Source organism: Ruminococcus sp. 210702-SL.1.03 (assembly GCF_020559915.1).
Classification (GTDB): Bacteria; Bacillota; Clostridia; order Oscillospirales; family Ruminococcaceae; genus YE71.
Genome location: NZ_JAJCLZ010000008.1, coordinates 1 through 56,865 on the forward strand (window position 1 = coordinate 1; position 56,865 = coordinate 56,865).

At 51.3% G+C, this 56,865-nt stretch carries 53 protein-coding genes and 3 tRNA genes; 26 read left to right on the plus strand and 30 right to left on the minus strand.

The annotated features are described in order from the left end of the window. The first annotated feature begins 105 nt into the window (after positions 1 to 105). Positions 106 to 178, plus strand: a tRNA-Asn gene (locus LI114_RS05815). Between the two features lie 76 nt (positions 179 to 254). Further along, on the plus strand, positions 255 to 1,412 hold the full coding sequence (locus LI114_RS05820) for an MFS transporter (protein WP_227219861.1): 1,158 nt from the start codon (positions 255 to 257) through the stop codon (positions 1,410 to 1,412). A gap of 122 nt (positions 1,413 to 1,534) precedes the next feature. Here LI114_RS05820 and gdhA read toward each other — a convergent pair whose 3' ends face one another. The 3 genes from gdhA to LI114_RS05835 all read right to left on the minus strand — a co-directional run bounded on the left by gdhA (position 1,535) and on the right by LI114_RS05835 (position 5,752). Continuing rightward, on the minus strand, positions 1,535 to 2,887 hold the full coding sequence (gene gdhA, locus LI114_RS05825) for an NADP-specific glutamate dehydrogenase (RefSeq protein WP_227219862.1): 1,353 nt from the start codon (positions 2,885 to 2,887) through the stop codon (positions 1,535 to 1,537). 466 nt (positions 2,888 to 3,353) lie between these two features. Further along, a complete protein-coding gene (locus LI114_RS05830) occupies positions 3,354 to 3,698 on the minus strand; it encodes a type II toxin-antitoxin system PemK/MazF family toxin (protein WP_022127030.1) in 345 nt (114 codons plus the stop codon). Between the two features lie 221 nt (positions 3,699 to 3,919). Then, a complete protein-coding gene (locus LI114_RS05835; RefSeq protein WP_227219863.1) occupies positions 3,920 to 5,752 on the minus strand; it encodes an LCP family protein in 1,833 nt (610 codons plus the stop codon). A gap of 348 nt (positions 5,753 to 6,100) precedes the next feature. Here LI114_RS05835 and LI114_RS05840 point away from each other — a divergent pair, with 348 nt between their 5' ends. Then, complete coding sequence (locus LI114_RS05840) at positions 6,101 to 7,717, plus strand: CTP synthase (protein ID WP_227219864.1); 1,617 nt, start codon at positions 6,101 to 6,103, stop codon at positions 7,715 to 7,717. A 72-nt stretch (positions 7,718 to 7,789) separates the two neighbouring features. Then, complete coding sequence (locus LI114_RS05845; RefSeq protein WP_227219865.1) at positions 7,790 to 8,614, plus strand: hypothetical protein; 825 nt, start codon at positions 7,790 to 7,792, stop codon at positions 8,612 to 8,614. Between the two features lie 72 nt (positions 8,615 to 8,686). On the opposite strand, the gene LI114_RS05850 is transcribed toward LI114_RS05845, so the two are convergent. After that, on the minus strand, positions 8,687 to 10,939 hold the full coding sequence (locus LI114_RS05850) for a cellulase family glycosylhydrolase (protein ID WP_227219866.1): 2,253 nt from the start codon (positions 10,937 to 10,939) through the stop codon (positions 8,687 to 8,689). Between the two features lie 157 nt (positions 10,940 to 11,096). Further along, a complete protein-coding gene (locus tag LI114_RS05855) occupies positions 11,097 to 11,885 on the minus strand; it encodes a ZIP family metal transporter (protein ID WP_227219867.1) in 789 nt (262 codons plus the stop codon). A gap of 168 nt (positions 11,886 to 12,053) precedes the next feature. Between LI114_RS05855 and LI114_RS05860 the strand changes: the two genes are divergently transcribed. Then, positions 12,054 to 12,263, plus strand: coding sequence for a DUF378 domain-containing protein (locus tag LI114_RS05860; protein ID WP_022127036.1), 210 nt, complete (start codon positions 12,054 to 12,056; stop codon positions 12,261 to 12,263). Positions 12,264 to 12,472: 209 nt separating this feature from the next. Then, positions 12,473 to 13,651 carry a serine hydrolase domain-containing protein gene (locus LI114_RS05865; RefSeq protein ID WP_227219868.1) on the plus strand — a complete coding sequence of 393 codons (1,179 nt, stop codon included), beginning with the start codon at positions 12,473 to 12,475 and terminating at the stop codon, positions 13,649 to 13,651. A gap of 73 nt (positions 13,652 to 13,724) precedes the next feature. On the opposite strand, the gene LI114_RS05870 is transcribed toward LI114_RS05865, so the two are convergent. After that, a complete protein-coding gene (locus LI114_RS05870) occupies positions 13,725 to 14,450 on the minus strand; it encodes a hypothetical protein (protein ID WP_227219869.1) in 726 nt (241 codons plus the stop codon). Positions 14,451 to 14,956: 506 nt separating this feature from the next. On the opposite strand from LI114_RS05870, the gene LI114_RS05875 reads away from it, so the two are divergent. Then, positions 14,957 to 15,040 (plus strand) — tRNA-Leu (locus tag LI114_RS05875). A gap of 261 nt (positions 15,041 to 15,301) precedes the next feature. On the opposite strand, the gene LI114_RS05880 is transcribed toward LI114_RS05875, so the two are convergent. The 4 genes from LI114_RS05880 to LI114_RS05895 are packed head-to-tail and all read right to left on the minus strand — an operon-like array spanning position 15,302 to position 17,823. Continuing rightward, positions 15,302 to 15,493, minus strand: a complete 192-nt coding sequence (locus LI114_RS05880) for a hypothetical protein (RefSeq protein WP_227219870.1) — start codon at positions 15,491 to 15,493, stop codon at positions 15,302 to 15,304. 13 nt (positions 15,494 to 15,506) lie between these two features. Next, positions 15,507 to 16,679 (minus strand): sodium/glutamate symporter, encoded by a 1,173-nt coding sequence (gene gltS / locus LI114_RS05885; RefSeq protein WP_227219944.1) that lies wholly within the window; start codon positions 16,677 to 16,679, stop codon positions 15,507 to 15,509. Positions 16,680 to 16,721: 42 nt separating this feature from the next. Next, entirely contained in the window at positions 16,722 to 17,678 is a 957-nt protein-coding gene (locus LI114_RS05890; protein ID WP_227219871.1) for a TAXI family TRAP transporter solute-binding subunit, read from the minus strand. Beyond that, positions 17,596 to 17,823, minus strand: coding sequence for a hypothetical protein (locus tag LI114_RS05895; RefSeq protein ID WP_227219872.1), 228 nt, complete (start codon positions 17,821 to 17,823; stop codon positions 17,596 to 17,598). Before LI114_RS05895 ends, LI114_RS05890 begins: the two co-directional genes overlap by 83 nt. A gap of 249 nt (positions 17,824 to 18,072) precedes the next feature. Here LI114_RS05895 and pdxS point away from each other — a divergent pair, with 249 nt between their 5' ends. Both pdxS and pdxT read left to right on the plus strand, forming a co-directional pair. Beyond that, on the plus strand, positions 18,073 to 18,945 hold the full coding sequence (gene pdxS, locus LI114_RS05900; RefSeq protein ID WP_227219873.1) for a pyridoxal 5'-phosphate synthase lyase subunit PdxS: 873 nt from the start codon (positions 18,073 to 18,075) through the stop codon (positions 18,943 to 18,945). Between the two features lies 1 nt (position 18,946). Next, positions 18,947 to 19,516: a pyridoxal 5'-phosphate synthase glutaminase subunit PdxT gene (gene pdxT / locus LI114_RS05905; RefSeq protein WP_227219874.1), complete on the plus strand. Its 570-nt coding sequence runs from the start codon at positions 18,947 to 18,949 to the stop codon at positions 19,514 to 19,516. A 134-nt stretch (positions 19,517 to 19,650) separates the two neighbouring features. Here the strand turns inward: pdxT and LI114_RS05910 are convergent, their stop codons facing one another. Both LI114_RS05910 and LI114_RS05915 read right to left on the minus strand, forming a co-directional pair. Continuing rightward, entirely contained in the window at positions 19,651 to 20,778 is a 1,128-nt protein-coding gene (locus LI114_RS05910; protein ID WP_227219875.1) for a helix-turn-helix domain-containing protein, read from the minus strand. 202 nt (positions 20,779 to 20,980) lie between these two features. Continuing rightward, on the minus strand, positions 20,981 to 21,172 hold the full coding sequence (locus LI114_RS05915) for a DUF6019 family protein (protein WP_227219876.1): 192 nt from the start codon (positions 21,170 to 21,172) through the stop codon (positions 20,981 to 20,983). 714 nt (positions 21,173 to 21,886) lie between these two features. Here LI114_RS05915 and LI114_RS05920 point away from each other — a divergent pair. Next, complete coding sequence (locus LI114_RS05920; protein ID WP_227219877.1) at positions 21,887 to 22,438, plus strand: histidine phosphatase family protein; 552 nt, start codon at positions 21,887 to 21,889, stop codon at positions 22,436 to 22,438. A 60-nt stretch (positions 22,439 to 22,498) separates the two neighbouring features. Here the strand turns inward: LI114_RS05920 and LI114_RS05925 are convergent, their stop codons facing one another. The 8 genes from LI114_RS05925 to LI114_RS05960 all read right to left on the minus strand — a co-directional run bounded on the left by LI114_RS05925 (position 22,499) and on the right by LI114_RS05960 (position 33,913). Beyond that, on the minus strand, positions 22,499 to 23,011 hold the full coding sequence (locus LI114_RS05925) for a hypothetical protein (RefSeq protein WP_227219878.1): 513 nt from the start codon (positions 23,009 to 23,011) through the stop codon (positions 22,499 to 22,501). Between the two features lie 361 nt (positions 23,012 to 23,372). Beyond that, positions 23,373 to 26,855 carry a DUF4982 domain-containing protein gene (locus LI114_RS05930; RefSeq protein WP_227219879.1) on the minus strand — a complete coding sequence of 1,161 codons (3,483 nt, stop codon included), beginning with the start codon at positions 26,853 to 26,855 and terminating at the stop codon, positions 23,373 to 23,375. Between the two features lie 210 nt (positions 26,856 to 27,065). Further along, a complete protein-coding gene (locus tag LI114_RS05935; RefSeq protein ID WP_227219880.1) occupies positions 27,066 to 28,232 on the minus strand; it encodes a glycoside hydrolase family 5 protein in 1,167 nt (388 codons plus the stop codon). Between the two features lie 26 nt (positions 28,233 to 28,258). Beyond that, on the minus strand, positions 28,259 to 29,344 hold the full coding sequence (locus LI114_RS05940; RefSeq protein WP_227219881.1) for a pyridoxal phosphate-dependent aminotransferase: 1,086 nt from the start codon (positions 29,342 to 29,344) through the stop codon (positions 28,259 to 28,261). A 143-nt stretch (positions 29,345 to 29,487) separates the two neighbouring features. After that, on the minus strand, positions 29,488 to 31,299 hold the full coding sequence (locus tag LI114_RS05945; protein WP_227219882.1) for an RNA polymerase sigma factor: 1,812 nt from the start codon (positions 31,297 to 31,299) through the stop codon (positions 29,488 to 29,490). Between the two features lie 221 nt (positions 31,300 to 31,520). Next, entirely contained in the window at positions 31,521 to 32,126 is a 606-nt protein-coding gene (locus LI114_RS05950; protein ID WP_227219883.1) for a TIGR04100 family radical SAM protein, read from the minus strand. A gap of 19 nt (positions 32,127 to 32,145) precedes the next feature. After that, positions 32,146 to 32,646, minus strand: a complete 501-nt coding sequence (locus LI114_RS05955) for a hypothetical protein (RefSeq protein WP_227219884.1) — start codon at positions 32,644 to 32,646, stop codon at positions 32,146 to 32,148. 4 nt (positions 32,647 to 32,650) lie between these two features. Next, positions 32,651 to 33,913: a hemolysin family protein gene (locus LI114_RS05960; protein WP_227219885.1), complete on the minus strand. Its 1,263-nt coding sequence runs from the start codon at positions 33,911 to 33,913 to the stop codon at positions 32,651 to 32,653. A 283-nt stretch (positions 33,914 to 34,196) separates the two neighbouring features. Between LI114_RS05960 and LI114_RS05965 the strand changes: the two genes are divergently transcribed. After that, complete coding sequence (locus LI114_RS05965; protein ID WP_022128092.1) at positions 34,197 to 34,718, plus strand: GtrA family protein; 522 nt, start codon at positions 34,197 to 34,199, stop codon at positions 34,716 to 34,718. A gap of 20 nt (positions 34,719 to 34,738) precedes the next feature. After that, positions 34,739 to 35,968 (plus strand): cation:proton antiporter, encoded by a 1,230-nt coding sequence (locus tag LI114_RS05970; RefSeq protein WP_227219886.1) that lies wholly within the window; start codon positions 34,739 to 34,741, stop codon positions 35,966 to 35,968. A gap of 52 nt (positions 35,969 to 36,020) precedes the next feature. On the opposite strand, the gene LI114_RS05975 is transcribed toward LI114_RS05970, so the two are convergent. Then, positions 36,021 to 36,875 (minus strand): AraC family transcriptional regulator, encoded by an 855-nt coding sequence (locus tag LI114_RS05975; RefSeq protein ID WP_227219887.1) that lies wholly within the window; start codon positions 36,873 to 36,875, stop codon positions 36,021 to 36,023. 315 nt (positions 36,876 to 37,190) lie between these two features. Here LI114_RS05975 and araA point away from each other — a divergent pair, with 315 nt between their 5' ends. The 4 genes from araA (at position 37,191) to hpt (ending at position 41,615) form a co-directional block, all read left to right on the plus strand. Next, positions 37,191 to 38,657, plus strand: a complete 1,467-nt coding sequence (araA, locus tag LI114_RS05980) for an L-arabinose isomerase (RefSeq protein ID WP_227219888.1) — start codon at positions 37,191 to 37,193, stop codon at positions 38,655 to 38,657. 3 nt (positions 38,658 to 38,660) lie between these two features. Next, positions 38,661 to 40,226, plus strand: coding sequence for a xylulokinase (locus LI114_RS05985; RefSeq protein ID WP_227219889.1), 1,566 nt, complete (start codon positions 38,661 to 38,663; stop codon positions 40,224 to 40,226). Further along, positions 40,226 to 40,918 (plus strand): L-ribulose-5-phosphate 4-epimerase, encoded by a 693-nt coding sequence (gene araD / locus LI114_RS05990; RefSeq protein WP_227219890.1) that lies wholly within the window; start codon positions 40,226 to 40,228, stop codon positions 40,916 to 40,918. The genes LI114_RS05985 and araD overlap by 1 nt, the downstream gene beginning before the upstream one ends. A 151-nt stretch (positions 40,919 to 41,069) precedes the next feature. Further along, complete coding sequence (gene hpt, locus LI114_RS05995) at positions 41,070 to 41,615, plus strand: hypoxanthine phosphoribosyltransferase (RefSeq protein WP_227219891.1); 546 nt, start codon at positions 41,070 to 41,072, stop codon at positions 41,613 to 41,615. Between the two features lie 266 nt (positions 41,616 to 41,881). Here hpt and LI114_RS06000 read toward each other — a convergent pair whose 3' ends face one another. Genes LI114_RS06000 through LI114_RS06010 form a run of 3 tightly spaced genes read right to left on the minus strand, consistent with a single transcriptional unit; the run spans position 41,882 to position 43,043 of the window. Next, a complete protein-coding gene (locus LI114_RS06000) occupies positions 41,882 to 42,589 on the minus strand; it encodes a LiaF transmembrane domain-containing protein (RefSeq protein WP_227219892.1) in 708 nt (235 codons plus the stop codon). Continuing rightward, on the minus strand, positions 42,586 to 42,867 hold the full coding sequence (locus LI114_RS14360) for a LytTR family DNA-binding domain-containing protein (protein WP_227219945.1): 282 nt from the start codon (positions 42,865 to 42,867) through the stop codon (positions 42,586 to 42,588). Before LI114_RS14360 ends, LI114_RS06000 begins: the two co-directional genes overlap by 4 nt. Further along, positions 42,801 to 43,043 (minus strand): hypothetical protein, encoded by a 243-nt coding sequence (locus tag LI114_RS06010; RefSeq protein WP_227219893.1) that lies wholly within the window; start codon positions 43,041 to 43,043, stop codon positions 42,801 to 42,803. Before LI114_RS06010 ends, LI114_RS14360 begins: the two co-directional genes overlap by 67 nt. Positions 43,044 to 43,380: 337 nt before the next feature. Between LI114_RS06010 and LI114_RS06015 the strand changes: the two genes are divergently transcribed. The 7 genes from LI114_RS06015 (at position 43,381) to LI114_RS06045 (ending at position 50,153) form a co-directional block, all read left to right on the plus strand. Further along, positions 43,381 to 45,822 (plus strand): right-handed parallel beta-helix repeat-containing protein, encoded by a 2,442-nt coding sequence (locus LI114_RS06015; RefSeq protein WP_227219894.1) that lies wholly within the window; start codon positions 43,381 to 43,383, stop codon positions 45,820 to 45,822. 15 nt (positions 45,823 to 45,837) lie between these two features. Further along, the gene (locus LI114_RS06020) at positions 45,838 to 46,440 is read left to right on the plus strand and encodes a hypothetical protein (RefSeq protein ID WP_227219895.1); all 603 of its coding nucleotides are present in this window, start codon (positions 45,838 to 45,840) and stop codon (positions 46,438 to 46,440) included. A gap of 70 nt (positions 46,441 to 46,510) precedes the next feature. Continuing rightward, positions 46,511 to 47,029, plus strand: coding sequence for a DUF5662 family protein (locus LI114_RS06025; RefSeq protein WP_227219946.1), 519 nt, complete (start codon positions 46,511 to 46,513; stop codon positions 47,027 to 47,029). Between the two features lies 1 nt (position 47,030). Next, positions 47,031 to 48,140 carry a sensor histidine kinase gene (locus tag LI114_RS06030; RefSeq protein WP_227219896.1) on the plus strand — a complete coding sequence of 370 codons (1,110 nt, stop codon included), beginning with the start codon at positions 47,031 to 47,033 and terminating at the stop codon, positions 48,138 to 48,140. Positions 48,141 to 48,279: 139 nt separating this feature from the next. Next, positions 48,280 to 48,723, plus strand: a complete 444-nt coding sequence (locus LI114_RS06035) for a polymorphic toxin-type HINT domain-containing protein (RefSeq protein WP_413770900.1) — start codon at positions 48,280 to 48,282, stop codon at positions 48,721 to 48,723. A gap of 116 nt (positions 48,724 to 48,839) precedes the next feature. Continuing rightward, positions 48,840 to 49,343, plus strand: a complete 504-nt coding sequence (locus tag LI114_RS06040; protein WP_227219897.1) for a hypothetical protein — start codon at positions 48,840 to 48,842, stop codon at positions 49,341 to 49,343. 162 nt (positions 49,344 to 49,505) lie between these two features. Next, the gene (locus LI114_RS06045) at positions 49,506 to 50,153 is read left to right on the plus strand and encodes a response regulator transcription factor (RefSeq protein ID WP_227219948.1); all 648 of its coding nucleotides are present in this window, start codon (positions 49,506 to 49,508) and stop codon (positions 50,151 to 50,153) included. Positions 50,154 to 50,198: 45 nt separating this feature from the next. On the opposite strand, the gene LI114_RS06050 is transcribed toward LI114_RS06045, so the two are convergent. Then, positions 50,199 to 50,369 (minus strand): hypothetical protein, encoded by a 171-nt coding sequence (locus LI114_RS06050; protein WP_227219898.1) that lies wholly within the window; start codon positions 50,367 to 50,369, stop codon positions 50,199 to 50,201. 187 nt (positions 50,370 to 50,556) lie between these two features. On the opposite strand from LI114_RS06050, the gene LI114_RS06055 reads away from it, so the two are divergent. Beyond that, positions 50,557 to 51,069: an HD domain-containing protein gene (locus tag LI114_RS06055; protein ID WP_227219899.1), complete on the plus strand. Its 513-nt coding sequence runs from the start codon at positions 50,557 to 50,559 to the stop codon at positions 51,067 to 51,069. A gap of 107 nt (positions 51,070 to 51,176) precedes the next feature. Here LI114_RS06055 and LI114_RS06060 read toward each other — a convergent pair. The 5 genes from LI114_RS06060 to fabD all read right to left on the minus strand — a co-directional run bounded on the left by LI114_RS06060 (position 51,177) and on the right by fabD (position 54,438). After that, positions 51,177 to 51,250: transfer RNA gene (locus LI114_RS06060), tRNA-Arg, on the minus strand. A 96-nt stretch (positions 51,251 to 51,346) separates the two neighbouring features. Continuing rightward, positions 51,347 to 51,634, minus strand: coding sequence for a hypothetical protein (locus LI114_RS06065; protein WP_227219900.1), 288 nt, complete (start codon positions 51,632 to 51,634; stop codon positions 51,347 to 51,349). A gap of 17 nt (positions 51,635 to 51,651) precedes the next feature. Continuing rightward, entirely contained in the window at positions 51,652 to 52,980 is a 1,329-nt protein-coding gene (locus LI114_RS06070) for a DNA recombination protein RmuC (protein ID WP_227219901.1), read from the minus strand. Positions 52,981 to 52,999: 19 nt separating this feature from the next. Continuing rightward, positions 53,000 to 53,476, minus strand: a complete 477-nt coding sequence (locus tag LI114_RS06075; protein ID WP_022128109.1) for a deoxycytidylate deaminase — start codon at positions 53,474 to 53,476, stop codon at positions 53,000 to 53,002. Between the two features lie 35 nt (positions 53,477 to 53,511). Then, complete coding sequence (gene fabD, locus LI114_RS06080; protein WP_227219902.1) at positions 53,512 to 54,438, minus strand: ACP S-malonyltransferase; 927 nt, start codon at positions 54,436 to 54,438, stop codon at positions 53,512 to 53,514. 421 nt (positions 54,439 to 54,859) lie between these two features. Between fabD and LI114_RS06085 the strand changes: the two genes are divergently transcribed. Next, a complete protein-coding gene (locus tag LI114_RS06085) occupies positions 54,860 to 55,861 on the plus strand; it encodes a beta-ketoacyl-ACP synthase III (protein ID WP_227219903.1) in 1,002 nt (333 codons plus the stop codon). A 58-nt stretch (positions 55,862 to 55,919) separates the two neighbouring features. After that, positions 55,920 to 56,855: an enoyl-[acyl-carrier-protein] reductase FabK gene (fabK, locus tag LI114_RS06090; protein WP_227219904.1), complete on the plus strand. Its 936-nt coding sequence runs from the start codon at positions 55,920 to 55,922 to the stop codon at positions 56,853 to 56,855. The last annotated feature ends 10 nt before the right edge of the window (positions 56,856 to 56,865 follow it).

Below are 56,865 nucleotides of genomic sequence, written 5' to 3' on the forward strand. Positions count from 1 at the left end.
TTAAGCTCATCTACGCCGAAAATACTTGCCTGGCAACGGGCTGGAAAGATAGGTAATCGCCGACACAAGAAAAGAGAAAGGTAAGCCCTTTCTCTTTTCACATATTCCTCAATAGCTCAGTCGGTAGAGCATGCGGCTGTTAACCGCAGGGTCGTTGGTTCGAGTCCAACTTGGGGAGCGCTAGTCCGTAAACATTTCGTTTGCGGACTTTTTTTATGGAGAATTTTATGTATCTTGAAAGGTCCTGATCTTTTATGAAGAAGAATAAGGTGTTTGCAGCTGTTTTCTGTATGCTGCTGATGATCTTTACGGGCGCTTCCGACGCGCTGCGCGGCGTTTTCCTGCCGCTTTTCCGCGACCATTTCGACCTCAGCCAGTCGCAGGCTTCCCGCATAATCATGATGAGCTACGTCGGCAACCTAATTTTCCTGCTAGTCGGCGGATATCTTGCTGACCGTCTGCCGCGCAAACGCTTCATCGCTGGTGTCATGCTGCTCTGGATGGGCGCGCTCGCGACCTACGTTTTCACCGATAATTACATCGTCCTGCTCTTTGCGATAATGTTCTCGCTCGGCGCTTCGACAATGCTTTCGACTACCGTGAACCTTATAACCCCCGCGCTTTTTGCCGCCCCCGCCTTCTTTGTCAATATCTTCAACTTCATTCAGGGCATAGGCATTACCGGTTCGCAGAATATCGGAGGCAGATTTTCTTCGAAAATGTCCTCGTGGCATGCCGCAAACGCGATAATTCTCGTCTGCGCTGCGGTCTGCTTGATACTTCTCTTCACCCTCAAGCTGCCCGACCCCGAACCGCATAGCCGCGGCGTTATTGAGAGCTACAAAATGGTGCTCAAAAACCCCGCCTGCAAATACCTCGTGCTGATCTGCGGCTGTTATTTCATCGCCGAGCACGGCCTGCAAAACTGGCTCACCTCCTACGGCAGTCAGTACCTAGGTTTTACAGTTTCCCGCTCGGCGATGTTCCTTTCTATCTTCTTTGGCGCTATGACGGTCGGCAGACTTATCCTCGCTCAGCCCGTCGAGAAAATGGGCGTTCTGCGCAGCCTTATCGTCTGCGGCGTGGCCGCTTCCGTGCTGTATACGGTCGGCATGGCGATGGAGCGCAAGGGTATATACCTTATCTGCGCAGCTGGCTTCGCGTTCTCGATACTTTACCCCACGATCGTTCTGCTTATCTGCGAGTTCTACGATTCGTCGCTCGCAGGCGCGGCTACGGGCTTCATGATCGCCGTTTCCACCCTTTTCGACATCGGGTTCAACGCCTTCTTCGGCTCGTTCGTGAGCGCCGTAGGCTACCGTATAGCGATGTTCGTCCTCCCCATCGCGACGATCGTTATGACCGCGATGCTGATAACTATGCACTTCAAATTCAGAACGAAAAAAGCATAAATAACAAAGACCTCGATCAAAAGTCGGGGTCTTATTTTTGTGCATTCGCAGCATATCATACGGGGCATATAAAAAGGGCTTCCCATTTCGGAAAGCCCTTTGATGTTTTATTTAATCGGCAATTAGTAGCTGATACCCTGCCACATCATTGCGTCAGCAACCTTCAGGAAGCCTGCGATGTTAGCGCCTGCAACCAGATCGCCTTCCTTGCCGTATTCCTTAGCAGCATTGTAAGAGTTGTGGAAGATGTTCTCCATGATGCCCTTCAGCTTGCTGTCAACTTCTTCAAATGTCCAGCTAAGTCTTTCGCTGTTCTGGCTCATTTCAAGAGCGGAGGTAGCTACGCCGCCTGCGTTTGCAGCCTTTGCAGGTCCAAAGAGGATTCCGGCAGCCTGCAGCTTTTCGATAGCCTCAGGAGTAGAAGGCATGTTAGCACCCTCTGCAACTGCCATAACGCCGTTAGCGATAAGAGCGTCAGCAGATTCGCCGTCCAGCTCGTTCTGAGTAGCGCAGGGAAGAGCGATGTCGCACTTGATGGTCCAAATTCCGTGGCAGCCCTCGGTGTAAGTAGCGGTAGGAACAGCATCAACGTATTCCTTGATTCTGCCGCGTCTAACTTCCTTGATCTCCTTAACTACGTCGAGCTTGATTCCGTCGGGATCGTAAACATAGCCGTTAGAGTCGGAAAGTGCAACTACCTTGGCGCCAAGCTGAGTAGCCTTTTCGGTAGCGTAGATAGCAACGTTGCCCGAACCGGAGATAACTACGGTCTTGCCCTCGAAGCTGTCGTTCTTCATGCACTTGAGCATCTCAGCGGTGTAGTAGCAAAGACCATAACCGGTAGCCTCAGTTCTTGCAAGCGAACCGCCGTAAGAAAGACCCTTACCGGTAAGTACGCCAACGAACTCGTTGCGAAGTCTCTTATACTGACCAAACATATAGCCAATCTCTCTTGCACCGGTACCGATGTCGCCTGCGGGAACGTCGGTGTCAGCGCCAATGTGCTTGGAAAGCTCAGTCATGAAGCTCTGGCAGAAGCGCATTACTTCTCCGTCAGACTTGCCCTTAGGGTCGAAGTCAGAACCGCCCTTGCCGCCGCCGATAGGAAGACCGGTAAGGCTGTTCTTGAAGATCTGCTCAAAGCCCAGGAACTTGATTACGGAAGCGCAAACAGAGGGGTGAAGTCTGATACCGCCCTTGTAAGGTCCGATAGCGGAGTTAAACTGTACTCTGAAACCGCGGTTTACCTGTACTTTGCCGTTGTCGTCTACCCAAGGCACGCGGAAAATGATCTGGCGCTCAGGCTCTACTATTCTGTCGATAACTCCTGCCTCTACGAGGTCAGGTCTGCGCTCTACAACGGGCTCGAGGGTCTCGAGGACCTCTTTTACAGCCTGAAGAAACTCGGATTCGCCGGGATTTCTCTTCTCGACCTTAGCGTACACGCCGGCAAGATATTCGTTCTTGAATTCCATTTTAAAATTCCTCCAACTTATAGATTATAGTAATTTTCGGGGCTGTTTCCTAAGCTTCAGCCCGACTCACTGCAATTATTATAGCACATTCAAAAAAATTTGTCAACGCTTTTTGAAAATTTTTTTTATAAAAATGCAAAAAAGCCGTCAAAAGGGGCAAAAAGACGGCTCAATCTGCAAGTTATACAGATTGAGCCGTCATTTTTTCTTGGGGGCAATACCGCGCAACTACCGCCTAGCGGCTTTGTGTACGCCTTGCTTGCGTTTTTGTGAAGCCAAAACAATTTTCCGTCATATCACCCAAAACCTCCTAGCTTAACGCGAGTTAAGCGTCGTCGGCTTTAGGTAATCTGACAAAAAATCTGACGGTTCAATTATAAATTGAACCACGCAATCTCGCACACAATAGTTGTGCGGTATTGCCCCTAGTTTCTATAAAAAGTAATTTTACTTGTCAGCGGTTTCCTCAGTGCAGACCGAAAGATATAGAAAGCGCGGAATCTATTTTCGACATCGCACCCTCGTCCAGCTCGCCCATGCGCTCTTTCAGGCGGCGCTTATCCAGCGTGCGTATCTGCTCCAGCAATACTATCGAGTCTTTCGCCAAGCCGCACTCTCCGCCGCCTACGGCTATGTGCGTCGGCAGCTTTGCCTTATCGTGGCGGCTGGTTATCGCGGCGGCTATCACCGTCGGCGAGTGGCGGTTGCCCACGTCGTTTTGAACTATAAGTACGGGGCGTATGCCGCCCTGCTCCGAGCCGACTACGGGGCTTAGGTCGGCGTAATATATCTCTCCTCTGTGTACGCTCATTTTTCGGCACTCCTTTTTTCGATCTACTGTTCGGGTGTAAAGTCCAAGCTTCTTTACCTATATTTTTCCCGCCGCTTTGCCATCTATGCAGTAGGCGCGGGTAAAATTTCAGCTTTGATACATTATATGAAAAGCACGAAAAATGTGTCGAAAAAGGCACAAAAAAACAGACGGCGCATTTTTGGTCTGCACCGTCTGAAAAAAATATCTTGTTTATTTGCTTATTCGATGGCCTGCTTCTGCTCTTCTCCGTTCTCGCTGACCTCTACCGTGCCGTATACCAGCTCTTTGAAAAGCTGTGCGTTCGCGTTAAAGTCTACTGAGAGCACGTCCATGCCGCTTATTACCTGATTTGTGAAGGTGTTGTCGGCGGGCACGCGCATTTCCTGAAGCTCGTAGTTGCGGTAATCGAGCATATCTAAAAGCAGCTGAGCAAGCTCGGTCTTTGTGACATTCGTTTTTATCTGCGGGAATATCTTGTTCGCAAGCTTATCCATCTCTACCAGCGAGAGGCTGCGTGATTTCTTTATCATCTGCTTGATCACCTTGCGCTGGCGCTCGGTGCGCTCGTAATCGGCGTTTCCGACGTGGCGCAGGCGCGCGTATGCAAGAGCCTGATTTCCGTTTAGGTGCAGCTTTCCGCCCTTCTTGATATAGTCAGTGCCCTTCTTGTTGCCGAGGAATTTGTTCTGCTCGTCGAGGGGGTTCTGCATACCTCTCGTGTTGTCGCCGTTCGGGTCAGCGTCGGGATAGCCGTTCGCTTCCTCGTCGGTAACTTTAAGGTCAAGACCGCCCAGCGTGTCAACTATGTCGATAAATACCTTGAAGTTTACAAGAACGTATCTGTCGATCTGTATGCCCAAGTAATCCTCGATGGTCTTTTGCGTAAGCTCTACGCCGCCGTGCCAGTACGCCGCGTTGATACGGGTCGAGTACCACCAGCCGTTTGCGTCCTGAAAGTTTACATAGCAGTCGCGCATTATAGATGTCATGGTGATGGTCTTGTCCTTAGTGTTTACGGAAATTATCATCATTACGTCGGTGTTGCCCGCCGTTTCGTTCTGAGTGTCGCGCAGGTCTTCGCCGATGAGCAGTATGTTCATTACTTCTGAGTTCGAGATCTTCTTGCCCTTTTCCGCGAGCTGCTTGCGCATCTTCTCGTCCTCAGCTTCTTTGTCGATGGTGTCCGCGCGGGAGAGGTCTACGTCTGAGTAGGTCATTGGTTTTGAATTGTTCACCTTAACTGCGTCGGTGTCCAGCAGGCTGTAATAGTGGTTGAAAAGCAGCACTACTATCAGCACTATGACGAGCAGCAGGGAAGCGATAAGCCCTATTACAGTAGCCACCTGCTTTTTGGTGAACTTGCCCTTTGCGGCGGGCTTTTCCGCCTTACCGCTCTTGTCAGGTTTGTCAGATTTGTCCGACTTAGCCGCTTCTGTTTTGGCAGCGGGCTTGCTTTTAGCCTTGTCCGCTTCGTGCCTATCGCTCTTTGGCGGCTTGGCGGGCGGCTTTTTTGCTTCCTGTTTTGGCTTTGCCGCAGGTTTCTGCTCCGCCTTAGGCTTATCGGGCTTATCTGTCGGCGGAATTTTCGCGGGGGAAGGCGCTTGCTTCTTTGGCGCTTCCGCAGGCTTTTTCTCAGCCTGAGTATTTTTATCTTTATCTTTATCTTTATTTTCGCTCTTGGCATTGCTTTGAGCGCTCTTTGTGTTCTGAGTGTCTTTATCTTTGCTGTTCTGAATGTCTTGCTGTTCCTTAGGCTTGGCAGTTTCGGCGGGCTTTTCTTCCGCAGACTTTCGCTTGCCGAAATCAATATCGGGCATACCCGAATTATCGGTCTTGCGCTTCATTTTGTCCATAGCTTTTGAGAGGTTCGGCGCTACTATCGTCTTTTCCTCCTCCGGCTCGGGCGGCTTTTCTGCGGCGTTTTTCTCTATGTTTCTTTTTGCCGAAGATATTAGGTCTGAAAGAGGCGGCTCTTTTCGGTACGGCTTATCAGCGCCGCTTTCGTTCGCGGCTGTGCCCTCTGCCTTTTCGCTGAATTTGTTTTCCGACATTCTTTAATACTCACCTCGCGTCTTTACAAAAAATTCGTTTCATCAAAACGCGCCCCGAAGTTTCAGTGGTTTACCCCGTGAAAGCAAATAAGGGCTGCATTTAGGCAATACTAATATTATATAACAAAAATAATAAAAATACAACTTGCATTTTTGACAAAATTCTTACGCGGCTGATACATCTTTTTAGAAATATAATAAATTTAATTTAAATTTGCTTTAAAAAACGCTTTTTCCAAAAAAAATTTGCCGAAATTTTCTCAAACCCCTTGCCTTTTGTAAAAAAATTTGTTATGATATATAATGAATGATTTTATTTTGAATAATATTTCGGAGGTCAAAAAAATTATGCCTACAAAGTATGTATTTGTTACCGGCGGCGTTGTTTCCGGACTTGGAAAAGGTATCACCGCTGCTTCTCTGGGCCGCCTGCTAAAGTGCCGCGGTTACAGCGTTACCATCCAGAAATTTGATCCTTATATCAATGTAGACCCGGGCACTATGTCGCCCTACCAGCACGGCGAAGTTTTCGTTACCGACGACGGCGCAGAGACCGACCTCGACCTTGGTCACTACGAGCGCTTTATCGACGAGAACCTCTCCATCGACTCTAACGTCACCACCGGTAAGATATACTGGAACGTGCTTAATAAGGAAAGACGCGGAGATTACCTCGGCTCTACCGTTCAGATAATCCCCCACATCACCAACGAGATAAAAGATAAGCTTTACCGCGTCGGCAAGCAGAGCAATACCGACGTAGTTATCACCGAGATCGGCGGCACTGTCGGCGATATTGAGTCTACCCCTTTCCTCGAGGCTATAAGACAGGCTTCTAAGGAAATGGGCAGGGGCAACAGCGTGTTTATCCACGTTTGCCTCGTGCCCTACATCTCCGGCTCTAAAGAGCTGAAATCAAAGCCCACCCAGCACTCGGTAAAAGAGCTGCTCTCTATGGGCATACAGCCGAATATCCTCGTTCTGCGCTCGGAAATGCCTATCCCCGAAGATATGACCGAAAAGATAGCCCTTTTCTGCAACGTGCACAAAGAGGACGTTATACAGAACCTCACTGCTCCTTCGCTTTACGAAGTGCCGATATGGCTGGAAAAAGAGGGTCTGGCGGACGTGGTCTGCGAGCACCTCGGTCTTGAAAAGCGCAAGCCCGACCTTACCAACTGGCTCGAGATGATCGACCGCGTAAACGGCTGCACTAAAGACGTTACCATAGGTCTGGTAGGCAAGTACGTTGAGCTTGAGGACGCTTACCTTTCCGTAGCCGAGGCTCTGCGTCACGGCGGCTTTGAGAACAGCGCAAACGTTCATATAAACTGGATACAGTCTGAGGACATAACCGCAGATAACGTGGCTGTAAAGCTTGTTGGCTGCGACGGAATAATCGTACCCGGCGGCTTTGGCGACAGAGGTATCGAGGGCATGATCGAGGCTATACGCTACGCGCGTGAGAACAAGATACCTATGTTCGGCATTTGCCTTGGTATGCAGATGTCTGTTATCGAGTACGCACGCCATGCGGCAGGTCTTGCGGGCGCTAACTCCACCGAGTTTGGCGAAACGCCTTACCCCGTTATCGACATCATGGACGATCAGAAGGACGTTACGGAAAAGGGCGGCACTATGCGCCTTGGTCTGTACCCCTGCAAGCTTACTCCCGGCAGCATTTCCGCTGAGGTCTACGGCGAGCCGCTTATCTACGAGCGCCACCGTCACCGCTGGGAGTTCAACAACGCTTTCCGCAAGCAGCTTACCGAGAACGGTCTGGTGCTGGCAGGTCTTTCGCCCGATGAAAAGCTGGTAGAGATAGTAGAGCTTCCGCGCGAGGTTCACCCTTGGTTCGTGGGCGTACAGTTCCACCCCGAGTTCAAGTCGCGTCCGAATAAGGCTCACAAGCTCTTTAAGGATTTCATCCGCGCTTCTGTTGCAAGCAAAGAGAGCAAGGAATAGTAATCAAAATAATTCAAGGCGGGGAGAGTTCGCGAGGACTTTCCCGCTTTTTTTAAGAAAGGTGGAGTTTGTATGCTGGGTGCGCTTGTTGGCGACGTTGCAGGCTCGTATTTTGCCGAGCACAAAACTTTCAGCCGCCGCGTAGAGCTTATACACGATGAAGCCGCTTTTACGCAAAATACCCTGCTCGCCGCCGCGCTCTGCGAGCTTTATTACTATACCGATAAGCCCGCGCAGACGCGTATAGAGCGCTTTTTTCGCGCGCGAGAGGTGGCGGGCGAGTACAAAAAATACGCCCTGCGCTTTACCGAAAAGCTGGGCGGCGTTGAGCTGGCATGGGCGAAACAGGCGGGCATGACGCGTGAGGTGAACATCACCGCTGCGGCGGCTGTTGCGGCTCTGCCATGCGCCTACGCCTTTGACGAGCCGGACGTTATCTTCGCGCAGGTGCAGCTTGCCTGCAAGTATCTTTTTAATTCCGACACCGCGCGCGATTGCGCTAAGGCGGCAGCGGCGGGCGTTTATCTGCTTAGGCACGGCTGCGAGAAAGAAGACCTCGCTGCGGCGGCTTCCGAGCTGAGCGGCTTTGCGCTTGAGGGCGACCTCGGCGAACTGGCGGACAAAATGACGACCGAATGCACCCCGCAGGACGTTATAAGCGCGGGCTTTGCGGCTTTCGCTTCGGCGGATAGTTTTGAGCTTGCGGTAAAGCGCGCCTGCACTCTCGGCACATATCCGCACATCAGCGCGGCGCTGGCGGGGGCTTTTGGCGAGATATATTACGGCGGCGTGCCCGAAAAGCTTTTGTATTTCGCCCGCGAAAAGACCGACCCTACTGTCCTTCGCCCGATAGAGCGCTTTTCGGAAAAATATGCGGCGCGGCGCATCGCGGATTGATTTTTACATCACTACAAATAATAAAAGCCTGCGGCTCATCGAGTACCGCAGGCTTTGTTGCTTTATGCGAAATTATTTGGTTTTAACGCTCTTTGCCGTGCTGAATGTTCCCTTGTAGCTTCTGCCCGCCTTGTCGGTAACGTAAGCTCTTACCTTTACCTTGTAGGTGGTCTTGGACTTCAGTCCCGTGATCTTGAAGCTTGTGTCGGAAGCGGAGGCTGTACCCGCGAGGGTGTATTTGCCGTTTTTGAGGATATATACTTCGTAGCCGCTGCACTTGGTGCTCTTCCATATGGGTCTGATCGAGGTCTTGCTGGCGGAAACCCTCTTTATGCTGACCTTAGCGGGCTTTGTAGCCGCGTAGATCTTTACAGCGCCGCTCCAGTAGGTCTTGCCGTCGCTCTTGGCGAAAGCTTTTACTTTGTAAGCGTACTTTTCGCCCGCTTTCAGCTTGCTGTCAACGTAGTCTGAAACAGTGCCGCTGCGCAGGGTAGCCGCAGTATTCCACTTCTTGGTCTTGCTGTTATATCTGTAAACCTTGTAGCCGTCAGCGCCCGGTACTGCTTCCCAGTAAATGTGGGTCTTAGCGGTGGTGGCGCTTACCTTGTTTACAGCCGCAGGGGTCTTTAGCGTGATGTTGAAATTCGCGCTGATCTGACCCTTGTAATTGCCTTTGAACTTAACGATAGCTGTTGCCGTGCCGACCTTATTGTTGTCGGTGTAAGTGAGGTCGTAATTTGAAGAGCCGATGACCTTAGCGCCCTGCTTTACAGTTACCTTAGGCTTTACAGCCGAGCCGCCGTATACCTGATCTGCAATAGGCTGGATAACGGCGTTTGTGAGCTGCTGTGCGTTTACCTTTACGGTAACTTCCATAGTCGCGCTCTTGTAAGCAGCGTTTTCGCTTGCGGTAACGGTTATCTTAGCCGTGCCCGCGCCCTTTACGGTAACGTTGCCCTTGCCGTCTACGGTGACCACTTTCTCGTTAGAGGACTTGTAGCTTAGCGCGCCGCCGCCCGAAACGGTCTTTGCGTTTAGCGCGAAAGCTTTGTCGCCGTAGGTCTTGGTGTAGGTCTTTGTGCCGCTGATGGTCTGAGTTTTCTTCTCTACTACGTCATCGTCGGCGGGTATGGAAACGTTTGTAACGCCCATAGCGTTCATTATAGCCTGAATAACGTTCGGGTCGCCCCACTTGCAGTTCTTGCGGTTTAAATGCCAGTGATTCTCGCTCTTCTGCGAGCCATTCTTGGCGTTATTGTCCCAAAGCACGCAGGGTACGGTATACTTCTTGGAAAGTCCGTAGTAGTACGAAGCCCACTGCTCGCGCGCCTCGTTGTTGTTCTTGTAAGAAATGCCCATCTCGCCGATGACTACGCCTATGCCCTTAGACATATACTTGTTGTTCAGCGTGCTGAAAATATTATCAAGCTCTTCCTTGCCGCTGTCGTCAAACTGGGTGTAGGTCGGGCTTGTGATGTTGCTGTTGTCGCCCAAACAGAGGTTGTAAGGATTGTAAGCGTGCACCGAAACGAGCAGCTTGTTGTCAGCCGTATCGTCAGGCAGCTTGTAGCCCACAGCGACAGCGCCGTTGAGCGAAGCCGAGTATCCGGGGCACATGATGTAGCGCTGCGAGTTGTTTCCGCCCGAAGCGCGGATGGTGTCAACTATCTCCTGATTGAAAGTATTGATAGTAGCTATCGAGTCGGCAGCCGCAGCGTTTGGATTATTAGGGTCGATCCACCATTCGTCGTTTGTGCCGACAAGGCGCGGCTCGTTGAGCGTTTCAAAAATAAGGTGGTCGTTGTAGTCCTTGAATTCTTCCGAGATCTGCGACCATACTGATGTTAAGAATTTCAGCGAAGCTTCCTTGTGCTTGCTGTCGGGGTAATAATAAATGGTCTGATCTTTCGCGTTGGAGTTGTCGTGGTGGATATTGAGTATAACGTACATACCGTCCTCGTAGGCGTAGTTTACTACTTCCTTTACGCGCGCCATCCACGCTGAGTCGATGGTGTACTCGCTGCCAGAAGTATGTTTGCCCCACGAAACGGGTATTCTTATAGTGTTAAAGCCCGCGTCGTGCACCGCGTCGATCATTTCCTTAGTGGTCTTGGGGTTGCCCCAGCATGTTTCAGAGCCTAAGCCCGTGCCTACAGCGTCGAGCGAGTTGCCGAGATTCCAGCCTGCACCCATGTTTTGGAGAAAAGTTTTGGTATCTCCGCTTACTTCAGCCGAAGCGGTAACGGGCAGCGCCGCCGATACGCTTGCGGTAACAGCCGCCGCCAGCAGAGCGCTCGCGCCGCGCTTTACGAAATTGCTTTTCATTTTGATTTGAACATTCCTTTCATAACTGATATTTTGAACTTTTGCGGATAATGATTATCCCATGTGATTATTTGAACATCTTTATTATATCATAATGTAATCGTTTTTGCAATAGCCCGAAAGCCATCTAAAACGTTTTCGATAAAATTTATTTTCGTTAGCCGAGCGCTACGTCAAGTATCATCATTATCAAAAAGCCCGCCATAGCGCCGAAAGTTCCCGCATGCGAGCCTTTCAGCTTCGCTTCGGGGATAAGCTCTTCCACCACCACATACAGCATAGCGCCCGCCGCGAAGCTCAGCAGCCAGGGCAAAAGCTGCACCGTAGCGCCCGCCATGAATACCGTGATAATGCCGAATATCGGCTCTACCAAGCCAGAGAGCGCGCCGCAGAGAAATGCCTTTTTGCGGCTCATGCCCGACTGCGCCAGCGGCAGCGAGATCGCCGCGCCTTCGGGAAAATTCTGTATGCCCATGCCTATGGCTAAGGCAACTGCGGCGGCGAGCAGCACGCGGGAATTATTCTGCGCCGCAAGCGCGAAAGCCACGCCCTCAGCCATGCCCTCAGGAATATTGTGCAGCGTTATCGCAAAGACGAGCATGGCGGAATGCCCCAAGCTTTTGCGAACGCCGCGCGGGCGGTCTTCGCCGGGATGAAAGGCAGGCAGCAGCTTATCAAGCGCCATGAGAAATGCCACGCCGAGCGAAAAGCCGCAGGCGGCGGGCACCCACCCTATCTTGCCCAGCTCCTCTGCCTTATCTATCGCGGGGATAAGCAAGCTCCAGACCGAAGCGGCTATCATCACGCCCGCCGCAAAGCCGAGAAAGCAGCGGTTCAAGCGTGCCGAAATGCCCCGCTTTCCGAATAGAAAAACCGTAGCCGCACCAAGCGCCGTCATCGAAAATGTGAAAGCCGTGCCCAGCGCCGCGTATAAAAGTCCGTTCATGTAAAAAAGCTCCTTGTCAAAAAACGTTTTTTAAAAAGTTTTATTAGCAGTATATGGCGCGGAAATATTTTTTGTGAAAAATCCGAATAAGCCGCGCCTTGCGTGTGCATAATAACCGTACAGACGGCGGGAAGCGCCGCAGATTTTTTTGAAAGGAATGGTAGAAGTATGCTGGATAGGATAGCGCTGCTGCTTACGATAATCGGCGGTATAAACTGGGGGCTGATAGGTATTTTTCAGTTTGACCTGGTAGCCTTTATTTTCGGCGGACAGGCGGCTGTTGTGAGCAGGATAATATATGTGCTGGTAGGGATCAGCGCGATATGGTGCATCTCCCTATTTTTCCGCGAGCAGGAGCTTATAGAAACCAACAGCTGACGCGCGAAAGACTGCGGGCGGCTGAGTGAGAGTCTGTAAATAAAAGAGCGCATCACCGCGATACTCGTTTTATCGGGCGTTGCAAATGCGGTGAAAAATTCTTTTATTTTCTCAGACTTTCTCTCAGCCGCCCGATATTTTTTTCGGCGGCAAAACGGTTTGACATTTCATGCGCTGTGTGTTATAATGTGCATGGGAGGTTTTGCGATATGAACTTAGATATGCTTAAAGAAGTTGGCGATATACTTGACGGACAGGTGAAAAAAGGCGAGGTAGTAGGCGGAGCGGTAGCCGTATTCAAAGACGGCGAGCAGATCTACCGCCACAACAGCGGCTTTGCCGACCGCGAGCGCGGAATACCTGTGCGCGACGACACTATTTACAGGATATATTCCATGACAAAGCCGATAACTGCGGCGGCTGTCATGATACTTTACGATAGGGGTCTTTTCAAGCTTGAGGACAAGCTGAGCGACTACATACCCGAATTTGCTCACCCTACGGTGCTTATGTCCGACGGCAGGGAAGTGCCTGCTGAGAGCGAGATAACGATTCGCCAAACGCTTGATATGACTTCTGGACTTTGCTACCCCGACCAGAGCTATCCTGCGGGCAGAAAGATGGAAGAAGTTTACAGTGAGATAGCGCGCGAATCTGACGCGGGCAAGAGGGTAGGCACGCTGGAGGTTATCCGCCGCGCCGCGAAAAGCCCTCTGGCGTATCAGCCGGGCGAAAAGTGGATGTACGGCATAGGCGCGGACGTTGCGGGCGCACTGGTAGAAGTGCTGACGGGCATGAGCTACCGCGAATATCTGAAAAAAGAGATATTTGAGCCGCTCGGCATGGCGGACACTGATTTCTATGTGCCGCAGGAGAAGATGGACAGATTTTCCGAGATGTACATTTATAATGAGGAGAGCAAGCAGCTTGAAACTATCCCTTGGCAGCATTTGGGCCTGCGCGGATTTTTCAAGGAGCTGCCCGCGTTTGAGTCGGGCGGAGCGGGCTTGGTATCCACCATCGACGACTACAAGAAGTTTGCGGACATGATGATGAACAGGGGCGTTTACGGCGGAAAGCGCATACTCAGCGAAGAAGCGGCAGACCTCATCACGCACAATAACCTCACCCCCTCGCAGGCGGAAACTTTCAACTGGGATCAGTGCAGGGGCTGCGGATACAGCATACTCAACCGCTGCGTTATCGACCTCGAAGCGGCGGGCGCGGGCAACTTGGGCGACTACGGCTGGGACGGCTGGCTGGGAAGCTACTACTCGAACGACCCGACCGACAAGGTAACGCTCATCTACATGATACAGCGCGCGGGCGGCTTCGGCTCGTGGCCATGCCTCAAGATGAAAGAGATGATCTACAAGGCTATAAAATAAAAATAAGGGAGGCTGCGGAAAATGCAGTCTCCCTTTTCGTATCATATTAGTAAAGTATATTTGCCTGCGGTGTTTAGACCTCGGCGATCTCTTCCTCTTCGCTGTTAGCTTTATCGGTCTGCACGTCGTTCGATATAACAGCGCCTGTCAAGTCAACCGCGAAATTTCCGGTGTCTCCGAAACGTATTAAAATGTCGTTGAGAGCTGAACGGGTGATCTGCGCACCTGTTAAGTCGATCGCTATATTTGCGGCATCGTCGTCTTTGCAGTTGATCTCTGCTTTTACCTCATCAAAAGTCATATCCTCAAGATCTGCGTAGGCGGAAAGCTCTTTAGGCGCATAAAGCGTTGCAGCAGCGTGCATAGCGATGAACACAAATCTGAAATCCTCGCAGCCGAAAGTGCTGAAAGGTATCTCGTACAGCCTAAGCATACCGTCATCGGTCTTTTTGCTGATAACGGGCTTATATCTGCTCTGCGCCAGATCATAAGCGTATCTGTTTTCGTAAGCTTCTTCGGTAAGTCTGCCATCGGGCATCGGCACTATCTCAAAGCGGGAAGTTTCATTGCCTGTATCGCAGTATCCGCCGACTATCACGAATCTGAACACATAGTCGGTATTTTTCTCAAGTTTTTTTTCGCAGCATATCTGCGTCCAATCCCAGTTCCAATTTCCAATGGAGTAGGCGATGGTGTTTTTGCCTTCGCTGTCTGTCACGAAAAATTTAGCTGTTACATTATTTTCGCAGGACTTATCTGCCTTAAAATCTCTTGCGTCAAAATTTATTACTTTACTCATATTTATAACCTCCGTAATATCTGCGGCGGGCTTATGAGTATCGGTTATTCTGATTTCACAGTCGCTGACATACTCTGCCCGACCGTTTTTCACGAGTCCCCGCGCCCTTTTCGGGTAGGTGACTCCAACTTTTTTGCCATTCAGGTCTGTAACAATAACGTTTTTTTCTATGGGTATCTCCCCCTTGCACAGAATATTTAGTTCCAAGCGGCGCTGTTATTTTCTATGGGTGCCGTCCCCTGCCTGCTTAAAGCAAGTGTAACACACGCCTGCGCTTTTGTCAACACCGAGAGAAAAGTTTTGTTATTCTCACAGTTTCGGCGGGGAGTTCTTAGCACATTTGCACAAGGCGCGGGCACGACTAAATATGCGATAATTTATATATGTCATATATTTTTATAAATAAAAAATATTTTTTTGAAAAAACGCTTGACAGAACGAATATTAAGTGATATAATATTAAAGTCGGTTGAGGACATACCTAAAACCACAGAAACTGAATAAATGCGGCAGTGCTGGAATAGGCAGACAGGCACGTTTGAGGGGCGTGTGTCTTCGACGTACGGGTTCAAGTCCCGTTTGCCGCACCAAAGGTTTTAAAAGCAGACGTTTTTATGGCGTCTGCTTTTTTGTTGTGCTATTTTGCCCACTTTTACACCCCTATCTAAAATATCCTGCATAAAAATCTACCTGACATAGCAGCATACTCTAAGTCGTATGATAAATGTATGATAAAAGCTCCCGAAACGGGGACTTTTTGCGTGGGTCTGCTCGAGCGCGGATATAATAATTAAACAGAAAAAGCAAGCCCCTGCGTCGTGAAAAAACGCAGGGGCTTATTGCGTGTGTTTTTACTTCTTGTGCGGCAGCTTTATCTCGGGCACGGCCAGGTTTTCAAAAACCACGCCGCTCTCTTCCTCAGCGTTCGTTTGCTCTTCGGCAGGCTCTTCATCTTCGCCTCCGTCGATATGTACTTCGGGGAATGCAAGATTTTCCGAAGCGTAGTTCAGCTTTTCTCTTTTCTTTCTTTTTCTGAAATTCATAAGCTCAGCTCCCTTAGTTGATAAAGTTGATAAATGCCGTTATAACAAGGCTGTTTATAAAGTCGGCGAACATACTGCCCACTATCGGCACAAGCATATACGCCTTTATCGAGGGCACGAATTTCTCAGTAAGCGCCTGCATATTCGCCATAGCGTTGGGCGTAGCGCCCATGCCGAAGCCGCAGGTGCCCGCCGCCAGCACCGCCGCGTCGTAATCTCTGCCCATCACGTTGTATACCAAAAAGTACGAGAACATAGCCATCAGCACCACCTGCGCCAGCAGAAGTATTATCATCGGAAGGGCAAGCTCCGCGAGCTGCCAAAGCTGTAAGGTTATCATGGCTATTCCGAGAAAGAGCGAAAGGCATATTCCGCCTATGTCGTTTATCTCGCCCATGTGTATGTGTATCTTTCCGCCGTACTCGCCGATGTTGCGCATAAAGGCTGCGGCTATCATAGAGCCGATGTATATCGGGAAAGTCATGCCCGTCATTGAGAGCAGCCATGAAAGTACAGTGCCTATGCCCATAGCTATCGCGAGCTGGTAAGCGGCGGGGGCATACATACTTACCGAGCGGTGGTGCTTCTGCTCGTCCTCCTCCAGTATAGATGGGTCTTCGGCAACTGCGGTCTTTAGCAGGTCGTGCTTCAGTATCAGCCGTCTGCCGATAGGGCCGCCCATAGTTGAGCCGATTATCAGACCGAATGTCGCCGCCGCCGTGCACACGGTAGTAGCGCCCTTTATGCCGAAATCCTCAAGTACCGTGCCGAATGCGCCCGATGTTCCGTGACCGCCTACCATAGGTATCGAGCCTGTGCACATACCTACCAGCGGGCTTATTCCCAGCAGCTTCGATATTCCCACCGCCACAAAATTCTGCGTGAATATCAGCACCACTAGGCATAGCAGGAATACCACAAGGCTCTTTCCGCCCGCTTTCAGCACTTTCAGGTTAGCCTGAAAGCCTACTGATGTAAAGAACATTACCATACATACCGTTTTCAGCGTTTCGTCAAACTGAAACTCTACTATGCCAAGCCCGTGCAGCAGGCAGGAGAGAAGCGCGAAAACTACTCCGCCTACCACCGGCGCGGGTATGCAGAAAGTTTCGAGAAACTTAATCTTCTTTTTCAGAAACCCGCCGAGATACAGTACGCCTACCGCTGCGGCGAGCGTCTGATACATATCTACATTAAGTGTTTTCAATATCTCAGTACCTCGCTTTCGTTAGTTATCATCGGCGTTTACCGAGATATTTATGCTCTTGTAATATTCCGCCGCGCCCTTGTGAAAAGCGCAGGGGAGCCCGCTGGTCGCGAAATCGCTGTTCGGCGCGGCAAGTCCCTGCTTCTCTATATCGCCGCTGTTTTCAAATATCGCGGCGGTCAGCTTTTTCACTGTCTGCGCGTCTGCTGAAGCGTCAGCTACCAGTACAGCCTTCACGCCTATGGTGGGCACGTCCTCGTTTATGCCGCTGTATGTGCCCGCCTTTATCTCGGTGCTGAAATATCCCTCGTAAAGGTTAGTCATGTATGCGGCAGTGCGCTCGTCCATCGGCAGCAGGCGTATAGATATATCCTCCGCAAGCTGCGAGATAACGTCGGCGGGCGCGCCAAGCACGGCGAAAAATGCGTCGATCTCGCCGTCTTTCAGCGCTTCGGCAGACTGCTGATAATTCATGTAGCAGGTATTTACCATGTTCATGCTGATACCTGCCGAGTTTAAGATGTACTCGGCGTTTTTCGCCACGCCCGAGCCGTCCTCGCCCAGCGAGATGCGCTTTTCAGCCAAGTCGGCTATGCTTTCTATGTCAGAGTCGGCGCGTACTACTATCTGAAAATCTTCCATATAAAGCGCCGCCACCGCCCGCACGTCTGAAACAGGGCTGCCCTTGAAATCGTCAGTGCCGTTCACCGCTTCCGAAAGCATATCGCTCTGCACGATAGCCATGTCGATAAAGCCGTCGTTCAGCAGGCGCAGGTTCGCCTGAGAGCCTGCGGTGTTTTTCACGATAACGTTCACGCCGCTTTCAAGCCCTGCAAAAGCGTTGCCGTACTTGCGGTATATTCCGCCATCGTTGCCTGTGCCGAGCTTTACGTTTTTACCGCATGAGCACAGCGAAAGGCATAGCGCCGCCGCAGCCGCCAAAGCCGCCGCTCTTGCCGCGCGTGCAGATCTTATCATATATCATCTTCCTTTCATCACATATATTACTATTATAATTGTACCATATTTGCGCGCCGACTGCAACGGCTTTTTTCAGAAATATTGATGTACATTCTTTTACCGGGCGGAAATGCCTGTACGGATATTTTTCTACTTTTTGCACGGCTGGGCGAACTTTTGCGTCGGCGCATTTGCATGATTTGACGAACGGCAAATTTGGCAGGCTTTTGCGGGTGATTTTTGCTGTACGAGTGCATAAATCTGCAATGAACAAAATAAGCGTGATTGTGCATATCGCATAAATCAGCAACAAAGATCTTATCGCACGAAAAATTTGCAAAATCGTATTTTGCGGCGTATAATTAAAGTATCAAAAATACTACTATTAAAATATGAAATGAGGAAATACACTATGAGCAAGCAGTATGAGCTTAACAAAAACCTCGCCCAGATGCTGAAGGGCGGCGTTATCATGGACGTTACCACCCCCGAGCAGGCAAAGATAGCCGAAGCGGCAGGCGCGTGCGCAGTTATGGCGCTTGAGCGTATACCAGCCGACATTCGCGCGGCAGGCGGCGTTTCCCGCATGAGCGACCCTAAGATGATAAAGGGCATACAGCAGGCGGTATCTATCCCCGTAATGGCGAAGTGCCGTATAGGTCATTTCGCTGAGGCGCAGATACTCGAAGCTATCGAGATCGACTACATCGACGAATCTGAGGTGCTCTCGCCCGCCGACGACGTTTACCATATCGACAAGAGAAAGTTTAAAGTGCCTTTCGTATGCGGCGCTAAAGATCTTGGCGAAGCGCTCCGCCGCATAAGCGAGGGTGCTTCCATGATACGCACAAAGGGCGAGCCGGGTACGGGCGACGTTGTGCAGGCAGTTACCCACATGAGAAAAATGCAGAGCGAGATGCGCAGACTCAGCTCGCTTTCAGAGGACGAGCTTTTTGAGGCCGCTAAGCAGCTTCGTTCGCCTTACGAGCTGGTAAAGTACGTTGCTGAAAACGGCAAGCTGCCGGTAGTAAACTTCGCAGCGGGCGGCGTAGCTACCCCTGCCGACGCGGCGCTTATGATGCAGCTGGGCGCTGAGGGTGTTTTCGTAGGCTCGGGCATATTCAAGTCGGGCAACCCCGAAAAGCGCGCTTCCGCCATAGTAAAGGCTGTTACCAACTACACCGACGCTAAGATGCTGGCTGAGTTTTCCGAAGATCTTGGCGAAGCTATGGTAGGCATCAACAAGGACGAGATAGAGCTGCTTATGGCAGAAAGAGGAAAGTAAAATGAGCGTTATAGCGGTACTTGCGCTGCAGGGCGCGTTTGCCGAGCATGAAAAAATGCTCGATCAGCTTGGCGCGGAGCATTTCGAGATACGCCAGCTTGCAGATATAGACCGCAGCTTCGACGGGCTGATAATACCCGGCGGCGAGAGCACGGTGCAGGGCAAACTGCTGAGAGATCTGGGGCTTTTCGAGCCGCTGAACAAGCTGATAAGCGGCGGTCTGCCTATATTCGGCACCTGCGCAGGCATGATACTTTTGGCAGATAAGCTCGAAAATGACAGCGAGCACTATTTCAGCGCCATGCCCATGACGGTAAAGCGCAACGCCTACGGCAGACAGCTAGGCAGCTTTTACACCGAGAGCGAGTTTGCGGGCAGCGTGATACCCATGACGTTTATCCGCGCGCCGTACATAGCGGACATCGGCGGCTGCGAAAAACTGGCTGAGGTAGACGGCAAAGCGGCAGCGGCGCGGTACAAAAACTGCCTTGCGGCGGCTTTTCATCCTGAGCTGAACGAAGACCTTACGGTACACAAGTATTTTCTCGACATGGTGGCGGGCAAGGTCTGAAAAATTGCAGATATTAAAGAGGACTGAGTGTGCATAGCGCTCAGTCCTCTTTTTGGTTTTTATTCCGGTTGAACCGTAAGCTGATTAACAAAAGAACAGGTCTTTACTGTTTACTGTTTACTGAACGTGTAAGATCATTGCTCAAATATGCAAGCGTACTTTGGGTTTTCTGTGAGCAGCTTTTTTTCCTCCTCCGGAAAAGAAGCTACAGTTTTTTTCAAAAAGCTCGGCTCGCATACAGTTACTTTATGACCTGAAGGATCTACAGATCTCAACAGCGATGAAGTAAAATGCTCATCGCTATTCCCATCATTTGTGCTCTCGTCATTCCGTTCTTCCCATTTTCTGATTTTCCCGTTTTTCCACTGTTCAAATTTTATATATTGCTCAAACGCTGAATCAAAACAGCCCATTGCGGCTTCATGATCTCCGATATTATTTGCGATCTTTACACATTCCATATCTATAAAACATAAGTCGCTGTGAAATCCGTAACATTCAGTACCCAGTATTTTCTCAAACAACTTTCGAGTCAATAAAAGAAGCTCTAGTCCGTCCCGACTATTATTCAATTCATCATTACACACTATCGCTTCGTCCAGTGATTTTTGAAAAGCATGAAGCAGTTCCAGCACTGCGTTCCCGCGATATTGTTCAGCCCTTTTATAATCATTTATGCTGCCGATGCTTCCCAAGTTGCCCAGCAAAACTTGTCTGCACAATTCAAGGTCGGGCTGTTCTGACGCTTTCTGCTCGGCTTTTTCATATTTACCAAGGCTGGAATATACGGATAATAACGGAATGATACACGATCGGTCATGCGGCAATAATTCCTCATACAGTTTAGCGGCTTCCTCCCAAAATATATTCGGCAGTTCGCCTTTGTTCTTCCATCCTTGCTTATGTAAGGCACAGGCAAGCTTCGTCTTAAAGTCCGCTCTGTCCGGAAACTCTTCGAGCCCTCTGCGCATTAGTGCGATACACTCGGTCATATCATCGCTATTATTTAGCATCTGCTGAGCCTCATCATTATATCTCTGAATTATTTTGTTCCTGTCATTGTTATAGCCAAACAACTCATCGATCGATATATGAAAATAGTTGGCGATAGATGGTATCATCTCCATATCCGGATAACCGCCATTTGCTTCCCACCTTGAAACGGCTTGCGGCGTAACGCCTAAAGCATTTGCCAGATCCTCTTGTTTTCTTCCCGTCGCCTTTCGCAGATCTTTTATTTTCTCACCAATTTTCACTTGCATTTTAATACCTCCGTATTATTTTATCACCGGTGTACGTTAATTATAGCATAGAGGTAAACCCAAGTCAATTATCAATTCGTTGTTTCATGCTAAACGGAGCGTTGTTTAAAAAAACGTCCAAGCGGGCACTATCCCACTTGGACGCATCGGAATTTTCAATGCTAGCTATCTAGGTATGGGTGTTAGATAAAACGGGATTTATCTATTCCTCATCTTCATTAAGACCTTGTTCATTACATATTTGTTCAGCCTCAATATCTTCGGCAGTGACTTTTCCTATAATATCCCTATAGGCTTCTTTTATTCCATTTTTGACAGCCCACTTAATTATAAAATATAATGCAAGTATAACGATCAGTGCTGTGCCAAAACTAATTCCTAATTCTTCAAACATTTCATTACCTCTCCAAATTACGATCTATCGAGCAATACTGCCCCTTTGCTCTTTTCCCCATTATACCACACCGCGCCGAAATTTTCAATGCTATATATCGGTATGGCTATTAGATAAATCGGAATGTATATTGATCTTCCCAAAAACAAATGATAATGCTAATGACAAAGACGTTATCAAAAAGTATGCTGCTATTATTTTTAGCCGGCTTTCATGAACAAGTAAACATACTGCTGAAAAAACAACGTTTAATAAAAATGTAATGCCGAACCAGAGCGACCGGCTATTGGTCGTAGCTGATTTTGTATACTTTCGGATACAAAATCCGGTTCCGACAACAAGTGTGATACAGAATAGTGAGACAGCACAAGAGATCATTATGCTGATAATTGGAACGGTATCATTATGGAAATTATAAAATAAGCTTTTTACAAGAGTAATAAGTGCCAGTATCATAGCTATGTACGGCATTACAATGAATATTACTTTTAATTTCTTTAACATACTTATCACCTCAAAATTACGATCTATCGAGCAATATCGCCCCTTTGCTCTTTCCCCCATTATACCACACCGCGCCGAAATATTCAACACTAAAATTCAAAAATAAACTTTTCTCAGACCTCTTGACTTTGCCGAGCGCGCCCGCCCTTGCGTCCGCCCGAATTTTGTGGTATAATTAGACTATACTTTAGCGAAAGAACGGTGCATAAAATGCTTTACATAATGCGTCACGGAAAGACGGAATGGAACGCTTTGAAAAAATTGCAGGGCAGGACTGATATACCCCTCAGCGCAGAGGGGCGCGAGATGGCGGAAAAGGCGCGGGCGGAGTACGCCGACGTGCATTTCGACGTTTGCTTTTGCTCGCCGCTGATACGCGCGCGGGAAACTGCCGAGATACTTCTGCGCGGGCGCGGCGTGCCGATCATCGCGGACGACAGGCTGGCGGAGATGTGCTTCGGCGAAGCGGAGGGCATGACGGGCTATTTTGACGATACGGAAAGCCCCGTGAGCGCGCTCTTCCAGTCGCCCGAGAAGTACACCACCCCCGCAAAGGGCGGCGAAAGCTTTGAAGAGCTTTTCGCGCGCACCGGCGAGTTCCTGCGCGAGCGCGTTCAGCCGCTGCTGGAGCAGGGCAAAGACGTGCTGATAGTAGGGCACGGCGCTATGAATTGCAGCATTATCTGTCAGGTGAAAAACATACCGCTTGAAAAATTCTGGAGCGCGGGGATAGAGAACTGCAAGCTGAAAAGGCTTGTGTGACAAAATAAAATGCAGCTCGGCGTGGAAAACGTCGGGCTGTTTTTTGCATATTGCGGCGGCTTACTCTTCACCCCTGCCGTTCCATTTGTCGAATATCAGATGCACCAGCGGCGCGGCGGCGAACATATTCCAGAAAAAAGCCATGGGTAAATTTTTGATGAGCGTGCCCGCCCATATCGCGGGCAGGCGGGTCAGCGGCATACCGCCGAGAATTATCTGAAAAAGTATCGAGGCTATAAGGCTCATCAGCGGGCACATCACCTGCACCGTGCCTGCCTGCCGCATCAGTCGGCAAAAATAGGGGTTGTCCTTTTCGGGGTCGCAGTGCCTTTTCATAAAAGCCGCGCCCGCCCTGTTGCCAATAAGGTCTGATACTATGTATACTATTACTGTCATAAATACAGATTCTTTCAGCGCCTCCCAAAATACGGCGTATGATATGGCAGAAAAGCCCAAGCCTTTTGCCAAATTAAAGCCCATTCTTATCGAAGTGTTGTATACCTCCATTCCGTATGCCATAAAAAATGACATCAATATCCCAAATACTATTCCTTGTGTTTTTGTTTTCGGCATGATATGCCCCTCCTGTAAATAAATTATAAAAGGCGTGATCTTTTGCATTTGCAATAGACTACGCCCAAAGGACTTATTTTTATTAGTAGAGGAATACTGACTATCACGCATTTTACTAAGGCAAGACCGCACAAGGATCGCGTGCAAAGCCGCTAGGCGGTCCTTTTGCGGTATTACCCTAATGTATTATAGCATATTTTCTCGCGATTTTCAAGGGGGCAGGTTTAAGGCGTCATTTTATCAGCCGCACGCCTTCGATATGGCAGGCTTTCCGATCATAACCATACCGTGCCTGACCGCCTAAAGTCAAGGCGTAAAAAGCAGCCGAGCTTGCAAACTCGACTGCTTTTCTCATACCATATTATTTCACAAACTTAAATTTCTCAAAGTCGAAATTGCTGCCCGGCAGGAATGCGAACGAAACTTTCTGCCTGCCCGCTGCGCCTGTAAGGTCAAACCTGCGCTCGGTGTAATTATCGGCGTCGTCTGCGCGGAATTCGCAGAGTATGCGCTTCTCGCCGTCCTCGCCGCTGAGGATAAGGTGTATGCTGTTGAGCGCGAGCGGTGATCTTCCGCTTATCACAAGGGAGCTAGGCGCTTCGGCAAAGTCAAATTCGCCAAAGTCGAGCACTACGTTGTTGCCTATGCCCAGCACGCAGTTTCCAGATACTTCAAATTTATCTCCGTAGATGTTGTCCGCTTCCGCAGCGCTTATCTCGGCAAACTCGCGCGCCTGCTTTTCAAATTCAAAGCCGCTTATCTGATAGCCCTTTGTTGTGAGTATCGTCAGCGTGCGCACACCTTTCAGCTTTCTGTTCAGCTTGTAAGTTTCGGGCTTGAATACCATCCACTCGGGCTGCTTTAGGTACTCGAAGCTGCCCAGCAGCTCGCCGCCCTCGCCGGGTATGCCGTCGTAGAAGCTGATGTCTACGGGGTCGAGCGTGTTCGCCCAAATGTGTACTTTTATGGTGTCGGCGCCGCTGCCGAAGTCGATGTTGTCGTAAGCCGCCCACGATGTTTCGCCGCCGCTTGCAAAGCATACTCCGCGCTTTACGCCGCCTGTAACGCCCTCGCTCGTGCGCGTGTAAAGTCCGCCGATGACGAAGCTGTACGGGTCGGTGAGCGCGCTGCCCAAGCCCTCGGCTTTGAAGTGCAGTACTGAGATTATGTGGCAGTGCTCAGTGCCGTTTTTGCACATCGCGCGCAGCCAAAATTCGCCGTCGCCTCGTGCCTTTACCGTAATGCCCTCTTCGCCTGCGCTGCATTCCGCGACGTTAGAGGTTATGCCCTTTTCGTTCGTCACCTTAAACTCTATCTCGTTCGCGTAGTCGGAGTTCGCGGGGCGCACGGCGTATCTCACCAGCGTTTCGGGGTGCTCGGGGTCCAGCGTAAGGCGTTCAGCGCTCAGCTCTATCTTGCGCACGGGTATCTCGTCAGTTCTGCCGCACTCGGTCGGGCAGGGCTGAGCGCTTTGCTGCGCCGATAATCCGTGTATGCGCTCGGCGGGCACGGCTTTCAGCTCGATAACTGCTTCGGGCAGCGAGGGCGAGGTCAGCGTTACCTTTATGCCGCCCGCTTCGCCGGTAGAGCCGATTATCGCGAGCATCTTGCCCGAGAAAAGCCTGCGCGAAGTGCCTTTGTACTGGTCGTAGTCGGTGCTGTCGCCGTTGTCAACGCCCATTAGCCTTCCCGCGCCCTCTACCGTTACGTTCACGCGGTCGTTGGCGTTGGCGCAGAATGTTCCGTTTTCGTCCAGCGCCGAGATTTCCAGATATGTAAGGTCTTCGCCGTCCGCCGCCAGCTCGGTCTTGTCGGGGATGATTTCGAGCTTAGCCGCGTCGCCGAACGAGCGCTGTATGTCCTCCGCTATGACTTCGCCGTTTTCGTTGTAAGCCAGCGCTTTCAGCTCGCCTTTTTGATAGGGGATAACGTAATCCGCCGTAAGCTTTGTGCCGTGCGTATGGTCGATGTCGAAAGCGCCCAGCGAGCCGCCGTTAAAGAAAAGCTCTACGCGCGGCGCATTCGAGCATACGCGAACGTCTGTCGGCAGACCCTCGCTGAAATCCCAGTAGGGGAATATGTGTACGAAAGGCGCAGCCTTGCAGTCAGTCCACTCGGCGCGGAAAATGTATGCGCTGTCTTTCGCAAAGCCCGCCGTGTCATATTGACCGAAGTAGGAGTTTTTGGTGCTGTAAGGAGTAGGCTCGCCGATGTAGTCGAAGCCTGTCCAGATGAACTGACCCGCGCAGTATTCCGCGTCGCGGTCTTTTATTATGCACTCTTCGGTATTTTTCGCGCCCCAGCCCGTGCAGCTGTTGCCCAGCGAAGAGCACTGCTCGTCATCGTCGGTAAGCAGTATCTCAGAGAGCGGGAAGTGGTATATTCCGCGGCTCTGCACTACCGAAGCCGTTTCGCTGCCGTATATCATCCAGTCGGGGTGAGCGGCGTGGTGGTCGGCGTAAAGGCGCTCGCCGTAATTATAGCCTACGAGCTTTAGTATATCGCCGCATTTTTGTCCGTTTTCCCACTGCATGAAGTTCGAGCCGAAGGTAACGTAGCCGTTGCCTGCGGGGTCGTGAAGCTGTACCAGCCTTTTCAGCAGCGATGTTACTTCCTGTCCGCGGTCGTCGGCGTGGGTGTCGAATATCTCGTTGCCGATGCTCCAGCCGATCAGCGAGGGGCGGTTTCTGTCACGGCGCACCCATGAAGCCACGTCTTTATCTACCCATTCGTCAAAAAATCTTGCGTAGTCGTAGTCGGTCTTTGAGCGCTCCCACATATCGAAGCCCTCTGAGAGTATCAGCATGCCCGTTTCGTCGGCAATGTCCATAAATTCCTCCGCAGGCATATTGTGCGAAGTTCTTATGGCGTTCACGCCCATCTCGCGCAGCTTTTTGAATCTGCGGCGAATGGCTGCGGGGTTAGATACCGCGCCCAGACAGCCGTTGTCGTGGTGCTCGCACGAGCCGTGCAGCTTGACGTGTCTGCCGTTTAAGAAAAAGCCCTTGTCGGTGGTGAACTCTATCGTGCGGTAGCCGTATTTTTGGCTCACGCGCTGTACGCACTCGCCGTTCACGAATATCTCAGAAATCATAGCGTACTGCTGCGGGTCGGCGATGTCCCAAAGCGCGGGGCTTTCGAGGGTCATTCTCTGCGCCGTCAGCGAATACGCCGCGCCGCTCACGCGGACCGCCTGCGGTATGCAGCTCTCGTCCGCCGCGCATATGTCTGAGATGTACGAAGTCTGCTCGCTGCCGTCAGGCGCTATTATCGTATTTTTTATCTGTATGCCCGCAACTGATGTTCCTGCGGGGCGGAGTATCTCGGCGGTCACTTCCGTTAACCACTCGCTGCCGCGCTTTTCGGTTGTGATGTATATTCCGTCGTTGCCAAAGCGCACCTCTGAGCTTTCGCAGAGCCATACTTTGCGGAAAATTCCCGCGCCCGAGTACCAGCGCGAGTTTGGCGAACGGTGGTCTGCGCGCACGGTTATCTCATTTTCGCCGCCGCGCATCAGCTCGGTAATATCGAACTGAAAAGCCGAGTAGCCGTATTTCCACTCGCCCGCCTTTTCGCCGTTTACATAAACGGTGCTGTCCATATACACGCCGTCGAAGCGTATGTATGTGCGCACGCCCTCTTTTTTTGCGTATGTAAAGCGCTTTCTGTACCAGCCTGTAGAGTCCTCGTAGAGGGCGTTGGTGTCGTATATCAGCCAGTCGTGCGGAATGTCGGTGTGGGCGAAGGGCATATCTGCCGAATACTCAGCGCCGAGCGGGGCTTTGTAAAATTCCCAGCCGCTGCAAAAAAGCTCGCGGTTTGAATAAGTTTCGCAAAAGTCCATATCAAAAATTTCCTTTCATTATATCATGAGTATGCAAATATTTTCTGTATTTACGTTACTTATATTGTATCAGCATTTAGCTGTCAAGTCAATAAACGATATTGATATTTTATAAAGATATGAATATCCGTGCGAATTTTTTATAAAAAAACCGCGCAGATCTTTTTCGGTCTGCGCGGCAGTGTTCATATGCGTTTCGGAAGATGGCGTTTACTCTACGCCCGCGGCTTTCTTTATGCCGTTTATGATGTCCTCGTTTTGCCACTTCATATCGGCGCGGAGGAAAAGCCCGCCGTCGTCCCATATGTAGGTGGGTATGCCTGCTTCGGTGCAGAAGCTTACGAAGTCTTCGCAGAATTTCACGCGCGAAGCTTCGTCGTTGCCGTAGCAGGTGCCGTATTCGCCGACTATAACGGGTATGCCCTTATCGACAAAAGTGGTCTTTAGCTGCTCGACTTTCGACTTCATAAGGCTTACCTCAGCTTCAGTGCCCCAGTCGTGCTGATTGGTGGTGGTGCAGAATTCCCAAGGGGTGTAGTAGTGCACCGAAACTATGCAGCGGTCGGCGGGGTCGCTAGGCAGCTTGTATTTCTCATTGCAGGTGCGCTCTATATCCGTCCAGTAGCCCGCTATCAGCAGGTGGCGCTTATCGTTGTTGCCGCCGGAAGCGCGCACGGTGTCTACAAATTTCTGGTTGAGCTTATTGAGCGTTTCGTAGGCCGCGTCCTCAGCCATATCGTCAAAGCCGACCTCGTTCATCGACTCAAATATCAGCTTGTCGCCGTAGTTCTTAAAGCGGTCGCAGATCTGCTCCCAAACTTTCACATATTTCGCTTCCACGCCCTCGTAGTCTGTCGAAGCGTTTCTTACCCACGCGCCGAAATCGGGGTCGCCGCCGCCATCATGGTGAATGTTTATGATAACGTACATATCGAGGTCGTAGGCGTAGTCAACTACCTCCTGCACTCTGTCCATCCAGTCAGCGTCGATAACGTATTCGTCGTTCATGTGGTCGCGCCAGGTAACGGGTATGCGCACCGAGTCGAAGCCCGAGTTTTTCACGAACTCCAGCTGTTCTTTGGTAACGGTGGGGTTGCCCCAAAGCGTTTCGTCTACCTTGTCAGCCGTTTCGTTCGCAACTCCGTCGCCGTCGCGGTCGGCGTTGCATACGTCGAGCGAGTTGCCGAGATTGTAGCCCAGCTTCATCTCTTTTACCAGATCCATCGAGCTTATGTCGCGCATAGTGCCCGCAGAGCCGCTTTCGGTCTTCTTATCGCCGCCGTTCGATGAGCTTTCATTTTTGCTTCCGCAGGCAGCCATCGAAGCGCAGAGCGCTGCGGCAGCCGCAGCCGCCATTATTCTTTTCATTACAGCCATTGTGATGATTCCTTCCGTGCTTTCGCTCAGCGTATGCCCGGCATTTTGTCCAGCAGCGCCAGCATTTTGCCCATCTGTTCGTCAGTGCCTACGGTTATGCGCAGGCGGTTGCCTATCTTCGGCTTGTTCCAGTAGCGCACATATATGCCGTTCTCGCGCAGGTAGCCGAATATCTCCTTTGCTGAAAGGCTCTTGTGCTCGGCGAAGAGAAAGTTTGTCGAGCTTTTCGCCACGTCAAATCCCATGCCGCGCAGGCTCTCGGCGCAGCGGTCGCGGGTAGCCATTATCTTGCCGACTATCTCGCGGAAGTATGCGTCGTCGTTTATCGAAGCCACGCCTGCCTCTATCGAAACTTTGTCCATCGGGTAAGAATTGTAGCTGTCCTTTACCGCGCCCAGCATTTGTATCAGCTCGGGGCAGCCTATCGCCATGCCTATCCTCATGCCCGCCATAGCGCGCGACTTTGAGAAGGTCTGCGTTACCAGCAGGTTCTCGTACTTTTTGGTAAGCTCTACCGACGAATAGCAGCCGAAGTCTACATACGCTTCGTCGATTATAACTACGCAGTCGCGGTTGTGCTCCAGCAGGTCTATGATGAAGTCTTTTCCCCTGCCGATAGATGTCGGGGCGTTTGGGTTCGGGATAACTACTCCGCCGTTTTCGCGGTAAAAGTCCGCCGCATTTATCTCAAAGCGCTCGTCAACTTCGGGCGTTTCATAGGGTATTTTCAGCAGCTCGCACCATACGGGGTAAAAAGAGTAGGTAACGTCGGGGAAAAGTATAGGCTTATCCGAATTGAAAAACGCGCGGAAAGCCGTAGCCAGCACGTCGTCAGAGCCGTTGCCTATGAATATGTTTTCCGCCGTAAGCTCCACGCCGTTTTCTGCCGAAAGACGCTCGGCGGCGGCTTTTCTCAGCAGGGCGGCGTCCATAGAGGGGTACAGCCGCAGACCCTCCGCCTTAAACCGCGCGATAACTTCGCTTACAGCAGGCGAGGGCGGATATGGGCTTTCATTCGCGTTGAGCTTGATTATGTCGTCGCTCTTCGGCTGTTCGCCCGCCGTGTAAGGCTCTATGTCTATATAATTTTTTCTCCAGAGTTTCTCGCTCATGTAAAATTCAGACCTTTCATAAGCATACCATGTATACTTGTATACTATATTAAAGTAATTATATCACACCCGCCGCCAAATGTCAACGCCGAGCAAAAAAGCGCCCCTGCGTTTTCGGCACAGGAGCGCTGATGATATAATATTTAGATAAAGTCTACAAGCTCAAGATATGCGCTGTACATCTTATCGGTATTGGGATCTATCGTTATGCGCAGCGAATAGAGCGGTGTCAGACCCATTGGAGTGGCATTCCCGAGCATACTTCCGCAGTACGCCGAGCCGTCGCTGCTCACGCCGTATCTGCCGGCATTTTCGGCGCTCGGCTTTGTGTATACATATGAAAGGTAGCTGCCGGAGATGCTTATCTCGCTGTCGGAACTCATGCCGTTCTGCTCGAAGAATGATGCTATGTTCGCAGCAGTTATCTCCTCGGCGCTCACGCAGTCGTCAACATCGTGCTTATAGATGAGTTGATTTAAGCGGGTGAGCAGACCGTGCGGCAGCCATGCAGGCGTATTGCAGCCTACGTCATACTCGTCATCAAGCTCCTCCGCCCACGCTACATACGAATTTTCCAGCGTCACCTTACCGTTCGGGTCGGTAAGGTTTACGGGATAAACTGCTATTCTGTTCTTGCTGCTGCCCTTCGGCGTTAGCGTAAGCCTGTACATCGTGTACCACGGCTTATTTGTGAGCATGATATTGTCGCCGCCAACGTCATACTCCAGCAGGTTATCCTTATTTTCCTCGTAAGTGCCGTCGCCGTAAGCGAAATCGTACTTGTCGGAATACTGCTCGTAAAGTTCGGCTACCGTTATCTTGCCGCCAAGCTGAAAAATGTCGTTTCCTATCTGAACAAGTCCGGAACTCATGGCGGCTGAGGTTATCTCGCTGCTCGGCTCGGTCGGCATAGTCTGCGGCTCGGCCGAATTTTCGTCAGAGCTTTCGTCCTCTTCGGCGGCTAAGCTATCCAGCGCATTTTCTACGTTCTTTTCGTCGATGTCATCAAGGTCGTCAAGGTCGCCAATATCTCCCGCGCCTATGTCCTCGCTCTCCGCCTTGCGCGAAGCTGCGGGCTTTTCGTCCGCCTTTTCGGGCTTGCCGCCCATGTTTACCGCGACGGCTATACCTCCGCCGACTATCACTGCCGCGCATACTCCCGCGATGACTTTTGCTTTAACTGTTGATAACATAGTTTTTCCTCCCGATACGGCTTTTGCCGATGTGTTTTCGGGAACGGTATTGGTGTGAGAGTTCTGTGAGTTCTGAGTATTCTGTGAAGTATCGGCGTTCGGGGTATCTCCTCCGAAAACGGAAAGCGGCGGCAGCGGCATATCCTGCGATTCCGCAAGTAGCAGCCTTGTGAGCACGGGTACGGGCAGGACCGCGTGCAGCCTGTCGTCGGTCTTTTTCTCGTAAATGAGCACCGCCTCCTTTATCTTCTTTCTGGCGGCGCTCAGGCGCGAAGTTACTGTGCCGCTGGGGCACTCCATTATCTGCGCTATCTCTTCCACGCTAAGCGAGTCGAAGTAGTAGAGTATAACGCTGCGGCGCTGCTCGGCGGTAAGCTCGCGGTCTATTATCTGCATGATGACGCGGCGCTTCTGCACGTCGGCGGCGTATTCTTCGGGTATGAGCCCCTCGTCGGGTATCACCTCCAGCGCTTCGTCTGTCAGCTCTTCCGCAGCAGGCTTTCTGAAATACGCCCTGCATTTGTTTATAGCTATGCGGTTTACCCATGCTGAGAAATTTTCAGGCTCTCTCAGCTCACCGAGTTTCAGCAGCGCCGTCATGAAGGTGTCCTGCACAGCGTCCTGCGCTTCCTGCGCGCTGCCGATAAGCTTTAGGCAGTTGAAATACACCGATCTGCCGACCTCTTCGTAAAGCCTGCCGAAAGCTTCCCTGTTTCCTTCCTTAGCCTGTAAGACTAGGGCTTTGATCTCTTCTTTTTTCATAAGCTGATGTACAATCTCCTATGTTGAAATATTTTCCCGTTTGGCTGATCTACTGGTCTTCTGACAAAAATAAACGACCCGTTTTCGCGTTTGTCAAAATAACTTCACAGTTTCGGAACTCTCACTTTTTCGTTCCTCATAAGTTAGATGCTTTGCGAAAGCGGATCGTTGAGTAAAATATAAAAGTTAATATATCATTTACAGATCGTTTATAAAAGTGCTCAATCAGTTATCATTTCGCGCACGCGCAGGTGTATTCCTACGCTGTCTGCTACTTTCTGCGAGCGCTTTATCTCGTCCTCGCCGATTATGTCTACCACCGTGAACATTACCTGCGGAACGTACTTTTTTACCTCCTGCGCGAATTTCAGCATAGCGCCGAAGCTGTCGGCGTCTTTGAAAGATGGGCGCGTTACCGCCTCGTACTCTTCCTTAGTAGGCGCGTTCAGGCTTATCGAGACGACGTCTATCAGCCCCGCAAATTCGGGAGCGGTATCGCGCTTGTTTATGAGGTCTGAAAGCCCGTTGGTGTTTATGCGCAGCGGCGTCTTACATACCGACTTTATATAGCGCGCGGTGTCTTTCAGCAGCTCAAGCTCGCAGGTAGGTTCGCCGTATCCGCAGAAAACTATCTGGCGGTAGGCGGCAAGGTCGCGCTTTGCGAGGTCTGCCTTTATCTCCTCAAGCGTGGGCTGATGCTCGAGCCAAAGCGGGTCAGAGCCGTAAGCGCCGTCGCCGTTGTTGCGTATGCAGAAAGTGCAGTTGCAGGGGCACTTGTTGGTTATGTTGAGATAAAGCGCGTCGTCTATCTCGTATGATATAGTCATTGCCTTTTCCATTTTTACATTACCTAGCCTTTCCTTTTATAAGTCTTACAGCCGCCGCCGCGCCTATTAAAATAGTGAGCGCTACGGCGCATATCAGAAGCACCCATGACGAGCGCTGAGATCGTACAAATTCGTCCATCGTGCGGCTGCCTATCGCTTTTTCGGCGACAGATGTCTTGCCCATAGCCGAAAGAGTCATTACCGTCATAAACTGCGCGTTTACCAGCCCCGCGAAAAATGCTGCGCCTGAGCCTATCGAGCGGAATATCGCCGAGTAGCTCTCGGTATTTTTGTAAGTGACCACGCCTTGTATGCAGTGCGCCAGAGCCAGCAGCGTGAAGAGCAGATAGCAGCCTGCTATTACGTAGCAGCCGTACTTGCTCTCTTCGTTCATAACGTCTGAAAGCAGCGTTATCAGCGAGATGGAAAGACCCAGACTCGCCGCCATCAGCACTACTGAGAGTATGCAGTTCGCCTTTTCGTATTTCTGCAAGGCGTTGTTTTTTATCTTTTTCGGCATTTTTTTACTCCTCCGTATCGTTATCCTGCGGCGGCTCTTCCGAGCGCTCTATCGTCAGCGAATCTATGCGCTGCGCGTCCTCCATCTTTACCGTCACGATGAAAGGCTCTATTATCAAGCGCTCGCCGTTTTCGGGAAAGCGGTCTATCTTCTCTATCACCCAGCCGCCCAGCGAATTTGAGTCGGCTTCGATAAGGTCTTCGTCGAGGTCGGCTTTTTCGAGAAAGTCTGATACCGAAAGCTCAGCCGATACCTGCCAGCGGTTTTCGCCCAGCACCTTGAAAGAATCGTCCACCTCGTCGCGCTCGTCGTAAATATCGCCCACCAGCTCTTCTATTATGTCCTCCAGCGTGCAGATTCCCTCAGTGCCGCCGTACTGGTCGATGACCACCGCCATGTGCACCTTTTTCTTCTGCATCAGCTTCATAACGTCTGAAATGCGTTTGCTCTCGGGTATGAATACAGGCTTGTTCATTATGCTTTCGATACCCTCGCTGCTGCCCGAAAGGTACAGCTTGAAGAAATCTGCCTGATGTATTATGCCGACGATGCTGTCGATAGTGCCTTCGTAAACAGGCATACGCGAGTAGCAGTTGTCCATGAATATCTCTTTTATCCGCTCCATATCGGTGTGTATCTCTACGCCCACGATGTTCACGCGCGGTACGAGCACCTCGCCGATGGATGTTTCGTCGAAGTCGAGCGCTGAGCGCACTAGGTCAGACTCCTGCTCTTCCAGTACGCCCTCAGTTTCTATCTCGTCGATTATGTATTTCAGCTCTTCTTCAGTAACGCTGGGCTGTTCTTTTTTACCGCCGAGAAGGGCGGTCGCGAACCGCTTTATCGCGGAGAAGAACCATATCGCGGGCGTGAGTATCGTCATGCAGACCGAAAGCGGCGCTGCCATCAGCATAGAGAAGCTCTCGGCGTTTTCTTTAGCCAAACTCTTCGGCAGTATCTCGCCGAATATAAGCACCAGCACCGTCATGACGAGGGTAGCCGCCGCCACGCTTCCGCTGCCGAACTGCTCGGTAAAAAGCACCGTAGCCAGCGACGAAGCGGAGATGTTCACGATGTTGTTGCCGATGAGTATAGCCGTAAGCGCCTTATCAAAATTCTCGGTGATCTTCAGCGCTTTCTGCGCGCTCTTGCTGCCCGAAGTCGCCAGATTTTTAAGGCGTATGTGGTTCGCCGCTGAGAAAGCCGTTTCAGTAGCCGAACATACGGCAGATATTGCTAAAAGCAGACATATCACTACTATTTTCATTTTAAAATTATTACCCCTTTTGAGATCATGAGATTATCGGTAAGCGGCATATTCTTCCATGCCGCATTACATACATATATTTATAATAACACATTGCGCGCAAAAAATCAAGATATAGAAGGCTCTTTGCGGCGGAATTTTTCCTATTTTGTGATCTCTGTTCGGAATAATTAAATATTTGTACTTGCAAAATTTATTTTTTTGATGTATAATCTTTAAGGTAAAAAAATAAAACAGCAAAATGTGCAGAAAAATTCAGAAAGAATGGAAAAGGAGAAATAAAATGGAGGATAACAGAAATACCGCACCCGATATTTTTGACCGCATGATGGGCAGCGGCTTTTTAAAAAGGTTCGAGCCTTTTTATAAGGCGCATAAAGAGATACTGCTCTACCTGCTCTTCGGCGGACTTACCACGCTGGTCGGCATAATCTTTTTCGCAATACCCGTGAAACTTATCTCGCTGCCCGAAGTTCAGCTTTTTGGGCACAAGATAAACCTTACCGTTCAGGTCGCGAACGTGATCTCTTGGGTGTGCGCGGTGACATTTGCTTATGTTACCAACCGCACATGGGTGTTTGAGAAAAAAGCTCACGGCTCTGCGGCGGTGGCGGGCGAGTGCGCAGCCTTTTTCGCAGGCAGGTTCCTGACGCTGGTGATAGAGAACATACTGCTCAATATCACGGTAGACAGCCTCGGCATGGGCGATATACTCGCGAAGATACTGGTCTCGGTAGTTACCATTATCCTGAATTATATTATAAGCAAGCTTTTTGTATTCCGCGGGGATAAAAAAGCTGCTTAAATCATGAGGTGACCTTTTTTATGAGTACGATTTTGACCGATGAATACAGCTACATATTATTTATAGCCGTTATTCTGCTTTCGACTAAGCTGCTGGGTCTGCTGACGCAGCGCTTCAATATGCCGCAGGTAGTCGGCGCGCTGGTGGCAGGTGTGCTTATGGGACCTTCCTGCTTCGGGCTGGTACAAAAGACCGAGTTCATCACGCCCCTCGCCGAGCTTGGCGTAATAGTGCTGATGTTCACAGCGGGTATGGAGACCGACCTGAAAGAGCTTAAAAAGTCCGGCGCGGCTTCTTTCGTTATAGCGATGTGCGGCGTGCTCGTGCCGATAGGCGGCGGCTACCTGCTCTCGCGCATATGGGGCATAGGCACCGACAGCTCCGGCAACATGGCTTCGGCATTCTTACAGCAGATATTCATAGGCATAATACTCACCGCTACGTCTGTAAGCATAACGGTAGAAACGCTCAAAGAGCTTGGCAAGCTAAAGACCCGTGCGGGCAGCGCTATACTCGGCGCGGCAGTGATCGACGATATACTGGGCATAGTAGCCCTCACCATAATAATGTCTGCCGGCGGCGGCAGCGGCGAGGACGGCGGCTCTATCGGCATAGTACTGCTCAAAATACTCGGCTTCTTCGCGGTAGCTGTTCTCTCGGCAGTGCTCTTCCACATCGTATTCTTCAAATGGCGCGCGCATGATAAGAAAGACCTTCGCCGCCACACAGTTGTCTGTTTCGTATTCTGCCTGCTGCTTTCGTGGATAGCTGAGGAATTTTTCAGCGTAGCGGACATCACAGGCGCGTTCGTAGCAGGTCTGGCGCTTTCGGGTATGCCGACTACCAGCTACACCTCCACCAAGTTTGAAACGGTATCATATATGCTGCTTTCGCCCGTATTCTTCGCGAGCATCGGTCTTTCGATGACAAATATCAGCATGAGCGGCTCTATGATAGCCTTCACCATACTGCTCACCGTTATAGCCGTTCTCACAAAGATAATCGGCTGCGGTCTGGGCGCAAAGATATGCAGATACACCAATAAGGAAAGCGTGCAGATAGGCGTGGGCATGATCTCGCGCGGCGAGGTAGCGCTTATAGTCGCCAACAAAGGTTCGGCGAACGGTCTGATAAGCGAAGAGCTTTTCGCACCGATAATCATAATGGTAGTAGTTACCACCATAGTTACCCCGATACTGCTGAAACTTGTTTTCCACGACAAGCACGCGGCAGAGCCTGCACAGGCGTAATTTTAAACTATATCAGGCAGATCGTTTCAGATGGAGCGGTCTGCTTTTTGTTTCAGCCCAGCACCCGAGTTACCCCCAGCGTTGGGTCGAAGCCTTTTTCGATAGCCGACATCCCGCTTTCGATAAATATCTGCTCTTTCGGCAGCTCGCGCGGGGTGTATCCCGTAAGCTGCTTGAACACGCGGTTGAAACTGCGTATAGTGCCGAAACCTGCCGCCAGCGCCGCTTCGCCGATAGCCATGTTCCCGCGCGAGAGCATTTTTACCGCCGCGCTCACCCGCACTATGTTCAGGTATTCCGAAAATGTCATGCCCGACATCTTGCGGAAATATTTTGAGAAATACGGCTTGCTGAAACACATGAACTCCGCCGCTTCGTCAAAGGTCATGTCCGCGCAGCGCTCTGAGATAAGGCTCAGCAGGTCTTTGTACGCCGTGCTTTCGCCCAGCTTGCCCGCTTCCTGCGTTTTTTCGCCGCGAAATATCTCCGCCACAAGCGCCATCGCAAGCCCCGTGCAGACGGCTTCATGGTATTTTTCGCCTGCCGAGATCTCTCGGCGTATCCTCTCGGCAGTTTCCGCTATCGGATAACTGTTTTCCAGCAGGGGGCATACGGGCGCGCGCTCGCCAGCTACCGAAGCTATCAGCTCTGACTTTATTTTCATCACAGTCAGCACGCTTTCGGCCTCCGCCTTTATGTAATGCACAGCCCCGCCGCGCACGAAAATGCACCGCCCCTCGGTAAGCTGATACACTGTATTTTCCGCCATTACCTCGGCACAGCCGCTCTCGGCGTAGATAAGCTCGCTCTCAATATGCCAGTGCGGCAGATTTTGCAGACCGCCGTACCTCTGCACCGCCGCCTGCAATTTTCCCGAAAGCACGCTTTGTTCGTATTTTGCTATCATCGCATTTCACCTCTGTATATGATTATACCACACAGGTTAATAAATGTCTATAATCGGTAAACAAAATTCTTGAAAAAATCTGCATATTAGATTATAATACGGTTAAGGCAAGACCGCACAATGACCGCCTAGCGGCTTTGCACGCAATCTGCTTGCATATTTTCCGTCATATTGCACAGAAACTCCTTACCATACGCTAGTATGCCTGCGTCGTTTCTATACAATCTGACTAAAAATCTGACTGCGCATCTTACGCGCAATCCTTGTGCGGTCTTGCCTTAAGCATTTGGGATTTTAACGGAGGGAGCAAATATCATGAAAAAATTATATTTTATAACAGGCAGCCAAGACCTTTACGGCGAGGCTACTCTCGCTCAGGCGGCCGCCGACGCAAAGGAAATGGCGGCGTACTTGGGCGAAAAGCTCACTGACATCGCCGAGGTAGATGCAAAGCCCGTGGTGAGAAACAGCGCCGAAGCGCTCGATATATGCGCCGCCGCCAGCACCGACAGCGCCTGCATAGGCGTTATAATGTGGATGCACACATTCTCGCCCGCGAAGATGTGGATAAGCGCGCTCAAAGCTCTGCGCAAGCCCATGCTCCACCTGCACACGCAGTACAATGAGCGTTTGCCGTATGATAGCATCGACATGGACTTCATGAACCTAAACCAGTCGGCGCACGGCGACCGCGAGTTCGGCTTTATCTGCACGCGATTAGGCATAAAGCGCGAAGTGGTAGCGGGCTACTACAAGCACGCCGACGTTATCGAAAAGATACGCCGTTTCGCGCAGGCGGCCGCGGCGGTGGATCTCGGCAGGGGCATGAGAGTTGCGATGTTCGGCAGCAATATGCGCGACGTTGCCGTTACTGACGCCGACAGGGTAGAGTGCGAGATAAAGTACGGCTGGAACGTGAATTATTACGGTATAGGCGACCTCTGCGACATGATTTCCGAAGTCACCGAAGCCGAGATAGACGCTAAAATGGCTGAGTACGCCGAAAAGTACGCTATGAATACCGACAACACCGCCGCCGTTCGCGAGCAGGCTAAGTACGAGGTCGCGCTTGATAAATTCCTCGCGCGCGAGAATATTTCCGCTTTTACCGATACTTTTCAGGACTTGCACGGTCTGGAACAGCTTCCCGGCCTTGCCGCGCAGAACATAATGGCTAAGGGCTACGGCTTTGGCCCTGAGGGCGACTGCAAGACCGCCGCGCTCGCCGCAGTGCTCGGCAAACTGGCTGATGGCAGAGAGGGCGCTACCGGCTTTCTCGAGGACTACACCTACGACCTGCCCGAGGGCGGCGAGGCAGAGCTGGCTTCGCATATGCTGGAGGTTTCGCCAGTATTCGCCGCTGAAAAGCCCGCGATAGAGGTTCACCCGCTGGGTATAGGCGGCAAGTCTGCCCCAGCGCGACTAGTGTTTGAGGGCGTTACCGGCGAGGGCATTGCCGTTTCGCTGATAGATCTGGGCGACCGTTTCAGACTCGTCTGCGCCGAGATAACACTTGTAAAACAGCCCGCCGCTATGCCGAAGCTGCCCGTAGCGAGAGTTATGTGGAGGCTGAAGCCCGATCTCGCGACAGGCTCGGCGGCTTGGATATACGCGGGCGGCGCTCACCACGCGGTAGTTTCCACCGCCCTCACCGTTGACGATATTCGCCTTTACGCAAAAATGACCGATACCGAGCTTGTTGTGATAGACGGCAAGACCGAGCTGAACGCTTTTGAACAGCAGCTTGAGCTGCTCGATACCGTTGCGAAACTGAGGAGGTAGATCATGTTGGAACTGAAAAATACATATCTTGGAATAGAGCTCGGCTCTACCCGCATTAAGGCGGTGCTCATCGGCGACGATTATGCGCCGCTCGCTTCGGGCAGCCACGACTGGGAAAACCGCCTTGAAAACGGCTTCTGGACATACTCGCTCGAGGATATTCACGGCGGCGTAAGAGCCTGCTTCGCCGACCTCGCCGCAGACGTTCACGAGAAATACGGCGTGCCGCTGACCACCGTAGGCGCTATGGGCATTTCCGCGATGATGCACGGCTACATGGTTTTCGATAAGCAGGATAAGCTGCTCGTTCCATTCCGCACATGGCGCAACACCACCACTAAGCAGGCGGCGGAGCAGCTTTCGGCGGCGCTGGGCTTTAATATCCCGCAGCGCTGGAGCATAGCGCACCTTTATCAGGCGGTGCTGAATAAAGAGCCGCACATCGGCGAGATAGCGCACATCACCACCCTCGCGGGCTACATAAATTACCTGCTGACGGGCGAAAGAGCGGTAGGCGTGGGCGAAGCTTCGGGCGTTTTCCCCGTTGAGAAGGGCGCTTACAACGCCGACTATATGCGAACCGCTGAGAAAATGCTTGCCGAGCAGGGTTTTTCGCTGCCGCTTGCGGAAGTTCTGCCGCCGATAAAGACTGCGGGCGAGGGCGGTGCGTACCTTACCGAAGAGGGCGCGGCGTTCCTCGACCCGACGGGCACGCTGAAAGCAGGCGTACCGCTTTGTCCCCCCGAGGGCGACGCGGGCACGGGCATGGCTGCCGCTAACGCAGTACGCGTCGGCACGGGCAACGTTTCGGCAGGCACTTCCACATTCTCAATGCTGGTATTGGATAAAAACCCCGCCGCCGCTTACCCTGAGATAGATATGGTCACCACCCCAGACGGCGCTCCCGCAGCTATGGTGCACTGCAACAACTGCTGCTCTGAGCTGGACGCTTGGGTGAAGCTTTTCGGCGAATTTGCGGCGCTCACGGGAAACGCCATCGACAGATCGGCGCTTTACGAAACGCTTTATAAGAACGCAATGACGGGCGACCCCGACTGCGGCGGCGTTACCTCGTTCAACTACCTCTCAGGCGAGCCTGTTACGGGCGCGGAGAGCGGCAGACCGATGTACTTCCGCCAGCCCGACGGCAAAATGGATCTCGCGAATTTCTTCCGTGCGCAGATCTACTCGGCTTTTGCAACGCTCAAGATCGGCATGGATATACTCTTTGAAAAAGAGCAGGTAAAGGCTCAGCAGTTTACGGGTCACGGCGGGATATTCAAGGTAAAAGGCGCGGCTCAGCAGGTGCTCGCCGACGCGCTCGATACGCCCGTTTCGGTAATGGCGACTGCCGGTGAGGGCGGCGCTTGGGGCATGGCTCTGCTGGCGGCTTACATGATAAAGGGCGGAGGAAAGACCCTGCCCGACTGGCTCGACAGCGAAGTTTTCGCGGATATAGAAAAGCTCACCGCCGCGCCCGAAGCTGGGGGCAAGCGCGGATTTGACGAATATATCAGAAGATACAAGGCTGCGCTGGCGGCTGAAAAATTACTGGGAGATGTGAAATAATGCTTGAAAAACTGAAAGAAGAAGTGCTCGCGGCGAACCTCATGCTGCCGAAGTACGGCCTTGTAACATTCACATGGGGCAACGTTTCCGCTGTGGACAGAGCGAGCGGAATGATGGTGATAAAGCCCTCGGGCGTTGAGTACGGCAGCATGACCGCCGATGACATGGTGGTGGTAGACCTCGCGAGCGGCAAGGTAGCTGAGGGCAGATACAAGCCCTCGAGCGATACGCCCACCCACTTGGAGCTGTACCGCGCTTACGATAACATCGGCGGCATAGTACACACTCATAGCCGTTGGGCAACGTCTTTCGCGCAGGCGGGCGCAGGCATAATTCCGATGGGCACTACGCAGGGCGACTATTTTTACGGTGAGATACCCTGCACGCGCGACATGACCCCCGCCGAGATAGGCGGTGAGTACGAAAAGGAAACGGGCACTGTTATAATCGAAGCTTTCGCGGGCGCAGACCCTATGACGATACCTGCGGTGCTTGTGAAGAACCACGGTCCGTTCGCATGGGGCGCAAATGCCGCCGAAGCGGTGCACAACGCGGTAGTGCTTGAGGAGATAGCTTTTATGAACTACCACGCCGCCGCGATAAACCCGCAGGCAGGCCGTATGCCGCAGGCTTTGCTGGATAAGCACTATCTGCGCAAGCACGGCGCGAACGCTTATTACGGTCAGAACTGAGATACATATATTTTTGCAGCGTTGTTTTTTGACTGCCATATTTCATGTTTCTAAAAAAAGTATACAGATTAGTTATAAAAAATGTTTGATATATCTGCTTAAATGCTATACAATAGATTTATTATTTAGATTCAAAGAGGTGACCATAAAAATGTGTGATACCGAAGAGTTTGATTCCAAGATAAAGCGCGTGCTCATAACCGAGGACGAGATAAAGGCGAAGATAGCCGAGGTCGGCGCGCAGATCAGCCGCGAGTATGAGGGCAAGCCGCTGCTGCTGGTGAGCATTTTAAAGGGCGCTTTCGTTTTCATGGCGGATATTTGCCGCGCTGTTACCGTGCCCTGCGAGATAGGCTTTATGTGCGCAAAAAGCTACTATAACGGCACATCTTCCAGCGGTATAGTAAAGATAACCATGGATCTCGATCAGGATATAAGCAAGTTTCATGTGATAATAGTAGAAGATATTATCGACACGGGCAGAACGCTCAGCGACATTATCAAGCTTCTGAAAGCCCGCGACCCTCTCTCGCTGAAAGTAGTTACCCTGCTCGATAAGCCCGACCGCAGACTGGTAGACCTTAAAGCAGACGTTTCGCTCTTTACCATACCCGACTATTTCGTTATAGGCTACGGACTCGACTGCGCCGAGATATACCGAAATCTGCCTTACATAGCGGAATATGACGCGGACTAGGGCAACACCGCACAACTATTGTGTACGTATTACGCCGTCAGATTTTTCGTCAGATTGCCTAAAGCCGATGAAGGCTAACTCGCGTTAGTCGAAGAGGTTTTAGGTGATATGACGGGAAATATGCAAGTAAGACGTACACAAAGCCGATAGGCGGTAGTTGCGCGGTGTTGCCCTAACTATTAGCATAAAATATCAAAGCGTGTACCACATTTTGCGGCACACGCTTTTTTCTTTATTCTAGCTTTTTATCTACACATTTCTAAGCATCATACATAGGTGATAGTAACGCCCGAAGCTTTTATCCTGCCCCTTATCACCAGCGTTTTGTCCAGCTTCGCCGAGTTGGTAGCGCCCTCTTCCGTTATACCGCCCGCGCGGCAGTCAGCCTCTATGCGCACCATCCACTCGCGCGGGATGTACAGCTCAAGACCGCTGCAAAGCACGTCGAGGTTTATCTCGGCTCTGTTTTCAGCCATGTCTGCGCCGTCGAAATACACCTCCGAGCCGCTGTAATGGCAGAATATATCAGCCTTTTTGAACTGCTGCGAGGTGATGTAATTGGTAGCGCCCGCAAAGCTCGCATTTATCTGCACATTTTCGCCGTCGTATGAATTTTTCGTGCTCTCCGGCTTGCCGTAAACTCTGCCGCTCCACTTTTTCTGCGTCATGCGGTAGCGGTAAGGGAATATCAGCGATAAGCCGATGCTGAGGCATACTGCCGTTATCAGCACGGGGAAGGGGGTGAGCTTTTCTATTCCCAGCGGCTCGGCGAAAAGTATCGCCATTACCGCCAGCGGGCAGAAAATTCCCCAGAAATTTAGGCGGCGTATGCTGTTGACGATAATGGGTATCAGCAGCAGCGAAATGACTACGCTAAGCGCGCTGACGCCGCCCAGCAGACCCAGCTTGCTGAGTATCACGGCAGCGCCGGCAAGTATGAAAAATAAGCCCCATATAAGATTTTTGCCTTTCATAAGTATCTCCTTTCGCCCAGCCTTAATTTTAGTACTTTCAGATAACTGCGGCCGGCGTACAGTTGCTTGTCAGTTCCCGCGAAGCTTATCAGCGTGGCGGAAGCTAAGCCCTTTTCTACTGAGTAGATGTGCTTTACATTTACGATGGCGGATTTTGAAACGCGCACAAATTTCTGCGGCAGGGTGTTTTCAAGCTCGAAAAGCTTCGCCTTTACCTGAAAAACATCGTCCGCGGTGTGGGCGCTGAGAAAATTGCTCTCGGTCTCAAAGAAAAGAATAGTATAGAGTCAAGCGGCGGGAAAAACTGCTTGCCGCCCTTGAAAAACGCTACGTCGGCGCTGCCCATAGCCTCAGCCGCGCGCTTTAAGCGGAGTATGTTTTCATCAACGTCGCGGCAATGTATCACCACAGTATCGGCGGGCAGCTCTTCGTCGGTAACTATTTTCACTTTCAATTTTCTCACCTCCGCTGATATTATTATATAGCAGATCGCCGCGTTTGTAAAGCGTAATTTGCCAAGCGGTAAAAAAATGGGGGTAAGCGGTATTTTTTCGCCCTCAAATGCGCGCTCTTCATCGCAGGCTGTCTGTATGTATATGTAAATATATTCCAATATTCTTAATTTTCACATTATAATGCCTTGACATAACAGCCGTATTGCAGTATAATAAATAGTGTGTTTGCGCATATAAAAAAGAGAGTGCAGACCTCGCGAAACTTGTGTATATATAGATTTAAAAACGGAGGATCAAAAATTGAGGACAACTTTTCTAAAAAGCATTTCACAAATTATGATAGCTGCATTTGCACTGCTCGCGGCGGTGCTCGCACTGCCTGCGCTTACAGCTTCGGCGGCGGATGGCGCTTACTCTACTGGCGCGCTGCTGCCCGAATACTCCAGCTCGGAGGAGGTAAGCGTGCTCGACTACAAGGCGGACGCTAAAGGCAGCAAAGACAGCGCCAGCGCTATACAAAAAGCGCTGAACGTCGGCAAAAGCAAAGGCTCAGACAGCCACCAAGTAGTGGTGCGCGTGCCGGCGGGTACATATAAAATATCCAAAACGCTGAAAATTTACAGCAATACCCATCTTATACTCGAGGACGGCGCTACGATAGTAAAGGGCTTTTCGCAGGGCTGTATGCTGAAAAACACCATGCAGTACGGCGGGGGCGGCTATGGCGCTGACAGAAATATAGTTATAGAGGGCGGCACATGGGACGGCAACACTTCGGCTTACAACAGTATGTATACCTTTTCTAATATACGCATAGCCCACGCGAACAATATCGCTTTCCGCGGGGTGAGCGTTTTAAATAACAAAAACGGCCATCATTTGGAGATAGGCGGCGTGCAGGGGCTTTCGATAGACGGCTGCTATTTCAGCGGATATACAGGCTCGCTGGTGAAAGAGGCTATACAGCTCGATGTAATGAACAGCGCTGAGCTTTTCTCAGGCTTCGCGCCTTTTGACGACACCGCCTGCGACAACGTGCTGATACAAAACTGCACATTCCGCAACATACCGCGCGCGATAGGCTCGCACTCGGCGGTAGTCGGCAAATACTATACTAACGTCACCATAAGGAACAACAATTTCAGCGATATATGGGACGTTTGCATGATACTGTATAATTACCGCAAATGCACCGTTTCGGGCAACACCATAACCGACTGCGGCGCGGGGCTGACTTTCAATTACATGAGCGACGAGAGCTTTCGTCACTATTTCTGCGCGGTAACGGGCAACTCTACTTCGGGCATAAACACCGACGCGGATACCGTAATCACCGGCAACAGTATTACTACCGTGCAGACCACCATGCAGTTCGAGCCTTACGCCATAAAGCTTTTCGGCAAGAGCGTTTCGGCTAATAAAGATTACCCCGCATATAATTACACGGTGGATAACGTTAGCGTTACGGGCAACACGATAGTTACAGCTGGCAGCGCTATAAACGCTACCAACGTCTACGACAGCGAAATATCAGACAATGAGATCTCGCCGAACGCCGATGTAGACTGCGTTGACTCAGACCTCATAAGCCTTTCGTACTGTTACAGCACAGATATAAAGAGCAACAAGATAAGCGGCTCTTACAAGAGCGGTCTGCGCGCCTCCAACGCTTCAGACCTCAGCATAACGGGCAATACTTTCAGCAAAAACGCCGTGTGCGCTATGGTGCTGGGCAACACGAAAAAATCATCGGTGAATAAAAACACCATCAAGGACAGCGCTACGGGCGGCGTGAAGCTGGGCGAGGGCTGCGCCAGCGTTACGGTAAACAAAAACGTTATCAAAAACTGCTCGGAGTACGGCATACAGGTAGTATCGGCAGGCTCGGGCAAGGATATAAAGCTGAAATCAAACGACCTTTCGGGCGGCAAGGTAGGAATTTCCTGCATAAAGAGCGGCAAGGCTTACCTCTATGGCAATTCCTTCGAGGCGGTTTCCGACAAGGTGTACGCCGACGCCGAGGGGCTGATTACCCTTGCGGAAGCGAAGAATTTCACCGCTGAGGAAGTTACCGAAAACCGCATAAAGCTGATATGGAACTCTATCAGCGAGGCGGACGGCATATCCGTTTACCGCAAACAGGCGGGCGCGGAAGAATTTGAGCTTATAGCTTCGGTAGACAGCGGCGCGCTTTATCAGGACGAGCGGCTGAACTCCGGTACTAACTACGTTTACAAGATAGTGCCTTTCATCACGGTGAACGATACGGGCGTGAACAACACCGAGTCGAAAGAGATAGGCGCGAGAACTAAGATAAATATCTCCACGGCGTATATCGAGTGCGCTGACACGGCGGCATTCACGGCTATGCCCGTAACGCCGAATTTCAAGATAATAGCCGACAGCCGCGAGCTTATGGCGGGCGCGGATTACGACTACAAATTTGAAAACAACATCTACACAGGCACGGCTACCCTTACCGCTACGGGCAAGGGCGACTACGTCGGCAGCCTGACATACAGCTTTGAGATAACGCTGGGCATGACGGGAACATCTGGCGGGGTATCGAGAAACGCGATAGCTGCCTCGGCTTTCACTAATGGCAGCGGATACAGATTTAAGGTAAGCTGCACCGAGGGCGGCGGAGCGCTGCTGGCGCAGGGCGATAAGCGCTTTACCCGCGAGGAGATAGCTATAAACTCCATTCGTTTGGAAGTGCCCGTAGATACCTCGGTACGCGCCGAGCTTTGGAACGGCAGCGGCTACCGCGGATTTTAAAGGCAGGTGCGCAGTATGGCAGAAAATGTTTTAAGGTCTTTTAGATCGGTAAAAGCATATGTACGCGGCAAAACGCGGGAGGCTTCTGCCGAGAGAAAAAGGCTGACGGCGCTGGTATGCGCGGCAGTCTGCGCAGCGGCGGCGGTTATATATTTCGCGGCTTTCGGCGGCGTTGCTGAGCGGGAATATACGGGCGAAACGGGCGCGGCGGCAGATACGCCCCGTGCGGCGGCGCAGACGTATTTCGACGCATTTGCCGCGAGCGATGATGAAAAGTACATAGCCGTGATGCCGCCTTTTTTGAAAGAAGAGCGCGCTTTGCTTTTCGATAACGAAGCGGAATTTTACGAATCATACCGCTCGCAGTTTGAGGACGAGCGGGAGTATTATTCGGCGGTGTACGGCTCAGACTTCGCGATCTCATACGCTGTGACGAACGAGCGGGCGTATGACGAGATAGCGGGCAAAAACGGCGTTTCGCAGGCGGAGATACTCGAGGTAAAAGCCTATATCGACGGCAAAAAGCTGCACCGCGAGCTTAAAGGCACGCTGACTGCCGTGAAGTGCGGCGAAGGGTGGTACATTTATGAAAGTGATTTTAAAGAAGCGTTCTGGTAACGGGAATTTCAGCCTTACGGAAGCGCTCGGTCTGCCTGATGTGAAGAAATACGCGCGGTATCTGTACAATATGCGCTCGCATTTCCGCACTATTACAGACCATAGACATATGGTGATGCGGCACTGCGTGAAAGCGGGGATACCCCTGCGGGGCATGCTGCACGACCTCTCAAAATACACGCCCTCGGAATTCATCCCCGGCGTGAAATATTATCAGTGTACGCGCTCGCCGAACGAGGGCGAGAGGGAAGCCTACGGCTTTTCATACGCGTGGATGCACCACAAGGGCAGAAACCGCCACCATTTTGAATACTGGACAGATTACGACCCGAAAACAAGGCTGATGAGCCCTGTGAAAATGCCGCTGAAGTACGTCAAAGAGATGTTTTGCGACAGAGTTGCGGCGAGCAAGATATACAACGGGGAAAACTACACTGATTCCGACGCGCTGGCTTATTTTATGAAAGCCAAGGGCAGAAGAGTTATCCACCCCGACACCTCCGCGCTGCTGGAGCACCTGCTGAGAATGTTGGCTGCCAAGGGCGAGGAATACACATTCGACTATGTACGCCGACTGAGAAAATACTGATATGAAGAGATTAACTGATACAGCCGCTGCCGCTGCACTTTGTGCGATGTGCGCGGTTTTTGCGTATAACGGCGCGGAGATAGCTGTGGCGGCGGTGCTGCTGACCTTTGCGGCTGCGCTTTTTACGGTGTATTTCGATATGCGGTGGGCGGCGCTTGCGGTGAATACCGTTTACGCGCTAGCCTGCTTTGAGTGCCCCGAGCTTTGTGCAGGGCTGCCCGCGGCTGTGTACGGCATGGCGGCGGCGGGGCAAAAGCTGCCTTTGGCAATATCCGCGGCGGCGCTTATGATGAGATTTGCCGACAGCGAATTTTCGGGAGCGGTATTCTGCGCAGTATGCACGGGCATGGCTGTGCTGATAAGCGCGAGGACGAGCGCGCTGGAAAAATGCAGCCGAAAGCTTATAGAAACGCGCGATAATTCCGCCGAGCTGAACATTATTCTGGCTGAGAAAAACCGCGCGCTGGCGCTTTCGCAGGACAGGGAAGTGTACATGGCGACGCTGAAAGAACGCAACCGCATAGCGCGCGAGATACACGACAGCGTGGGGCATATGCTGACGAGGAGCATTTTGCAGATGGGCGCGCTGACGGTGCTTACGCCCGAGGGCGAGCAGAAGGAGCATTTGAAGCAGATACAGCAGACGCTTGACGGCGCTATGACGAGTATGCGCAAAAGCGTGCACGATCTGCGCGACGAATCGGTAGACTTGGAGCAGATGGTGCGCTCGGCGGCGGACGCGGCGGCTGAGAGATTTCGCATATCGCTGGATTACGACATGGGTTCGGACGCGCCGACGGAGGTAAAGCTGGCGTTTGCGGCAATCGTAAAAGAAGCGCTGACGAACGCGGCGAGGTACAGCGACGGCGACGAGGTGCGCATATCGGTGCAGGAGTACCCCGCGTTTTACAGGGTGATGGTTCGTGATAACGGCGCGAACCCTGTGCGGCGCGACATAGAGCCGACGGCGGGCGCGGCGGGAATGGGCCTTAGCAACATGGCTGACCGTGCGCGCGGACTGGGCGGAAGCATAAACATATCGTCAGACGAAAAAGGATTCAGAATATTTGCGGCTGTACCGAAGAACAGCAGTATGAAACGGAGAAGCTGAGGGTATAGGGGATATTGAGGAGAAGTTGGAAGTGGTAAAGGTATAACGCCGCTGAATTTTAGTATGTCGGGTTGCTTTTTTAGGATTATCATGGTATACTTTTTGTAGAATGGCAGGGCATTAGTGCCGGCAGTTTGAAATTCTTGAATCACCGATCAAGGTTTATAACTTTGAGGTTGAAGATTTCCATACATATTTTGTTGGTAAAAGCGGTATTCTTGTTCATAATGGTAAGAAGTGTACGCCATCAGGAAGTTCACAAAATTCAGATGATGTACCGAGAGTTTATCATCCTAGCGATAAGCATGTGCCAGGACATGGTTGGGGTAGTGATAATCCGATTCCGGACATGCAAACAGGTCAACATTTACTTGATACTGCGTACTCATCGTCATCAAATAAACAATTATATAATATATACGATGATCAAATAATTAAGTTCCAGCCTGATACCGCTACAGGGTGGCATGCTTATGCGGTCACTAATACAGCTAAAGAGGTGCCAACAGATGTTTTAAAAAATATGTTAAATGACGATTTGATATCAAAGCCTCAATATAAAAAGTTTTTAAAGAACAAATAGATACCTAATATAAACTGTTGTTTGAAGTTTGTATGTGTTTTTATGATTATTTATGATTTCTCAAATTAAAAATGAGAAATCATAAATATCTTTAATTAGTATGGAGGTAGGAAACGTTGTTTACATTAAAATATGAAGCATTAGAAAAAGGATATGGTTATATACATATTATTGTTAATGGACAAGACATTTCCGAATATTCATATAACGGAAATATTTATTATGGTATGTGCAGAATTAGCAAATTGTTAGAGTGGATAAATGATAATTTAAAATACATTCTTTCAGATGACCCATTTCCTGTTAAGACTAATGCTAAAACGGGAGCAGATATGTGGCTTTATAGTGATGATTATATTCCTGGAAATTATGAACATTCACTGAAGTTCCAAGAAAAAAGACAGAATTGGATTTGGCATCATTCAATTGATTCATGTAAGGATGAGTTTTGTATGCCATTTATTGTGTTTTGTAAAGTTGGAGATAACATGGAAATCACTTGGAATAATATTGATCATAATTATAAAGATGTGGAATTTAGATATAAGTATGGGGTTTGTTATCTGAATTTAAACGATTTTAAATCTGAATTGTATAATTTTATAAAGCGTTTTAATTAATAATTGATGCATTGGTGTAAATGGTGAAACTATATCTGCAACACCAAGTCATCCGTTCTATGTTGACAAGCTTGGCTGGACACTGGCAAGAAGTCTTAAAGCCGGCGATGTACATATCCTTTCATAATTCCCCACAAAAAAGGAGGCTGAAAAATGCAGAAAATAAATATAGTGGTAGTCGATGACGATAAGCTCGCGGCTATCTCGCTCAAAACTATAATCGAAAGCACGGGCGGCGGCGAGATAACCGTCGCGGCGGTGGGCAACAGCGGCGAGGAAGCCATCGAGCTTTACGAGCGCCTGCGCCCCGATGTGCTGCTGATGGATATACGAATGGGCGGCATGAGCGGGCTTGAAGCGGGCGAATGCATACTTGCCGACCACCCCGCGGCGAAGGTGCTCTACCTCACCACATTTTCCGATGACGATTACATAATCAAAGCCCTCAGCATCGGCGCAAAGGGCTACATCTTGAAGCAGGATTTCGAGGGCATCGCCCCCGCGCTGAAAGCTGTGATGAACGGCAAAAGCGTGTTCGGCGAGCAGGTGATGAGCCGTATCCCGCAGTTGATGCAGGGCGGCAGGCGCGCCGAGGCGGGGAGCGGCTTCGATATGTCGGCGGCGGGGCTTGGCGCTACCGAGCAGGAGATGATCCAACTGGTCGCCGAGGGGCTGAGCAACCGCGAGATAGCCGCCCAGCTGTACCTCAGCGAGGGCACGGTGCGCAACTATCTGAGCGGCATTTTCGAGAAGCTCGCCGTGCGCGACAGAACTCAGCTCGCGATATTTTATTACACGCGGGTGGTGTGAAAAACAAACGGCAGACCCTATCGACTTCGTTCAAAAGGTTTGCCGTTATTTTGTATTTGATACATCGAAATGCCTGCGGCAGCGCTTCGGTATGTTTATCCCTGCCACAAACCCCATCTGCTGGAGCACGTCTGACATCACCGAAAAGCCGTCTTTGTAAAATTGCTTTATCCTGCGCGTTTTGTCGGCGATGTTCTTGTAGTCCGGCGGGCACACGAACGTCCAGTCCGCGCCGTCCTTCTCGCACTCAGCGTTACCTTTAATTATACCATATTTTTCACCACGATAATATCCGCACTCTGCACAAACCCGCCGCCGCCGATTTGTGCATTTCGGATAGCCTATTTTATTGCAATATGACGCGAAATATGGTATAATGAGGGGTGGAAAGGGGCTGTTTGAGATGGCTTTGAAATTACTGCCCGCCGTGGTCTGCCCGCGCGCTAAGGCTTTTGAGATAGTGCGGCTCTTCGGCTCGGAGATAATATCCTCTGATGGTATGCAGCTGGAGAAGCAGTTTATCCAGCACGGCAGCGTCAGCGTTTACGCTCATTCAGTCGCCGTTGCGGTGATGTGTGTGCGCCTTGCGATGCTGCTGCCGTTCGCCGTAGACCTGCGTGCGCTTGTACGCGGCGCTTTGCTGCATGATTATTTTCTGTACGATTGGCATGATGGCGATAAAAGCCACCGTCTGCACGGTTTCCGTCACGCGCGCTTCGCTTTCAATAACGCAAAACGCGATTTTGAGTTGGGCGAGGTCGAGAAAAACATGATACTTTCGCATATGTTCCCGCTGGGCATAGTGCTGCCGCGCTTCCGCGAAAGCGTTATTCTCTGCGTAGCCGATAAGATATGCGCTACCGCCGAAACCTCGGTAGGGTGCTTTGCTAAATTTATCATGTTCGTGAGAATGTGAAGTTTGTACATAAAAATTCGCCGCCCGACGAATGTCGGGCGATTTTTGCATATAAAAATGCGCAAAAAGATCCGCCCTCGGCGAACCGAAAGCGGATCATGTCGGAGTGCGCTGCAAGGGACTCGAACCCCTGACCTACTGGTTCGTAGCCAGTCACTCTATCCAGCTGAGCTAGCAACGCATTCATTCAACGTTTAATATTATATCACAATAAAAATCTCCTGTCAAGCAGTTGACAGGAGATTTCACATTTTTTTAACATTTTAATGATCGCCGTTTATTCGCTCTCAAGCATGAAGATGTACGTTTCGGGCTTCGCGCCGTTCTGCACCATCACCTGCTTCTCGAGCACCTTGGTCTTGAGGTTCTTCACCCAGTCTTTCTGCGTGCGCATTTTCATGCCTTTGCCCTCTATCCACGCGCGGACGTGCGCGTTTGAATCGCGGCGGGCAAAGCCTAAATTGTCTGCTTCAAAGCTGCCGTCAGCGCTGAGGTTGGTCAGCGGTTCAGGGTCGGAAAACTGAGTTACGCTCAGCTTCTGCTTTACTGTGAGTTTGAATTTCATGGTAACTCCTCCTTTATTTATTCGCCTGCCGTGACGGCGGGCGCTTCTGTACTGTCTGATGTTTCAAGTGCTTCGGGCTGGGCTACGTCTTTCAGTCGGCGGTTTATCGCGCGCGTTCTCACGCCTATCAGCTTCTCAAGCTCTTCGTCCGCCTGCCGCAGCCTGTCGCGCGTTTTGTCGAGCACGTTTTCAAACTGCGAGAATTCTTTCTTCGCCGCCTCAAGCACTTTCCAAACTTCGCCGCTCTTTTTCTGTATTGCCAGCGTGCGGAAGCCCATCTGCAAGCTGTTCAGCATCGCCGCCATTGTTGATGGCCCTGCGATGTTCACCTTGCAGCGGTTTTGAAGCTGCTCGACAAGCCCCATGTTCACGACTTCTGCGTACAGCCCCTCGAACGGCAGGAACATTATCGCGAAATCGGTGGTGTATGGCGGGCGTATGTACTTGTCGTGTATGCTCTTCGCGCAGGAGCGTATCTCGCTTTCAAGCGCCGCGCGCCGCTGCTTTATCTCCGCCGCGTCGCCGCTCTCATACGCCGCCAGCAGGTCGGCATAGCGGTCGCCGGGGAATTTTGAATCTATCGGCAGATACACGCTGCCGCCGTCCTCCGCGCCGGGCAGCTTCACGGCGAAATCTACGCGTTCCTTGCCGTTCGGCACTACCGCCGCCTGCTCGGCGTACTGCTCGGGCGCAAGTATCTCTGAAAGTATCGCGCCGAGCTGTATCTCACCCATTATGCCGCGCGTTTTCACGTTTGAGAGCACGTTTTTGAGGTCTGATACGCCCGAAGCGACGGCTTTCATTTCGCCCAAGCCCTCGTACACCTCCGCGAGCCGCTTGTTCACCGCTTCAAACGACTGCGTTATCCTGTCGTCGAGCGTTTTTTGCAGCTTCTCGTTCACCGTGCCGTTTATCTTGTCAAGGCTCTGCTGATTTTCCGTGCGTATTTTTTCGAGCGAGCCGAGCGTTTCGGCGCGTATCTTATCCAGCTCGGCGGTCATGGCTTTCAGCCGCTCTTCAAGCGCCGCGCTTTGGTTGCGCTGTTCGCTGCGAAGCCCCTCGCCCAGCGCAGACACGCTCTCGGCTATATTTTTCGGCATATCCGCCCGCAGCCGCGCCATGTTCACGTCAAGCCGCTGAAAGCGGTTCTCCATCGACTCGCGCTGGCGGTACTGCTCGTCGCGCAGACTGTCGCCCAGCCGCGCCACGCCCTCAGCCGCCGCCTGCGAAACTTCGCTTTTTATCCGCTCGCTCTGCTCTTTCTGAAAACGGCTCTGCCGCGCTATCAGCAGACCCACTCCCGCGGCCGAAGCCGCCGAGAGCGCGAATGTTACGATCTCTATCAATATCCTAAAGCCTCCCGCTTTACAGCTCCAGCGTTATCTCGCGCTCGGTAGGTATGTAGCGCTTGTAGGTCACGCCCACCATGTCGAACATCATCTTGCTCGCCTTAGTGTCGTCAGAGTCGGCGTATTTGTCGGATAAGTATATCACCTGCGTTATGCCGCTCTGTATTATCGCCTTAGCGCACTCGTTGCAGGGGAACAGCGAAACGTAAAGCCTGCTGCCTTTCAGCGGCGAGCCGCTGTTTAGTATAGCGTTCAGCTCGGCGTGGCAGACGAAGGGGTACTTTGTCTTTAGCCTGTCGCCGTCGCGCTCCCACGGCATATCGTCGTCGCGGCAGCCGGTAGGCATACCGTTGTAGCCGACTGAGAGTATCTTGTTTTCGGGCGAAACTATGCAGGCGCCCACCTGCGTGTTCGAGTCCTTGCTGCGCTGCGCTGAAAGCAGCGCCACGCCCATAAAGTATTCGTCCCAAGATATGTAATCCTTGCGTTTCATAAATATTCCCTCCCTAGTGTTTGTATGCGCCGAGGTTATTCGGCAGCCTTGTCGGCAGTTTCGCAGTTCTCGCAGTTGAGAGCCGCGGCGTCCTTAAAGGTCTTTTTCACAAGTCCCGTCAGCACCTTTCCGGGGCCGCACTCGATGAATTTGTCAAAGCCCTCCGCGCGGATAGCCGCCAGCTCGTCGGTAAATCTTACGGGCGAAACTATGTGCTTAGCCAGCAGATCTCTCATATTTGAAAAATCGGTAAGCTCAGCGCCCAGAACGTTTGAGTAGAACTTCATATTCGGCTTCGCGAACTCAAAGCCCTCGCTCTTCGCCAAAAATTCTTCAGCCGCGGGGCGCATTATCTCGCTGTGGAAAGCCGAAGCTACGTTGAGCTTTACGCACTTCACGCGTTTAGCCGTGCTGGTCTGCTTTATCAGCTCGCACGCCGCCGCGCAGGCGCTCTCCTCGCCCGCGATAACGGTCTGTACGGGCGAATTGTAGTTTACGGGCACTACATAGCCCTCGGTCTTTTCGCAGGCGGCCTCTATCTCGCTCGGCTCAGGGCCTATCACCGCGTACATCGAGCCTTCGCTGTTCTCGGCGGCGGTCTGCATAGCCTGCGCACGGATCTTTATCAGCTTGAAAGCGTCGGAGCAGCTGAGCATACCGCTTGCCGCCATGGCAGCGTATTCGCCCAGCGAGTGGCCCGCCGCGCCCTCAAACTTTACGCCCTTTTCCTTCAGCACTTCAAAAGCGCAGAGCGAGCATGCCATGATGGCGGGCTGAGAGTGGATAGTCTTGTTCAGCTCGGCGGGGTCTTCGGCGAACATTATGTCCTCCAGCTTGTAGCCCAGCGCCTCGTCAGCGGCGGCGAAGACTGCCTTAGCGCACTCGTAATTGTCATAAAAGTCCTTAGCCATGCCCGCGTACTGCGAGCCCTGACCTGAGAATAACACGATATTTTTCGACATGATATTTGATCCTTTCGTTATATAATTGTATTGCCGAAAACGGCATCCGTCGGCATTTTTCTTTGTGCATATCTGCCGAAGCGGCGCGCGGAAAAATGTCTAACAGTGTTAATTATGTGAATAATGTATATTTGAGCGCCTTTACAGAGCAAAAATTGATATAAATATAGAAAAACGAGTCTGTTCATAATTATGAAACTTTATTCGTTATGTTTGTTAATAATTATGTTCTATAATATAGTCAGTAGTGTACTCAGCCCGAATATGCGGCGGCGTACCGATATTACGTTATTCAATGTGAATATTATAGCATATTTTTTTTATTTGTTCAATAATTTTTACAGTTTTTTTGTGCGTCAAGGTGTAAACATTTTTTTGCATTTCGCAGCGCCGAAAAAGCGGAAGGGAAAGGGTGTCAGCAATGCTGAAAACTAATGGAGTAAAAATAAAAGGCGTGGGCAGATATGCGCCCGAGATCGTGGCGACCAACGACGACTACGCCAAGATAGTGGAAACTAACGACGAATGGATAACTCAGCGCACGGGCATAAAGACCCGCCATATCTCAAACGGCGAGCCTACCTACTACTTAGGCGCTATGGCGGCTAAAGAAGCTATTGCGAACGCGGGCATATCTGCTGAGGAGATCGGGCTGATACTCGCAAGCACCTGCACGCCCGATTATTACACCCCCTCTACAGCCTGCTTAGTACAGCGCGAGCTTGGCGTTTCGGGCTGCCCCGCTATTGATATAAACTGCGCCTGCTCGGGCTTCGTTTACGCGGTGGATATGGCTAAGCGCTACCTCGCCGAGGGCGATATAAAGTACGTTCTGGTAGTGGCTGCCGAAGAGCTTTCAAAGTTCGTTGATTATACCGACAGATCTACCTGCATACTTTTCGGCGACGCAGCCGCAGCGGTAGTTCTCGAAAAGGAAGAGGACACCCTCTTTGCCAGCTACACCGCCGCCGACGGAATGGGCGCGCCCTACCTCGTGGCACGCGCTCTGCTGACGACAAATCCTTTCCGCCAGACCGAGAGCGAGTTTGACATGAATATGCCCGAGCCGAACAAGCATTTCCTGCTTCAGGACGGCAAGGAAGTATACAAGTTCGCGACCAAGGCTCTGCCAAAGGCGGTAGAAGAAGCATGCAAAAAGGCGGATATATCCCCCGAAGAGCTCGACGCAATAATCCCCCATCAGGCAAACATCCGCATAATAGAAACTGCGGCTAAGCACCTCAAAGTACCTATGGATAAAATGGTGCTCAATATTTCCGATTACGGCAACACCTCCTCCGCTTCTATCCCCGGCGCATTTTACGACGGCGTGAACAGCGGCAGGATAAAGCGCGGCGACAAGGTATGCTTCGTAGGCTTCGGCGGCGGACTTACCTACGGTGCGGTAGTAATTGAATACTAAGGATACACATACATATATGATCAATGCCCTGCGGGGCGCTTTAAAGGAGAGGATCTCAATGACTACTAAAAAAACAAGGATAACCGAACTGCTCGGCATCAAGTACCCCATTTTTCAGGGCGGCATGGCTTGGATAGCTGAGTCTACCCTCGCGGCGGCTGTTTCAAACGCAGGCGGCTTAGGCATAATCGCGGGCGGCTCTGCACCCATCGACTATCTTCGCGAGCAGATACGCCGCTGCAAATCGCTGACGGACAAGCCTTTCGGCGTGAACATCATGCTGATGAGCCCCAACGCTGAGGAGCTGGCGCAGCTCGTTATAGAAGAGGGCGTGCCCGTAGTTACCACAGGCGCAGGCAACCCCGGCAAATTCATGGCTGCTTGGAAAGAAGCGGGCGTAAAAGTAATACCCGTAGTTCCCTCGGTAGCTCTTGCGAAGAGAATGGAGCGCTCGGGCGCTGACGCAGTTATCGCAGAGGGCACAGAGTCGGGCGGACACATCGGCGAAAACACCACCATGTGCCTTGTTCCGCAGGTAGTAGACGCGGTAGAGATACCCGTTCTTGCGGCGGGCGGCATCGCCGACGGCAGAGGCATAGCGGCTTCCTTCATGCTGGGCGCTGAGGGCGTTCAGGTAGGTACGCGCTTCCTTGCGGCGGACGAGTGCCAGGTGAACCCCGTTTACAAAGAGCTGGTGGTAAAGGCTAAGGACACCGACAGCGTGGTTACGGGCAGATATACAGGCCACCCGTGCAGAAACGTAAAGACCAAGTTCTCGAAAATGCTGGCAAACGGCGAAAAGGACGGCAGCCTTACCCCCGAGCAGTTTGAGGAAGTTACCCTCGGCTCGCTGAGAAAGGCAGTACAGGACGGCAACCTTGACGAAGGCTCTTTCCTCTGCGGCGCTATCGCAGGAATGGTAAAGGAAGTAAAGCCCTGCAAGGATATAATAGAAGAGATGTTCGGCGAGGCGGAAGCGCTGCTGAGCAAGTGAGATGATAAAC

Excerpts from the sequence above, each read along its gene's own strand:
- LI114_RS05820 (WP_227219861.1), top strand. The coding sequence starts at position 255 with ATGAAGAAGAATAAGGTGTTTGCAGCTGTTTTCTGTATGCTGCTGATG.
- gdhA (WP_227219862.1), bottom strand. The coding sequence starts at position 2,887 with ATGGAATTCAAGAACGAATATCTTGCCGGCGTGTACGCTAAGGTCGAG.
- LI114_RS05830 (WP_022127030.1), bottom strand. The coding sequence starts at position 3,698 with ATGAGCGTACACAGAGGAGAGATATATTACGCCGACCTAAGCCCCGTA.
- LI114_RS05835 (WP_227219863.1), bottom strand. The coding sequence starts at position 5,752 with ATGTCGGAAAACAAATTCAGCGAAAAGGCAGAGGGCACAGCCGCGAAC.
- LI114_RS05840 (WP_227219864.1), top strand. The coding sequence starts at position 6,101 with ATGCCTACAAAGTATGTATTTGTTACCGGCGGCGTTGTTTCCGGACTT.
- LI114_RS05845 (WP_227219865.1), top strand. The coding sequence starts at position 7,790 with ATGCTGGGTGCGCTTGTTGGCGACGTTGCAGGCTCGTATTTTGCCGAG.
- LI114_RS05850 (WP_227219866.1), bottom strand. The coding sequence starts at position 10,939 with ATGAAAAGCAATTTCGTAAAGCGCGGCGCGAGCGCTCTGCTGGCGGCG.
- LI114_RS05855 (WP_227219867.1), bottom strand. The coding sequence starts at position 11,885 with ATGAACGGACTTTTATACGCGGCGCTGGGCACGGCTTTCACATTTTCG.
- LI114_RS05860 (WP_022127036.1), top strand. The coding sequence starts at position 12,054 with ATGCTGGATAGGATAGCGCTGCTGCTTACGATAATCGGCGGTATAAAC.
- LI114_RS05865 (WP_227219868.1), top strand. The coding sequence starts at position 12,473 with ATGAACTTAGATATGCTTAAAGAAGTTGGCGATATACTTGACGGACAG.
- LI114_RS05870 (WP_227219869.1), bottom strand. The coding sequence starts at position 14,450 with ATGAGTAAAGTAATAAATTTTGACGCAAGAGATTTTAAGGCAGATAAG.
- LI114_RS05880 (WP_227219870.1), bottom strand. The coding sequence starts at position 15,493 with ATGAATTTCAGAAAAAGAAAGAAAAGAGAAAAGCTGAACTACGCTTCG.
- gltS (WP_227219944.1), bottom strand. The coding sequence starts at position 16,679 with ATGTATCAGACGCTCGCCGCAGCGGTAGGCGTACTGTATCTCGGCGGG.
- LI114_RS05890 (WP_227219871.1), bottom strand. The coding sequence starts at position 17,678 with ATGATAAGATCTGCACGCGCGGCAAGAGCGGCGGCTTTGGCGGCTGCG.
- pdxS (WP_227219873.1), top strand. The coding sequence starts at position 18,073 with ATGAGCAAGCAGTATGAGCTTAACAAAAACCTCGCCCAGATGCTGAAG.
- pdxT (WP_227219874.1), top strand. The coding sequence starts at position 18,947 with ATGAGCGTTATAGCGGTACTTGCGCTGCAGGGCGCGTTTGCCGAGCAT.
- LI114_RS05910 (WP_227219875.1), bottom strand. The coding sequence starts at position 20,778 with ATGCAAGTGAAAATTGGTGAGAAAATAAAAGATCTGCGAAAGGCGACG.
- LI114_RS05915 (WP_227219876.1), bottom strand. The coding sequence starts at position 21,172 with ATGTTTGAAGAATTAGGAATTAGTTTTGGCACAGCACTGATCGTTATA.
- LI114_RS05920 (WP_227219877.1), top strand. The coding sequence starts at position 21,887 with ATGCTTTACATAATGCGTCACGGAAAGACGGAATGGAACGCTTTGAAA.
- LI114_RS05925 (WP_227219878.1), bottom strand. The coding sequence starts at position 23,011 with ATGCCGAAAACAAAAACACAAGGAATAGTATTTGGGATATTGATGTCA.
- LI114_RS05930 (WP_227219879.1), bottom strand. The coding sequence starts at position 26,855 with ATGGACTTTTGCGAAACTTATTCAAACCGCGAGCTTTTTTGCAGCGGC.
- LI114_RS05935 (WP_227219880.1), bottom strand. The coding sequence starts at position 28,232 with ATGGCTGTAATGAAAAGAATAATGGCGGCTGCGGCTGCCGCAGCGCTC.
- LI114_RS05940 (WP_227219881.1), bottom strand. The coding sequence starts at position 29,344 with ATGAGCGAGAAACTCTGGAGAAAAAATTATATAGACATAGAGCCTTAC.
- LI114_RS05945 (WP_227219882.1), bottom strand. The coding sequence starts at position 31,299 with ATGAAAAAAGAAGAGATCAAAGCCCTAGTCTTACAGGCTAAGGAAGGA.
- LI114_RS05950 (WP_227219883.1), bottom strand. The coding sequence starts at position 32,126 with ATGACTATATCATACGAGATAGACGACGCGCTTTATCTCAACATAACC.
- LI114_RS05955 (WP_227219884.1), bottom strand. The coding sequence starts at position 32,646 with ATGCCGAAAAAGATAAAAAACAACGCCTTGCAGAAATACGAAAAGGCG.
- LI114_RS05960 (WP_227219885.1), bottom strand. The coding sequence starts at position 33,913 with ATGAAAATAGTAGTGATATGTCTGCTTTTAGCAATATCTGCCGTATGT.
- LI114_RS05965 (WP_022128092.1), top strand. The coding sequence starts at position 34,197 with ATGGAGGATAACAGAAATACCGCACCCGATATTTTTGACCGCATGATG.
- LI114_RS05970 (WP_227219886.1), top strand. The coding sequence starts at position 34,739 with ATGAGTACGATTTTGACCGATGAATACAGCTACATATTATTTATAGCC.
- LI114_RS05975 (WP_227219887.1), bottom strand. The coding sequence starts at position 36,875 with ATGATAGCAAAATACGAACAAAGCGTGCTTTCGGGAAAATTGCAGGCG.
- araA (WP_227219888.1), top strand. The coding sequence starts at position 37,191 with ATGAAAAAATTATATTTTATAACAGGCAGCCAAGACCTTTACGGCGAG.
- LI114_RS05985 (WP_227219889.1), top strand. The coding sequence starts at position 38,661 with ATGTTGGAACTGAAAAATACATATCTTGGAATAGAGCTCGGCTCTACC.
- araD (WP_227219890.1), top strand. The coding sequence starts at position 40,226 with ATGCTTGAAAAACTGAAAGAAGAAGTGCTCGCGGCGAACCTCATGCTG.
- hpt (WP_227219891.1), top strand. The coding sequence starts at position 41,070 with ATGTGTGATACCGAAGAGTTTGATTCCAAGATAAAGCGCGTGCTCATA.
- LI114_RS06000 (WP_227219892.1), bottom strand. The coding sequence starts at position 42,589 with ATGAAAGGCAAAAATCTTATATGGGGCTTATTTTTCATACTTGCCGGC.
- LI114_RS06015 (WP_227219894.1), top strand. The coding sequence starts at position 43,381 with ATGATAGCTGCATTTGCACTGCTCGCGGCGGTGCTCGCACTGCCTGCG.
- LI114_RS06020 (WP_227219895.1), top strand. The coding sequence starts at position 45,838 with ATGGCAGAAAATGTTTTAAGGTCTTTTAGATCGGTAAAAGCATATGTA.
- LI114_RS06025 (WP_227219946.1), top strand. The coding sequence starts at position 46,511 with ATGCGCTCGCATTTCCGCACTATTACAGACCATAGACATATGGTGATG.
- LI114_RS06030 (WP_227219896.1), top strand. The coding sequence starts at position 47,031 with ATGAAGAGATTAACTGATACAGCCGCTGCCGCTGCACTTTGTGCGATG.
- LI114_RS06055 (WP_227219899.1), top strand. The coding sequence starts at position 50,557 with ATGGCTTTGAAATTACTGCCCGCCGTGGTCTGCCCGCGCGCTAAGGCT.
- LI114_RS06065 (WP_227219900.1), bottom strand. The coding sequence starts at position 51,634 with ATGAAATTCAAACTCACAGTAAAGCAGAAGCTGAGCGTAACTCAGTTT.
- LI114_RS06075 (WP_022128109.1), bottom strand. The coding sequence starts at position 53,476 with ATGAAACGCAAGGATTACATATCTTGGGACGAATACTTTATGGGCGTG.
- fabD (WP_227219902.1), bottom strand. The coding sequence starts at position 54,438 with ATGTCGAAAAATATCGTGTTATTCTCAGGTCAGGGCTCGCAGTACGCG.
- LI114_RS06085 (WP_227219903.1), top strand. The coding sequence starts at position 54,860 with ATGCTGAAAACTAATGGAGTAAAAATAAAAGGCGTGGGCAGATATGCG.
- fabK (WP_227219904.1), top strand. The coding sequence starts at position 55,920 with ATGACTACTAAAAAAACAAGGATAACCGAACTGCTCGGCATCAAGTAC.